Here is a 52133-nt window from a genome sequence, read left to right as displayed (position 1 = left end):
CAGATGCAGGCGATGCTTGTTTGTGCTGCGATGAATTTAAAGAAATTAGCAAACTGCCTATGGAGAATGGGCATCTCTCCTCTTTTTCAATTATGTATGTCGTTATTTTCGTCGGTTCATCAAGGGAGACAAATGCCAAAATGGAACAAAATGTTTGAAAGACAGGTGTCTTCCAACCATTTTGTCAACAGTCTGAAAGCGTCTCATCTATGTGATGAGGCGCTTTTTATGAGTAAGCAAAAAAATTGAAATATTGACAGAAGGTATTATAATGTAAATATTCCATTTGTTTTATAGGGAGAGAGGAAAATGCAAGCAAGTGTTGAACAGCGTGCAAATATGCAAACTGTCGTGTATCCGATTTTAATTGCTATTAGCATTGGTCATTTGCTAAATGATGCGATGCAAGCTGTTGTTCCGGCTTTATTTCCGATTTTAGAATCATCAATGCACTTATCTTATACACAAATCGGTTGGATTGCGTTTACGCTTAATATGACTTCGTCTATCCTACAGCCGGTTGTCGGATTGTTTTCCGACCGCTATCCATCGCCGAGTTTTTTGCCGCTCGGCATGGGAGCGAGCATGTTAGGGATGATCGGGTTGGCGTTTGCGCCTAATTTTTTCTTTGTTCTATTATCCGTTTTATTTATCGGATTAGGCTCAGCTGTATTTCACCCAGAAGGTTCACGTGTCGTTTATTTTGCTGCACAGGCGAAAAGAGGATTCGCTCAATCCATTTACCAACTTGGTGGCAATACAGGGAATGCCCTTGCTCCGCTATTCACCGCCCTCATTTTCGTTCCGTTCGGTCAAAAAGGAGCAAGTTGGTTTGTCATTGTTGCAGCCATTGGAATGTTCATTTTATTTTGGGTATCGAAATGGTATGCTCTTCAGCTGCATCAATTGAAAAATCGTCCGAACAGAACGATAGAAGGAAAGAAGCATACAAGCAAACGAATTATAGTTGCCCTTGTTCTTCTCGTGTTGCTAGTATTTGCACGTTCGTGGTACTATGCTGGAATTTCAAATTATTATCAATTTTATTTGATGAAATATTACGATATTTCCATTCGTGAGGCGCAGCTTTATTTATTTGTTTTTATGATTGCTGGAGCGATCGGTACCGTTTTTGGCGGTCCGCTTGCTGATCGATTTGGGAGACGAAATTTAATTTTTGCATCCACGCTCGGTACGGCACCGTTTGCACTCATTTTGCCATATGTGCCACTTCATTTTGTTTTGCCAATTGTTTTTGTCACAGGCTTTATTTTATCGTCTAGTTTCGCTACTTTTGTTGTTTATGCACAAGAATTGCTTCCAGGAAATGTCGGGATGGCTTCTGGATTAATTGTTGGTCTCGCATTTGGAATGGGGGCGCTTGGAGCGGTTGCACTCGGAAAAATTGCAGACGTGTATACGCTAAAAACACTTATGGTTATGTGTAGCTTTCTTCCTTTGTTTGGCGTGTTGACATTTTGGTTGCCGAAAGAAGCATAGTGGCAAGCGGGAAGCTTGCCACTATACTGATGCCCGTTCGATCAAGCGGACGGGTAGTTTTTCTTTTTTCGGTTCTGTCTTTTCGTTTATGAAATGGTTGTATATCATCTGGAAAGCTTTTTTTCCCATGAGCGAAAGAGGTAGCTCAATTGTCGTGATATGCAACGCTTCTGAAATAGGATGGTTATCAAAACTAACGATAGCTAAATCGTTTGGAACATGTAATCCATACGTTTTTCCCCATAAAACAATTCCTGCAGCAACTTGATCGCTAGCAACGAGTAGAGCGGTTGGCTTTTCCTCGAGAGAAAGAATAGTAGATACAATTCGCTTCCCATCATTCATATGCAAACAATGATGAAACATCCAATTAGGACGAATCGGGGCATGTATGCGTTGAAGCGCATCTTTGTAGGCTGCCATCCGCTTTTGGCTATTGATGCTCGTTGGCCGACTAAGACAATATCCGATTTTTGAATGTCCTTTTTTTATTAAGTAATCCATTCCAAGCGCAAAGGCATGGTAATGGTCGATGTATACGGAAAACAGATGCGGCTCTGATGTATCTTCACATAAAACGATTGGACCATCATCTGCATAGGATGCAATGGTTTCGAGACGAATGGTATGCGAACAAATAATGAGACCATCCATTTGCTTGACACGCAACATTTCAAGTGCTTCTTGTTCTTTATGTATATCATAGTTTGTTTGAAAAAAGAGAAGATGGTATCCGTATCGCAATGCTTCTTCGGAAATTCCCTCTACAATCATACTGAAGTATGGGTGATTGATGGTCGGTAACATCACTCCAACAATATTCGTTTTTCCTTTTGATAAGTGAACAGCATTAATATTTTTTTTGTAATTTAATTCATGAATGACGTCCCATACGGCTTTTCGTTTTTCTTCTTTAACATATGGATAACCATTAAGAACACGTGAGACAGTTGAAACAGAAACGCCTGCACGTTTTGCGATTTCACGAATATTTGCCATATTTTCACCTGCTTTTGACAACGTATAGTTATATTTTACTTCTTTTTTGATGGAGGTGTAAAAGGTTTCATATTTCAGGAGGATTTTAGTCAGAATGATGTTGGATTGACAGAAATCGAGTAGCATAATGATGAAAAAAGTCTTTTCCAAAAGAAGATCAGCTTGCCCGTTTTCATGGGCAAGCTGGCAACTACGGTAAATCAATGAGCATAAAACGGCTGTTTGTTTTTGCGGTGATATGCAATGTTGTTATATCTGTTATACGCGCGGCATCGCGACGTTGTAACATTGTATCATCATTTAATACGAGTTCTCCTTCAATAACAAACAGGTATATGCGACGTCCTTCTTGTTGATGGAATGTTATGTGCTGATTATTTTCTAAATCGGATAAATACATCGTTATATCTTGATGAATGTAAGCAACTTGATCACCTGTTTGTGTTTTCGAAACAATAGGTAATAAACGATTTTTCATTTTTTCAATATCATATGAAACTTGTTCGTATGATGGGGTAAGACCGTATGTGTCAGGTAAAAACCAAAGTTGTAGCAGATTGACTTCTTCTGTAGTAGACGGATTTATCTCTGAATGTACAATACCTGTTCCAGCTGTCATTCGTTGTACTTCACCGAACGAAATGATGCGATGATTGCCTAGATTATCGCGATGTTCGAGCTGTCCCTTTAAGACGACTGTCACAATCTCCATTTCCTGATGAGGGTGAGCTCCAAAACCACGTTGTGGCGCGATGATATCATCGTTAAATACGCGCAATGGGCCAAAGTTCATATTTTTTCGATCAAAATATTCAGCAAATGAAAAACTAAAATAACTTTGCAACCAACCGTGGTTTGATTCAAATCGTTCATGTGCAGGATATACGTGAATCATGGTGTGCCTCCTTATTTTATAAGTGCATCAATTGAGTAGTCGCCTGCGCCGATAAGAGCAATGCCGATCACAACAGCAATTAAAATAAAATTGTATTCGAAGCCGTTTTGTGTGACCCAAAACCCATTTGGTGCATGTACTTTTACAATGGCAACGATCATCGTTGCGGCGATTAACAAAGCTGCAAATGGGGTGAACAACCCTAGGGCAAACAATAATCCACCGACGAATTCAGCTAAGCCAGCGAGTAAAGCCATAGTCACACCAGGTTTTAGTCCGATCGATTCAAGCCATCCTCCCGTTCCTTTTAAGCCATATCCTCCGAACCATCCGAACAACTTTTGCGCGCCATGACCGACAAAAGTTAAACCGACAGCGAGACGGATAAGTAAAATACCAATGTGCATCATAATCATTTCTCCTTTCATATATCTTGATTTCAAGATAAAAGTTGTGCGATAGGCCTTTAAAAAGGCGCTAATGAAAGACCTATCTTTTTGAGCAAGTGAATCGTCATTTCTTTTTCATCTGTGGACAAAGATTGGAAAATCTCCAACATTTTTTGTGCGTGCTGCGGGAAAATGTGATCCATTAGTGCTTTTCCTTCTTCAGTAATAACAGCGTACGTAATGCGGCGGTCCTTTTCACAACGTTGCCGGACGATATATCCTTTTTCTTCGAGTTTGTCGATGACGTATGTCATGCTTCCACTTGTAAGCAAAATTTTATCACCGATTTGCTGGATCGGCTGCGCTCCTTTATGATACAGCAAATCGAGAACACCAAACTCCGTTGGATTTAGTCCGTAACGTTGAATGTCATGTTTTACATGTTCCGACACCGCTTTATGTGCTCTAGAAAGGACAATGAATAGTTTTAATGATAATGTTTGATCGTTTTGGCTCATGTGCATCAACCTTTATCTTGATTTCAAGATAATTATAAACTTACGAAAAGTAAGTTGTCAATATAGTTGTTTTTATGGATATCGTATAAGGTGCTAGTTCAGCCACACGCTTTCGACTAGCACCGATGATTCCTTATTTATTTTCGTCAAGAATGCGCGGAAATAAAATATTATTCTCAAGATGAATATGAGTGAATAGATCTTCCTCTAGCGCTTCAAGCCGATTGTAAACTAGTCGATACGTTCCACATGCATCAAAAGGTGGTGTAAAATCGTTCGTGATTTTGCGAATTTCTTTAATAATATCTCCTGCCGTATCGTGTTCGGTAACAAGTTCTTCAATAACTTCTCTCATCGCTTGTTCATTTTCTTTTGTCGGATGTTGTTCGAATTGGATGATTAATGGAAATGCTTTTGTTTCTTCTTTCATTAAATGTTGTTCTAGTTCGGTTTTTAGCTCATTGAACAGCTTATGCACTTCAACTAAGTGTGGTTGTGTGGGACCATGAACGCGTGCCACTTTTGTTACATATGGGCTAAGTTGTGGCAATTCTTCCATTAAAAAATGATGATGTTTTTGAACAATATGCTCGATTAAGTTTGTATAGGAAGCCTCCATCCAGTTTTTTTCTACCTTTTCAAGCGATTTTTCATACATTGATTGTAGCTCGCTTAAAATTGTTTCTATATCTAATTGTTTTTCAGCGAGCACTTCAGATAAGGAACGATTTCCACCGCAACAAAAATCAATTTTATATGCTTTAAACAAATCGCTCGCTTTTGGGAACATCGCCACAATTTCACCGACCGTCGATTGTGCATTGAATATATTTTCCATAATTTTCTCCTCCGAAATGTATTGATATTTACAATGTAATCATATCTTCTTTTTTGTCTGTTTGTTGTGATGCTCATCACATGATTCTTGTGATTTTGGAAAAAACTTTGACAAATAAACTGTTCATATTGAAAGTATAATAGTTTATGAATAAATTTCCATATACCTTCTCGGGCTTTGAGCGCCATATGATCCGGGTGTTTTCCATAAATTAGATAATGATAGATTGCTAAATCCCTGCTAGTCTTATAAGCGAGCAACGGACTAGGAGGGATAACATGAGGAGATTACTAGCACTTGCTTCTATGTTTGTAGTTGCTTTTTGTTTTTCAACAACTGAAGTGAATGCGCAAACGACAGTTCATTACGTAAAGCCAGGTGAAACGTTTTGGACGATTGCGAAAAGCTACAATGTTTCATTGCTTGAACTCCAACGAATAAATCAAAAACAATCGGACGTTTTGTTTGTTGGTGAAACATTGCGCATCCCGCAACCGATTTCTCAAGCTGATAAAGATTTATTGGCCCGTCTTGTTCATGCGGAAGCAAAAGGGGAACCATATGCAGGAAAAGTAGCGGTGGCAACTGTCGTTTTGAACCGTGTCGATCATCCGAATTTCCCGAATACGATTCGCCAAGTCATTTATGAGCGTTCTGGGGGATATTATGCGTTTACTCCTGTACAAAATGGAGAGATTAACAAACCAGCAGATCGTGAAGCATATCGAGCGGTTGAAGAAGCCATTGCTTTTCGCGGTTTAGGAAGCGGATCATTATATTTTTACAATCCAAAAACGGCGAAAAGCGAATGGATCCGCTCACGTCAAGTGACAGTTGTTATTGGAAATCATGTATTTGCGAAATAATCCCTCTACGAGTGTAGGGGGATTATTTTTTATTCTTTATTGACTAATCAGTCAAAATTCTATATAATGGAATTGACTTGTTGGTCAATGGTTAAATAGTGCCGAGGGAGGCGAAATAATGGGGATTGTCAATGTCAATCAATTAACGAAAATGTATAAAAACAACCGAGGGATTGACGGTGTTACATTTTCAATTGAAGAAGGAGAAATTTTTGGGTTTATTGGGCCAAATGGGGCAGGAAAAAGCACAACGATTCGCACGTTATTAAATTTTATTTATCCAACAAGCGGTAGTGCTACAATTTTCGGGAAAGATATTGTGAAAGATGCAAAAGAAATTCGGAGACATGTCGGTTATTTACCTTCTGAAGTGCATTACTATGATGATATGAAAGTAATCGACTTATTGACGTATTCGGCATCATTTTACAAAGTGTCAGATCGACGATTGAAACAGTTAGCTGAACGTCTTGATTTAGATGTGCATAAAAAAATTGAAGATTTATCGTTTGGAAATCGAAAGAAAGTCGGTATCGTTCAGGCGCTTTTACACGAGCCAAAATTGCTAATTTTAGATGAACCAACAGGTGGATTAGATCCGCTCATGCAGCATACATTTTTTGAACTACTTTTGGAAGAACGAAAAAAAGGTGTAACGATTTTCTTCTCTTCACACATTCTTTCAGAAGTACAAAAGCTTTGCGACCGTGTAGCAATTATTAAGGAAGGAAAGTTAATTCAGGTGGAAACGGTTGAGCATTTAACGAAAAACCATTTGAAACACGTGACGGTCGTGTTTGAAGAAGGGCAACATATGACATTTGATTTGTCAGGTATTGTAAACAAAGAAGTGAAAGGCAACGAGATGACGATGTTATATAAAGGAGATATGAACGAACTCATTGCTCAGCTGCACAGTCTGCGCATCAAAGATGTGTCGATTAGCGAACCGTCTCTTGAAGATGTGTTTATGCACTATTACGAAAAGTGAGGGATGGACGATGTTTAAAAGAGAATGGCAACGAAACGCAAAATCATTGGTCATCTGGAGCGTTGTGATTGGCGGGCTCGTTCTTTTAACGTTAAGTATTTTTCCACAGTTTGCAGAGCAACAAAAAGAGGTCACAAAACTTCTTCAATCGTTGCCCCCAGCGATGATTAAAGCATTTGGAATGGATCAACTAAGCATTGGTGATTTAACTGGGTATTACGGTGTTCGTGTATATACGATGACGACGTTACTTGGTAGCGTCTATGCAGCGATGTTAGCTGCCAACATCGTTGCAAAAGAGGAGAATGATAAAACGATTGAATTTTTACTCGCTAAACCAGTAACAAGAAGTGAAATTTTAACAAAGAAATGGCTTGTTGTGGCGGTGAACATTCTTATTTTAAATGCGGTTTCTTTGCTTGTTAGTTTTATTGGTTTTCAAATGGCTAAAGAATACGATGTATCACTGAAGGCTGTTTATTTACTGACATTGGCAACAGTATTTCTTCACTTTACGTTTGCAGCTGTGGCGTTTTTATTATCAACGATAATGCGTAAAACGAGAAATGCATCATCATTTGCCCTCGGTCTTGTCTTTGTCACTTATTTTATGAATATGATGTCAAGTATTTCTGACGATTTATCGTTTTTAAAGTATGTGAGTCCGTTTAAATATGTCGATGCAGCACCGATTATTAACGAGCTTCAAATGGACTGGTTGTATACAGTTTTGATGATTGTAATCATGAGTGTAAGCATTATTGTAGCATATGTCATTTATCAAAAGAAAGATATCGTCACGTGAGGGGGATTTGATTGTACGAAGCGTTTGAAAGGCAACCGGAAGAAAAAAAGAAACTCATTATTCAAACCGTGATCGAAGAGTTTGTCCAAAACGGATACGACAATGCATCAACGGATGTGATGACGAGTCGCGCTGGCATTTCAAAGGGATTGTTATTTCATTATTTTAAAAGCAAAAAAAATTTATATTTATATGTTGTTCATTATGCAAAACAGTTGTTGACTGAAAAGACGATGGAAGCAGTAAACGAAATAAGATGTAACGATTTCTTTGAACGAATAAAACAAATTGTACTTACTAAACAGCAAATATTTATGAAATATCCGCGTGAAACACAACTAGTCATTGATGCAGTCGCTAATCCACCAAAAGCGGTAAAAAAAGAAATGGAACAACTGCTCGCAAAACACTATGAAACATATGCTGAAGATTTTCAATTGCAACATATTTTTTTAAAAGACCTTCTGCACAAAGAAACATTACGTGATGATGTATGTGTTGAGACGGTCGTGCGCATGACGATGTTGATCGTGGAACAATTATCAAATAAGTACATGCAACTGTATAAACATAAACAATATGATCCCATTCGACAAGGGGATTTGCTTGTACGGGAGTTAGATGAATATGTGGATGTTATAAAATATGGAATTTACAAGTGAAGGCGGGGCTTTTCCCGCCTTTATTCATTGTAAGAAAATTATTGAAATTTTCTGTTTTTATGTGGTATGATATTTTCGAGAAATTTGAAACTATGTTTCGTAATACGCAACAAAAAAGGGGAAGGGGAATGATGATGGGAGAATATGTACAAGTTGGGCGTTTGCAAGTCGCTAAGTTGTTTTATGAATTTATCGTTGAAGAAGTATTGCCAAATAACCAAGTAGATAAAGATAAATTTTGGAAAAACTTTGAGCAACTCATTAATGAGTTAACACCAAAAAATAAAGCGTTGCTTGCCAAACGCGATGAGCTGCAAGAAAAAATTCATGAATGGCATAAACAACATCGTTCGCAGTTCAATTTTGAACAATATAAATCGTTTTTACAGGAAATCGGCTATTTAGAGCCGGAAGTCGAGGACTTTGAAATTACGACAGAAAATGTCGATGATGAAATTGCTAAACAAGCGGGGCCACAACTTGTTGTTCCGATTACAAACGCACGTTACGCGCTCAATGCAGCCAATGCCCGTTGGGGAAGTTTGTACGATGCGTTGTATGGAACAGACGTCATTAGTGAAGAAGATGGTGCAGAGCGCGGAAAGGGATACAATTCGGTGCGCGGTGAGAAAGTCATTGCTTATGTGCGTGATTTTTTAGATGAAACGGCACCGCTTCGTGGATATTCGCATAAAGATGCTGTGCAATACGCTGTCGTAAATGGTACATTAACTGTCACCGTAAAAGATGGACAAACGACAACGTTACAACATGAAGAAAAATTTGTCGGATATCAAGGTTCGCCAACACAACCATCCGCTATTTTATTAAAAAACAACGGCCTACATATTGAAATACAAATTGATCGTACTCATCCAATTGGACAGACGGATCCAGCAGGTATTAAGGACGTTTATTTAGAGTCAGCTTTAACAACGATTATGGATTGCGAAGATTCCGTTGCCGCAGTAGACGCGGAAGATAAAGTGCTTGTATATCGCAATTTGCTCGGCTTAGTTCGCGGTGATTTAACGGCAAGTTTCACAAAAGGAAATAAAAAGGTGACGCGCGAATTAAATCCAGATCGTGTATATACAACGCCAAGCGGCGAAACGCTCAACTTGCCAGGACGCTCACTTATGTTTGTACGCAACGTCGGACATTTAATGACAAACAATACAATTTTGCTTGAAAACGGAGAAGAAGTGTATGAAGGCATTTTAGATGCGGTTGTGACGACGTTAATTATGAAACATTCGCTTCTTGGTAATGGAAAATACGTCAATTCAAGAAAAGGTTCCATTTATATTGTAAAGCCAAAAATGCACGGATCAGAAGAAGTAGCATTTGCGAACGAATTATTTGATCGTGTGGAAGATATGCTCGGTCTTGAACGCAACACGATTAAAATTGGTGTAATGGATGAAGAACGACGGACAACGTTGAATTTAAAAAATTGTATTTATCAAGTAAGAGATCGAATTGTTTTTATTAATACAGGCTTTTTAGATCGCACAGGAGATGAAATTCATACGTCCATGGAAGCGGGTCCGATGATTCGGAAAAACGAAATGAAATCATCGACATGGCTGCAAGGCTATGAAAAATCAAACGTTAGTGTGGGATTGGCGACAGGCTTTCAAGGACGCGCTCAAATTGGTAAAGGCATGTGGGCAATGCCTGATATGATGGCCGAAATGTTAAAGCAAAAAATTGCGCATCCGCAAGCAGGAGCGAATACAGCGTGGGTGCCGTCCCCAACAGCAGCGACGTTACATGCACTCCATTATCATAAGGTCGACGTATTTGCGGTGCAAGATGAGTTGAGAAAACATATGAAAAATTATCGTGACGACATATTACAAATTCCTGTTGCTATTAATCCGCGATGGACGCCAGAAGACATCCAACAAGAGCTGGACAATAATGCACAAGGTATTCTCGGTTACGTCGTTCGTTGGATTGATCAAGGGATTGGATGTTCGAAAGTACCGGATATTCATAACATCGGTCTCATGGAAGATCGTGCAACGTTGCGTATTTCAAGTCAACATATTGCCAACTGGTTGCATCATGGCATTTGTACGAAAGAACAAGTACTTGAAACGCTGAAGCGAATGGCGAAAGTTGTTGATGAACAAAATGCAGACGACCCAGCATATCGGCCAATGTCGATTGATTATGACAATTCAGTTGCTTTCCAAGCTGCGTGCGATCTTGTTTTTAAAGGCTATGAGCAACCAAACGGCTATACGGAGCCAATCTTACATCGTCGTCGTTTAGAAGCAAAAGCAAAATATGCACATGTAAAACAATAGTAAGACGGAGGGCATTCTATACGAGTGCCCTCGTTATTATGTTAAAGGTGGGAAACGTAATGAGGGAAGATTCGCTTGTGAAATCAGTCAGCCGAGCATTGCAAATTGTCGATATGGTAAGCAACTATCGTCATGGCGTAGGTGTAACGGAAATTGCTAAGCAAATTGGCATTCATAAAAGCTCAGTGTATCGGTTATTATCAACGCTTGTTGAGCATGGGTATATCGAACAAGATGAAGAAACAGAGCGTTATAAACTTGGCTATAAATTTTTAGAAATGAGCTCGAAGTTGTTGGAATCGATTGATTTGCGTAAAGAAGCAAAGCCGTATTTACGTGAGTTAGAACAAATGACGAATGAAGTGGTGCATCTTGTTGTGTACGATCAAGGTGAGGTGATTTATATTGAAAAATTGGACGGAAATGAAACGTTGCGCATGCATTCGAAAGTTGGAAAGCGGGCACCGATGCATTGTACGGCTGTCGGGAAAGCGATTTTAGCGCACTTACCAAAGCACGTTGTCATGGACATTTTAGAAAGAAAAGGACTACCGCCACATACAGATTATACGATTACAGAGCGAGAAGTGTTGTTTCATGAACTTGAATGTGTTCGAAAACGCGGTTATGCGCTCGATTTAGAAGAAAATGAATACGGTATACGATGTGTTGCCGTTCCGATTTTCGATCATACGAAACAAGTGATCGCTGCGGTCAGCGTTTCTGGACCGACGATTCGAATGACTGATGAGCGCCTCGAGCAGCTCTACGTGCAAATGAAAAAGATAGGTAAGCAAATTTCCGAGCGGCTCGGGTATCGATGAATAATATATACGTTTGGCCTCTAGTCATAGTATAATGTTAAAAAGGATGTTTAAGGAGGCCGCTTTATGGCACAACGTGTTGTGAAAACAACCTACTTGCTTGGGCTTTTGTTTCTCGTTTCAGCACTTGTTTATTTTTTTGCTTCGAATTGGCCGGAGCTTGGACGGTTGACGAAAGTCGGGATTGGTGCTGGGTTTATGATTTTGTTTTATGGCCTGAGCGCCACGGTTTTTCGCCATCATTTTTTTAGTAAATGGTTACTTATTTTTGGAGCGATTACGTTCGGGATTTGTGTTGCATTAATTGGGCAAGTGTATAATTCACACGCTGATAGCTTTTTGTTGTTTTTTATTTGGTTTATTCCTACTGCTATTTTGGCATGGCTTACTCGCGGTCGATTTCTCTCTATATTCAGTTTTGGGTTGCTGCAGCTTACATTTTGGTTTTACTATTTTCCGTCTTCGTATCAAATCGAACGTGGAGAATGGCCGTCGTTTTTTATTTTATTGCTTTTTGCTGTAATAAATGGAATGGTTGCACTTCTTGGACGCTCATCCATCTTGTCTGTTCTATCGTATTTCGCGATGCATAGTTGGCTATTTGTTGTATTTGTTCAAGGGATTTCCATGGATCAGTTTCATTTTTGGCCATACGTACATGCTTTTATGTTTGTGTTGTTTTTAATATATGTAAAAAAACAACCGTATTTTATATGTACTGTGTTATTTACAGGAATGTTTTGGGTCGTACAATATTTCCGTTTTGTTGAACGGCACTTTGGTGGGAATTGGTATATATTTGGGCTTGTATTAGCTGTCATCATCGTTTATATAGGCATTTATGTGCTTCGTTGGATGAAAAAGCGAAGTAACGGAAAAGTAGAAAAAGTTTTCCTCGTTGCTTTTCAAACCATCGTTACAGGGGTAGCTTCGGTCATTGCAATTGGAAGTATTATGCAGTTATTATCGTTTTGGTTTGATGTGTTTTCTCCTTATTGGTTGTTTAGTATATCTGTTTTTTTATTTGTTGTTCCTGGGCTGTTATGGAAAAGATGGAACGATGTTGTTCGTTACACGTTGCTTGCGATTGGATATATGCTCGGTGCGTTTAGCGTAACAGAGATTTCCTTTATCGTAATCAGTGTATATATCGCTGGATTATTTATTGTTTCATGGCGAATGCCAGCAGCTGTACGAACGATGACGAATATTGCAGTTTCGCTTTATTTCGCCATGATGATGCTTGATGAGTGGAGCGACATTCGTTACACGTTATTTGCTGTATTTGTTTTTTACGGCATTATTTATTGGGTTACAAAACATACGTATGAGCGACTCGTGTTCCTCGCTTCTTCATTCGCTACGCTTCTTTTATTGACGAGCGCTGATTTAGTTGAGATGGATTGGACGTATGTTGTATGGAACATACTGTTTCTTTGCTTTGTAGCCTTTGTTCTCTTTTTCCGTACAAATGAAAAGGAACAATCGATTGCTTGGTTATATACTTTTTTGTTTTTGATTCTAAAGTATTATGAGTGGGTTTGGAATTTATTGCATAAATCCATGACGTTAGCGATTGTTGGTATATGTTTATTGATCGTTGCTTCGATCGTACAAAAAAGAAAAGCGATTTCGTTTTCTGTTACAAAGCAAAAATGGTTGCCGCTTTTTGTTGTCATGATTTTGCAAGGTGCTTTTATCATTTATGTGACGTTTGATAAAGAACAACATCTTCAATATGGTCAACAAATTAAATTACAGCTTGAACCAATTGATCCACGTTCGCTTATCCAAGGGGATTATATACGCCTTCAATACGAAATTTCGACAATTGAAGGAATGAATGAGTTGGGAAAAGTGCAAGTCATTTTACGAAAAGATGAAGCGGGAATTCATCGATTAGTTGGCATTTATTCATTAAATGGAAAAAAACGAAATGGGGATATGTATCAAGAAGGGGATGTATTAGTAAACGGAAATATATATGGAGATACGATCATTTATGGAATTGAAACGTATTTTGTCCCTGAAAAAACAGGGGGAGACATACAACAGCGCGCTCGCTTTGCATATGTACGCGTGAGTAAGACAGGAGATGCGTTGTTAGAGAAAGTGTCTGAACAATAAGCATAACACCGCCGTCTCGTATGAAGACGGCGGTGTTTTTGATAGTTCGCTTCAAAGCAGTAAGGAAATTTTACTTCCCGATAAACATTTGTGTCCAGTAATTCCCATTTCCATCAAATCCAACACCGATATGCGTGAAGTTTCGATTTAAAATATTGGCGCGGTGTCCTGCGCTGTTCATCCATGCGTTGACAACCTCTTGTGGTGTCCGTTGCCCTTTTGCGATGTTTTCCCCCGCTGTCCGATAAGAAACGCCAAAATCGCGCATCATATCAAATGGGGAGCCATATGTTGGGCTTGTATGCGAGAAATAATTATTTTTTCGCATATCTTCCGATTTTTTCTGAGCGACAGAGCTAAGTTGGGCATCAGCACGTAAGGCTGGAAGTCCTGCCCGAGCACGTTCTCTATTTGTCAAATCAATGACTTGTTGTGCATATTGGCTAATACTTGTTGTCGGTGTTGTCTGTTTTGGTTGCTGCTGAGCTGGTTGTTGTGTTTGTCTGTTCGGTTGTGCCGGCGTTACCTGATTCGGACGTTGATACGCGTTTGGTGCTGGCGTATAAGGTCTTGGTTGCATATACATTCTTTGCTGTTCCATCAACGATCGTTCAATTTGTGTGCGCAGATTGGCTGCGTCTTTCGGATCGATTGGAACAAATTTATAACGAGCTTCTTGAATCAATATCGCTTTTGTATGAGGATATTGATCGCTAGATAGCGTTGTATGCAAAGCAGAAATGTTTGAACGATTGTTCATATCCATTGCGTTGTTACAGCCAACAATGGCAAGTAAACTTAAAGCGGCAATAGATTTTGTCAACTTTGCTATCATTTGCTCATCCCTCCTTGGCATATTTCATCGTCATGCACCGTTAGTTTTTACAATGATGAGGCAAACTAAAGATGGGAATGGTTGAGAAATGTTTTTTCCTCTTTTTGTTTTTTAAAAATGACAAGATTGTGACAGACAAAATGATATTTACTTTAAATTGAATACAATCTGTAAGCGCTTTAATATAAAACTATAGCAAGACCAAATAAACAAAGGAGGAGAAAACATGGAAAATCAAACAGGTTTTCGTGTGAAAGTGCAACGTTTTGGCAGTTATTTAAGCGGAATGATTATGCCAAACATTGGGGCATTTATTGCGTGGGGAATTATTACTGCATTATTCATCCCAACAGGTTGGTTGCCAAATGAAACATTCGCTAAATTAGTTGGCCCAATGATTACGTATTTATTGCCATTATTAATCGGTTATACAGGCGGAAAAATGATTTATGACGTTCGCGGTGGTGTCGTCGGTGCAACCGCAACGATGGGGGTTATTGTCGGTTCAGACATTCCAATGTTTTTAGGGGCCATGATCATGGGTCCACTTGGAGGATATGCAATCAAACAGTTTGACAAGCTATTCCACGGAAAAGTCAAACAAGGTTTTGAAATGTTAGTGAACAACTTTTCAGCAGGTATTATTGGCGGATTGCTCACATTAGTCGCTTTTAAAGGGATTGGTCCAATTGTTTTAGGATTGAACAAAACGTTAGCAGCAGGTGTAGAAACAATTGTTAACGCAAAGTTGTTACCTTTAGCAAACATTTTTATTGAGCCAGCAAAAGTATTATTTTTAAACAATGCCATCAACCACGGTATTTTAAGTCCGCTTGGTGTTGAGCAAGCAGCGAAAACAGGAAAATCGATTTTATTCCTACTTGAAACAAACCCAGGTCCAGGTCTTGGTATTTTACTTGCGTACTGGTTATTCGGAAAAGGAATGGCGAAACAATCAGCACCAGGTGCAGTCATCATTCATTTCCTTGGAGGAATTCACGAAATTTATTTCCCTTACATTTTAATGCGTCCAGTACTCATTTTAGCTGCAATTGCCGGTGGTATGAGCGGAGTATTTACATTTACATTATTTAATGCAGGTCTTGTGGCTGTGCCATCGCCAGGAAGTATTTTCGCATTACTTGCTATGACACCGCGTGGTCATTACTTAGGTGTGCTTGCTGGGGTAATCGTTGCGGCTGCTGTTTCTTTCTTAGTCGCATCTTTCTTCTTAAAAACATCGAAACAAGAAGAAGGTGATTTAGAACAAGCAACGGAACAAATGCAACAGCTGAAAGGGAAGAAAAGCAGTGTTGCTTCGGCATTAAATACAGCAGCACCAAAACAAGTGAAAAAAATTGTTTTTGCTTGTGATGCAGGAATGGGATCGAGTGCGATGGGTGCTTCCATTATGAGAAACAAAGTGCAAAAAGCTGGACTTGATATTGAAGTAACAAATACAGCAATTAATCAATTGCCAGCGGATGCAGATGTTGTAATAACACATCAAAACTTGACAGATCGTGCAAAAGAAAAGCTACCAAATGCATATCACGTATCTGTAGAAAATTTCTTAAATAGTCCAAAATACGACGAGTTAATCGAAATGCTAAAAAAAGGTGAATAACGAACAAACGAAAAGGTAAGTGATTCGCTTACCTTTTCGTCTTATTTAAAAAATGTCAACATTCGAAATGACGAAAAAGTGCTTTCTATTTGTTGTGATTCAAGAAAAGTGACGGTAAAATTTTTCTTGAAAAGCAAACATATTTTTAAAAGTTGTCAACAATCGTTGCTGAATAAGGGGGTGAGTACGTGTATATATCAGCGAGAGAAAGAAAAATATTAGATCTTTTGTTAGCATATCCAAAGGGAATTACAGTGAAAGATGTAGCAAAGCAATTGGGTGTCAGTGAACGAACAGTTCATCGCGATTTAAAAGGTGTAGAGCAAGTTGTTGGAGCGTATGACTTGCAACTAATAAAAAAAGCAGGTGTTGGCATTCAAATTGTCGGTAATGAAGAAAAAAAGCATCAGTTACAAATGCATGTACTTCGTTTATCCCATACGGAATATACGCCTGAAGAACGGCAAACGATGATTTTAATTGCTTTGTTAGAATCAGGTGAGCCTGTGAAATTAATTTCTCTTGCAAATGATTTAAACGTAACGGTCGCCACGATCAGCAACGATTTAGACAAAGTTGAGGAAAAAGTAGAAAAACACGGGCTTGCTCTCGTACGCAAAAGAGGATACGGAGTGGAGATCGCTGGTTCGGAAGCGGCGAAACGTAAAATGATGAGTGAACTGTTATTTGATCATTTCGATGAGTCGCAGTTTTTCTCTTTCATGAAAGAATCGATTCAAAAAAAATCAACGGATTTGGTCAATACAGTAACGGAAAAGCTACTCGGACTTGTTGACAAGAAAAAACTGTTTATGATTGAACGACAAATTGAAGCGATGAAAGATGATCTCCCATTTACGATTGCTGATAGTTCGTATATTGCGCTCGTCATTCATCTTGCGCTGGCGATTGAGCGCATTATGCAAGGGGAAGCGATTCATTTTGATGCCCAACATTTGCAAACCATTAGCATGACAAAAGAGTATGAAACGGCAGAAAAAATCGCCAAAAGACTAGAGGAAGTGTTTCATCTTGTCATTCCTAAAGAAGAAATTGGTTACATTACGATGCATTTAATGGGTGCAAAATTACGGACTCGTCGCGGATATATGTTAGAGGAAGCGAGTTTAGAAATTGCAATGAAGACGCAAGAACTCATACGTTTTGTGAGCGAGCAAATAGGAGTCGATTTAACAGACGACTATCCGTTGTACGAAGATTTAATCGTTCATTTAAAGCCAGCTTTATATCGCATCCAGCATCATATGGGCATTACAAATCCGTTGCTTCATAAAATTATGGAAGATTATAGTGAATTGTTTCATGTTGTGCAACGAGGTGTGCGCTACGTATTCTCGGACATGACAGTGCCTGAGGAAGAAGTTGGATATTTAGTTCTTCATTTTGCATCGGCGCTACTACGTGACAAGCAAGGAATTCGTGCGCTCGTTATTTGTTCAAGCGGAATCGGAACCGCGAAAATATTAGCCACTCGTTTAAAAAAAGAAATTCCAGATATTTCACATATTGAACAAAAGTCTTTTTTTGATGTTCAACGTGTAGATGTGCACGAGTATGATTTAATCGTATCGACAGTCCCGATTCATACGTCGCAGCCATATTTTCTAGTTAATCCGATGTTGCCAGAAGAAGACGTTGCTACGATTCGCCAGTTTTTAAAAACGAAAGCGTTTTCTATCCGTTCTCAAAAAGTAAATTCATCGAAGAAAGGGATTGAAAACATTCGTTCGATTCATGTCGTGAGTGAGACGATTGTTCAGTTATTAAACGGCTTTTCTATGCGGGAGCTATCTTCTTACTCGCTTCAAGATGCATTGATGCATGCGTGTGCACATCTTGAGCAACATGGCGTGATTCGCAGCAAAGAGCGAGTCGTTGAAGAATTGCTACAACGCGAGCAAGTCGGTGGATTAGGAATTCCAAATACGACTTTAGCGCTGTATCACACACGAAGTGAAGATGTGTTACAACCATCTTTTACGATGTATACACTAACACACTCACAAACGATCATCGGTATGGATCAACAGCCGATGGTACTGAACCGTCTTTTGTTGTTGTTAGCGCCAAAAAATGCACCAGATGATATGTTGCAAGTGCTTAGTCATGTTAGCTCGCTCATCATTAAAGATGAAGAAAGTATGGAATTGTTTTCAAAAGGAAGTAAAGAACAAATTTATGCGTTTTTCAGTGCACAATTAGAAAAATTTTTTTACGAACAAATTCAACAGCACAAGGAGTGAATGATCGTGACAGTATTGAAAAAAGAAAATATTGTACTAGGTGCAGACGTAAAAACGAAAGAAGAAGCGATTCGATTAGCAGGACGTATTTTAGTTGAGCAAGGATACGTAGAGGAGTTTTATATTGACAAAATGTTTGAAAGAGAAGCGTTAACTTCAACATATATGGGGAATTTTGTAGCGATTCCGCACGGTACGGAAGATGCGAAAAAACTTGTGAAGCAAGCGGGTTTATCAATTGTTCAAGTGCCGAATGGAGTGGACTTTGGAGAAGGAAATGTTGCGAAAATTTTAATCGGCATCGCAGGGAAAGATAATGAGCATTTAGAAATTTTGTCGAAAGTTGCGATCGTGTGTTCGGAAGAAGAAAACATCCAAAAGATGATTTCTGCAACGACAGAAGAAGAAATTTTGCAACTATTAAACGAGGTGAAATAATATGCTAGCTGTTCATTTTGGTGCTGGAAATATTGGGAGAGGATTTATTGGCAGTTTGTTGTCGCAATCAGGGTATAATGTTGTATTTGTTGATGTAAATGAAAAAATTGTACAAGCGCTTCAACAAAAAGGTCAATATGAAGTGATCATCGCAGGAGAGACGACAGAAACACAAGTTGTTCGCAACGTATCCGCGTTGCATAGTCAGCACCAGCAAAATGAAATTATTGATCAAATTGCGCGTGCAGATTTAGTGACGACAGCTGTTGGACCAAATATTTTACCTCTTATTTCACAGACGATTGCGGAAGGATTAAAAAAACGATTAACAGATCGACCTGTTCATATCATCGCTTGCGAAAATATGATCGGTGGTAGCGAACATTTAAAAACATACGTCTGGGAACACCTATCAGAACAAGAACAAACATCTTTAGAAGATAAATGTGGATTTTTAAACTGTGCGGTTGATCGCATCGTTCCAAACCAAACTCATGAAGATCCGTTAACCGTTGTTGTTGAACCGTTTTTTGAATGGGTGATCGAGACGAAAGAAGTGATTGGAAATATTCCGCACATTATTGGGGCGCATTTTGTTGATGATTTACAACCATACATCGAAAGAAAGCTGTTTACTGTCAATACAGGCCATGCGCTCGTTGCTTATTTAGGATACCGTAAAAAATATGAGACGATTCGTCAAGCGATGGAAGATCAAGATATTCTCGCAGACGTGACAAACGCGTTACGTGAATCAGGGCGAGTGCTTGTTCATCAATACGGTTGGAATGAAGCCGAGCATCAAGCATATATTGAAAAAATTGTTCAACGGTTCATCAATCCTTCTATGACAGATGAAGTGACACGAGTGGCTCGTTCGCCAATCCGTAAACTCGGACCGAACGATCGACTCATTCGACCAGCGCTGAAATATTACGAATGCTTTGGAGAAGTTCCTGCATCTTTAACAAAAGGAATTGCGGCGTTGTTGCTATTTGATTATGAAGGGGATGCTGAAGCAGTACAACTTCAACAAACGATCAAAGAAAGCGGGGTAGAGGGGGCGCTTGAAAAATATGCGAAGCTCCCGTCTAATCATCCGATTGTTGTAGAAGTGAAAAAACAAATGCTTTATATGTAGGGGCCATCTTTATAGATGGCTCTTTTTACTTGGACTTTTTTTCAAAAGAGTGCGAACGATTTCGGCGATGACTCCTACAATGATACCGAACGTTGAAATAACAAGAAAGGAAATAATGCTTGTCACATCGCTCCATCCCACGTTCATACGGGTAAACGAAATAAACAAAGCATAAGCGACTCCGATAGTAGAGAAAGAGGAACATATGATGACAAACGTTTTTTTACCGAAAAACCCACTTAATCCGATAATACATGATAAAATAAAGGCAGTGATTCCAAGGCCAATGAATTGCTTCAAGCCCAACTCTACACTAAGCAATAAACGAGATGCAATCAACACACAAAAAAAGAGAAAAAATAAAAAAGTGCCAACGCTGTACCACTGTTTCGATCCACTATTAGGAAGTTTCATTATCGCTGTCACTCCTTTGTTATTTTTTATTATACCGCACCGTTTATGTTGTTTAGCAGAGCGATGCAAAATTTCTCTTCTTGCCTATCGTTTTTGTTTACAATAGAATGATAAAGTCAAACGATTATGTAACAGGGTGAGTATATTTTATGAAACGATCATTTGCTTTATATGTGACGCTTATCTCCCTATTTGGATGTGCCTTATTTTTATATATATGGCCATTTTCAAATGTACATGTACAAAACGAATGGTTGCTGTTATTGTTGTTTGCTGGGGCTGCCGTTTTGTTTAGTAGATATACGATATATTTGCCACCAAATGGAAATGCTTTTACGTTAGAGTCTTCTGTTTACCTTGCTTTGCTTTTTACTCATGGATTGCACTTTTCTTTAGCCATACTTTTAATAAGCAGTTTTGTGATGTACTTTTGGTACCCACGAAAAACGTCATGGTTTAGCCATGTATTCAATTTTTCTGTTTATACAATGATGATTTGTGGGAGTTATTATGCTTATATCGTTTTTGGGGGCGTTGTCGGGAAAGTTTCCGTTTACGATTTTGGAGCCTACATTGCTTCCTTCGCTACTTTCTTTGTTTTAAACGTATTGCTTATGACCATATATTTTTCATTGTGTTCATCTACTGAGTTTCGCTTGATTTTGTTAAATACTATAAAAGAACTCATATACATTTATATGGTAGAATTGACAGCCTCACTTATCTTAGCCATTCTTTTTATTTTTGATGCTATATTCGGTTTGCTTTTATATATGTTTATTATGTTGCTACTTTCAGCGGTTTTTAGGCAATACTCCCATTTATATGAGAGATTGGCAGACGATAAGGCGTATATTGAGAAATTACTTAACTCTTTACCAATTGGAATTATCACAATGGATGAAACTCGTTCCGATTATTTTATTAACAAATCAGCTATGTCATTACTATGCTTGGATCAAAGAAAAATAAAGGAGAAAATTAGAGAAGGATCGGAAGAAAACCATTTGTTTTGGAATCTACTTACGTCTCAACATTCTTTTCAACAAGTAAAAATATCATACGACTCAGATGAGGGAGAGAGGGAATTTCTGGTCTCTAAAACAGATTTAATTATTCCGCATAAAGAGCCAATTGGACATATTGTTTTCTTTCTCGATGTTACTGAAGCTGAAAAAATCTCCAGACGCATGCATCAGTCAGAAAAGCTTGCGTTAATGGGGGAAATGGCAGCGAAAGCAGCGCATGAAATTCGCAATCCGCTTGCGGTGATTCACGGTTTTTTAGCGTTTATGAACGAAAATTTACATGAACGCGATCGCGAAAAATATCATATTCCGCTTTTATTGCAAGAAATTGATCGCATCAACGCGATTGTGGAAGATATGCTTCTTATTGCGAAGCCGAGCGCCCCGATGTTGAAAGAGACGTATATGGAAACGATCGTTCAAGATGTTCTTTCATTGTTACAACAAACGTTAGAAGCAAAAAACATACGTGTGCACGTGCGCCTTGATCACGTGCCGTTACAGCTTGATTCGAAACAAATGATGCAAGTGTTGTATAATTTACTCTATAACAGCATCGAAGCCGTCGGGGAAGATGGCACAATTTGCCTATATTCTGATGTAGGTGAAACATACAACATGTACGTATACGACTCTGGAAGCGGAATTCCGAAAGATATGCACGAGATGATTTTTGAACCATTTATCACAACGAAGTCATCAGGGACCGGATTAGGATTAACGATTGTGAAACGAATTATTGAAAACCATGGTGGAACGATTGCACTTCACGACAGTTCAGAGAAAGGAACGACGTTTGTTATTAAGTTACCCGTTCGATGGTAGAAAGAGGTGTCCATGACGGGCACCTTTTTATATATTTTTTATTTCCATATAAAAGGCAGTTAAAAAATTTTTTACGCTCATTACGGCATTTTTTTGTTCTTTCGTCGGCTTATAACTCGCACACGTGTAAACGGATCTCTTGTGGAGCGAAATGTTCAAATTCAGGCTCGTGTAATCGGCTAATCCAAGGGATGATAAGTGGGTAAATGTTTGTAGCACCATGGGCTTGTGATACTTGCTCAGCCATTATAAAATTCAACTATCCACAACAAAAAAGAGGAGCGGGTATATGAGTGCGATTATGTTATTTTTACTAGCTGGTTTTGCCGAAATCGGCGGAGGGTATCTTGTATGGCTTTGGTTGCGAGAAGGGAAACCAACGATGTATGGAATTTTTGGGGGAATATGTTTAACATTATATGGTGTTATTGCAACGTTTCAGTCATTTCCATCGTTCGGGCGAGTGTATGCTGCATATGGTGGGATTTTTATTGTTTTATCACTACTATGGGGATGGTGGATAGATAAAAAAACGCCCGATATGTATGATTGGATTGGTGGGGCGATTTGTTTAATAGGGGTTGGGGTAATGTTATTAGCTCCACGTAGTTAAACTTTAGTTTAGTAATAAGGTGCTATATTAATTTGTTAAAAAGTGGTAAAAAATAATTGACAGTCTTCGATTAGACTCTTACAATGATAATAGACGATTAGATTTTTAGAAAATTTGAAAAACAGGTGTTGATGTGTGTTGCTAAAGCAGGCAGGAGGAAGAATCGGCCGCAATGCGATTTTGCTCGCGTTAATGGAAGAGGAAGAGGAACAAGCGGTGCTTGAGCACTTATCGTTATTGCAATGGCGCTACTGCAAAGGAAAAGTCGGTTCGATGGAATTACAAAAAATTGTTGCTGCCATCGAAACAGCAGCAAAACGAAACGGTGTCGTAAACGGAGAACTGTATCGTGAAATGCACGCTTTATATCACGCGGTGGTCGAAGCGATGCAAGGGGTTACAAGAGGGCAAGTAGAGTTAGGCGATTTAATGCGGACGGTCGGTCTTCGGTTTGCGGTAGTGCGCGGCATGCCATATGAAAACGAAGCAGAAGGTGAATGGATTGCCGTTGCTTTGTACGGAACGATCGGGGCGCCGATTCGCGGGTTAGAGCATGAAACAATCGGATTAGGAATCAACCATATGTAGCCTATAGGTATTTAGTTCAGAAGGAGGCTATCCCACTAAATGGTGGTGTAGCCTCCTTCTTTATTTTATTAAAGGGATGGGGTGTGAGTGTGGTCATTTTAACAGGTCATACGTTGACATTAGATGAGGTAAAACGAGTATTGTACGATAACGAAAAAGTCATAGCGGCAAAAGAGAGTATGGACGAGGCGGCGCGCAGCCGACAAGCGGTTGATGAAATCGTCGCCAATAAACGAATCGTATACGGCATTACGACTGGGTTTGGAAAGTTTAGTGATGTGTTTATTGAGGCAGACGATGTCGAAGAGCTACAGTGGAATTTAATTCATTCGCACGCTTGCGGAGTAGGAGAGCCGTTTCCGGAAATTGTATCACGTGCGATGTTATTGTTGCGAGCGAATGCGCTTTTAAAAGGATACTCGGGTGTTCGTCCCGTCGTCATTCAACGGTTGCTTGATTTATTAAATGCGCATATTCATCCAGTCGTTCCGCAGCAAGGTTCTCTCGGTGCGAGCGGGGACTTAGCGCCACTGTCGCATTTAGCGCTCGCATTGCTTGGCGAAGGAGAAGTGTTTTACCGCGGACAGCGCGTGTTGGCAATGGAAGCGTTGACGAAAGAAGGAATCGCTCCTTTCTCGCTAAAGGCGAAAGAAGGATTAGCTCTTATTAACGGTACACAAGCAATGACGGCAATGGGGGTTGTCGGCTATTTAGAGGCAGAGCAGCTAGCGTATGAAAGCGAACTAATTGCCGCAGTAACGTTGGAAGGATTGCGCGGGATTATTGACGCATTCGATGAGCGCGTGCACCTTGTGCGCGGCTACCGCCAACAAACAGAAGTAGCGAAACGCATCCGCTCATATTTAGCGGGAAGCAAGCTGACAACGGCACAAGGAGAATTGCGTGTTCAAGATGCCTACTCGCTTCGCTGCATTCCACAAGTGCACGGTGCGTCTTGGCAAGCGCTTGATTATGTGAAAGAAAAGCTCGAAATTGAGATGAATGCAGCAACCGATAACCCACTTATTTTCGATGATGGTGCGACCGTCATTTCTGGTGGGAACTTCCATGGTCAACCAATTGCTTTAGCGATGGATTTTATGAAAATTGCGGTAGCGGAATTGGCCAATATTTCGGAACGGCGCATTGAGCGGCTTGTCAATCCGCAATTAAACGATTTGCCACCGTTTCTAAGCCCAGCGCCAGGATTGCAGTCAGGGGCGATGATTATGCAATATGCGGCAGCGTCGCTTGTGTCCGAAAATAAAACGTTAGCGCATCCAGCCAGCGTCGATTCGATTCCGTCCTCTGCAAACCAAGAAGACCACGTTAGCATGGGAACGATCGCTTCCCGCCACGCCCATGCGATCATCCAAAACGCACGGCGCGTCTTGGCAATCGAATTAATTTGTGCGTTGCAGGCTGTCGAATACCGTGGCGTGGAACACATGGCGCCAAAGACGCGAGCGTTTTATGAAGCAGCGCGAAAAATCGTCCCATCGATTACAAAAGATCGCATTTTTGCGAAAGATATTGAAGCAGCAGCAAAATGGCTGAAGGATGTGGAATGGGATTTTTTTTCGCAAACGATGGAAACGGTAATTAATAGATGAAAGGGGATCGTACGATGAAACAGATTCAAGCGAAAAAAGGATTGCAACTTGAATGTAAAGGGTGGGAACAAGAAGCAGCATTGCGCATGTTATACAACAACTTAGACCCAGAGGTGGCGGAAAAACCAGAAGAGCTAATTGTATATGGGGGCATTGGGAAAGCAGCACGAAATTGGGAAGCGTTTGATGCGATTGTTCGGACGTTGCGCACGTTAGAAAATGACGAAACGCTATTAATTCAATCCGGAAAGCCAGTCGGTGTGTTTAAAACGCATGAACGGGCGCCACGCGTACTTTTATCCAACTCTGTCCTTGTGCCGAAATGGGCGACGTGGGAACATTTTCATGAGCTCGACAGAAAAGGGTTAATCATGTACGGGCAAATGACAGCGGGAAGCTGGATTTATATCGGCACCCAAGGCATTTTACAAGGAACGTACGAAACGTTTGCCGCGGTGGCGAAGCAACATTTTGGCGGAACGCTAAAAGGAACGATTACGCTTACTGCTGGGCTAGGCGGCATGGGCGGAGCGCAGCCGCTGGCGGTAACGATGAATGAAGGAGTAGTCATTGCGGTAGAAGTCGATCCAAGCCGAATTCAAAAACGAATCGACACAAAATATTGCGACCGGATGACGCACTCGCTTGACGAGGCGCTTCATTGGGCACAACAAGCAAAAGAAAAAGGGGAAGCGCTATCGATTGGGCTTGTTGGCAATGCTGCTGAAGTGCATCACGAATTGCTAAAACGTGGTGTGCCTATTGATATCGTGACTGACCAAACGTCTGCCCATGATCCGTTAAACGGTTATGTGCCAGAAGGATTGTCATTACAAGAAGCAGCGGAATTACGAAAAAACAATCCAAACGAATACGTCCGCCGCTCGAAACGAAGCATGGCAAAACATGTGGAAGCAATGCTACAATTCCAAAAACGCGGAGCGATTGTATTTGACTACGGCAACAATATTCGCCAAGTTGCCAAAGACGAAGGAGTCGAAAATGCGTTTTCGTTCCCAGGGTTTGTTCCTGCCTATATTCGTCCGCTATTTTGCGAAGGAAAAGGACCGTTTCGTTGGGCAGCGCTATCCGGCGACCCAGAAGATATTTATCGCACCGATGCGCTCATTAAAGAGCTATTCCCAGAAAACGAGGCACTGTTACGCTGGATTGACATGGCGCAAAAGAAAGTGGCATTTCAAGGGCTTCCTGCCCGCATTTGCTGGCTAGGTTATGGCGAGCGGGTAAAAATGGGGCTAGCAATCAACGAATTAGTACGTAAAGGCGAGCTGAAAGCACCAATCGTCATCGGACGCGACCATTTAGATTGCGGTTCAGTCGCCTCGCCAAACCGCGAAACAGAAGCGATGAAAGACGGTAGCGATGCCGTTGGGGATTGGGCAGTGCTCAATGCACTCATTAACACGGCGGCTGGAGGGTCATGGATTTCGTTTCATCATGGCGGTGGGGTTGGCATGGGCTATTCGCTACATGCAGGAATGGTCGTTGTTGCCGATGGAACGGATTTAGCGAAAGAACGGCTCGAACGAGTGTTAACGACTGACCCAGGCATGGGGATTATTCGCCATGCGGATGCTGGATACGAACGAGCGATTGAAGTAGCAGAAAAAATGAACATTCACATCCCGATGTTAAGGGGGTAATATATTGGACACACTGATTGTGAATATCGGGCAATTGTTAACGATGGAAGGGGACGGACCAGTAAAGGGGGAGCAGATGAAGACGCTCCCTTTGATGGAACAGGCAGCGATCGGAATAAAAGATGGGCGTGTGGCGTGGATTGGCAGCAATGCAGAAACGAAAACAATTTCTGCCAAACATATCATTGACGCAGAAGGGAAGCTTGTGACACCAGGGCTTGTTGATCCGCATACACACCTTGTATTTGCTGGCTCGCGCGAACATGAACTACCGCTAAAGCAGCAAGGTGTTCCTTATTTAGACATTTTAAAGCGTGGTGGTGGTATTTTGTCGACCGTACGCGCGACGCGAGCAGCAAGCGAAGAAGAGCTGTACGAAAAAGCACGCGTTCATTTGGATCGCATGCTTTCGTACGGGGTGACAACGGTCGAAGCAAAAAGTGGCTACGGATTAGACGAGGAAACAGAATGGAAACAATTGCGTGTGGCGAAGCGCCTACACCAAACGCACCCCGTAGAAGTTGTGTCAACATTTTTAGGCGCACACGCGATTCCTGCAGAACATCAAGACCATCCGGATGATTTTTTGCAGCAAATGGTCGACTTCATGGATGTCATTAAACAAGAGCAGCTTGCCGAGTTTGCCGACATTTTTTGTGAAACAGGTGTATTTACGGTCGAACAATCGCGCCTCTTTTTACAAAAAGCAAAAGAAAAAGGATTTGCTGTTAAAATTCATGCTGATGAAATTGATTCGCTAGGTGGGACGGAGCTAGCGGTTGAAGTTGGAGCGGTAAGTGCCGATCATCTTGTTGGGGCATCTAGCGCAGGGATTCATCAACTTGCCCATTCAAACACCATCGCTGTATTGCTTCCTGGGACGTCTTTTTATTTAGGGAAAGGAAAGTATGCAAACGCGCGGCAAATGATTGACGAAGGGGCAGCGGTGGCGCTTGCGACAGACTTTAACCCAGGTAGCTCGCCAACAGAAAATTTGCAATTCATTATGACGCTTGCTGCACTATATTTACGAATGACTCCAGAAGAAATTTGGCATGCGGTAACCGTCAATGCGGCATATGCGGTCAATCGCGGACAAGACGCAGGGCGAATTATGATCGGAAGAAAAGCGGACATCGTTCTATGGGATGCGCCGAATTATATGTACGTACCATACCATTACGGAATCAATCATGCCCGAATGGTTCTAAAAGAAGGGAAAGTGGTGAGCGAAAGGGGAAAAGGTGATGTTTCCGTATCTTAAAGAAGCAGGAAAAGCAATTTTTCAAGACCGCTATGTGAAAAAAGCGAACGAATTGCTCGTTCCGTGGGATGGAAAACAGGCGGGTAACATCGGTGTAATTGGTGTGCCGCTGTCTAAATCGTCGATTAGCCATTCGGGTGCGGCATTTGCTCCACAGGCGATTCGGCAAGCGTTGTCGTTTTATAGCACATACTCGATTGAAGCGGGAATTGATTTAGCGGACATCACGGTTACTGATTATGGCGATATTGTGATGCATCCGACCGATATCGTTGAATCACAAAGACGCATTGCTGAAACGGTCGAACAAGTCGTTGCTTTATATCCCGAGTCGAAGTGGATTGCCCTTGGTGGCGACCACTCTATCACGTTTCCAGTTGTTAGCGGCTGGCAAAAGCAAAAAGGAAAAATTGGCATGATCCAGTTCGATGCCCATCACGATTTACGAAACTTAGAAGACGGGGGACCAACAAACGGTACGCCATTTCGTCGGTTAATCGAAGCGGGTGTTATTGATGGCAGTCAACTTGTACAAATTGGGTTGCGTGACTTTGCGAATAGCCGCGCTTACACGGAATACGGAAAACAACGTGGAGTGACGATGTATACGATCGAAGAGGTGTATCGCCTCGGCATTCAAACGATTATCGAAAAAAGCATGCAGATGTTATCTAGTGTGGACGCGGTATATGTATCGGTCGATATGGATGTGCTCGATCAAGCATTTGCACCAGGGTGTCCAGCGATTGGGCCAGGTGGGATGGATAGCCGCACGCTGTTGCAAGCCATTTTGCTACTTGCTCGCTATGATAAGGTGCAGGCAATGGACATTGTCGAAATCGACCCGACAATTGATTTTCGCCAAATGACAAGCCGACTAGCGGCATGGTTTATTTTACAGTTTTTAAAAGAGAAAAAGGAGGGTGACTTTTAGGTCATCCTTTTTTATGTTAAACAGATCGACAAAAAGTGGTTCCGTTTGTATGATTGGAATGAAAGCAAACCCATTTGAAAGGAGAGCAGTGAATGCCTTTAACATACGATCAACTTGTCCAAATTTGCAAGAAAATCAATGACAAACATATGCCCAATGGCCAAGCATTTGTTGATGCAGTTGATATGTGGTTAGAACGATATACCGGGGAGAACGGGAAACAATTCATGTTCCTAGCCTTTAAACAATTGCTTTTTCTTGTTGATGAACATATTCGTGAGATTGAGCGAAAGGTAAACATTCGTTCAACTTGCGCAAAAGGGTGTGCGTATTGTTGCTATTTTCCAATCATTACAACGAGAGCAGAAGCAAAATGGATCATGATGAAAATCGCTGAACTACCTAAACGGGAGCAGGAGTGGATTCATGAACATATTCAATGGTATGGTGAACATTATGCTGAAAAAACAAAACGGGTAAACATGTTAGATTTTACAGAAGATCATCACTTCAAAGAAACATATATGAAGGAACAATTGCCATGTATATTTTTAAATCGCCAAACAAATACATGTTTGATTTATGAAGTAAGGCCAATACCATGTCGTACGTATTTAAACTACTGTTCTCCGAATGTATGTGCTGAATCATATTTGCCTGATGAGCCATTTAGTTATGAATTTTTATACGAGTTTTATATCGAAGCGCTTCACGATTTCATTCAAACGTTTGTCTATGAAGGAGAAGATGTTGGGATCGATTATCCAGACGACTTGTTTGACATGGACTATTTGTTTCGTTTTTTCGTGGATGAAAAGAAATAAACCTAGCACTAATCGAGGCGCTAGGCATTGTTACTCAAATTAATTGTTCATACACTTCATTTAAATGATAAACACGAATATTGTCTTGTTCTTCCTTTGCATACTTCATTTCTTGACGTGGCATGCGATCTAAAAAGGCGACTTCTTTTGGTGATAAGTCGCGGACGAATTGTTCTTCACTTTTGTATGGTTTACTTATTAGTTTTTTATATAAATGAATGGCTATCGCGTGATGACGGTCAGCGTAACTTGCTAACGCTTCGCGTAAATAAGCTAACGTTTGATTCAACTCGCCCACCTCCTTAACAGTAGGGTGGGCGATTTTGTCATGAAATATGTGTCGCTATACGAAAATCTCTTGTAAAATAGGGTCTTCATCAAGTAGTTGAACAGCTCGTTTTCGATATGTTTCGTCGTGAATGTACGTATAGCGGTTTGGTTTCATGGTCGGTGCCATGTGGATTGCTTGACGATATTCCTCTTTGTTCAACTGTAATGTTTTGACGTAATCGAAAAATCCAGTACGTGTAAACACTTTTGTGATACGTTCAGCACGATGTTGTTGGACATGTGCCATGATATATGTGGCGATTCCTACTTGAATGCCATGCATATGTGGCGATGGGCTGATTTTATCAAGTGCATGGGAGATTAGGTGTTCAGATCCGCTAATCGGTGCACTATTTCCGCTAATCACAGTAGAAATGCCGCCCATTGTTAACGAACTAATTAATTCTTTTAGAAAAATAGGATGTTTAATATTTTGCATTGGTGTACGGATAAAGCTGTTGACTGCTTTTTTGCTAATCATCGCTGCAAAAGCGTTTACCCGACTGACGCCGTGATTTTGTTCAAATTCCCAGTCATATAACGCTGTAATGTTCGACATTAAATCGCCTACTCCTGCTAAAATAAAACGATCAGGAGCTTGCTGAATAATATGTAAATCAGCCAAAATGCCGAACGGTACTTTAGCGGGAACGGTTGTTTTTTTACCATTGACAAGTAACGAGCAGTTTGTGCTTGCAAAACCGTCATTTGACGCAGATGTTGGTATGCTAAGAAACGGCACTTGTCGTAAAAATGCCATATATTTGCCGCAGTCAATGACTGCGCCACCGCCCATTGCTATCATCACATCGCAGTGGGGGAGTTCAAACGCCCTTTTCATAATGTCTACGATATCAAGCTGTGGTGGTAACCAAACAGTATGAACAACAGCAGATGAAATGGCTCGTTTCATCTCTTGTTCGTACGTTTGATAAGTGAAATCATCAAATAAGATAACAGCTTTCGAAAAACGATACGTTTTTATCAGTTCGTCTATGCGCCAAATGACACCTTCGCCAATTTCAAGAATAGATGGAATTGGGATGTTCATGTCAATACCCCTTTTTCTTGTAAATAACGTTCAACATCTGCAAATGTGTCCACAGGAACAAATGGAATTTGTTGTTCATGCAACAATGATTGTAAAGTGCCTTTGGCAAATGTCACGTCGGCTACTTTCGCTGCATGGACGTCTGGTTCACTATCGCCAATAAAGTAAACGGTTTTATACGTTTGTTTCAATGTACGAATGACGCTAGATTTATCGATGCCATACCGTTCGGAATAATGAATATGATTTGGATTAATGCGCATATGAATATTTTTATCATGATAATATCCTTCGTTAGAAAAAATATCGACGCCACGTATATCATATTTTTTGAAAATGTGTCGGATATAGTAATCAGTTCCGGCGCTTAATACATAAAAATCGCCTTCGCTCTGTTGAACGTGTTTAATAAAAGGTAAAACTGTTTCATCAATCGGGATGTGATGAATATCTTCAATGATTTTTTCTTCATCTTGATGAATGGATGTAAAAATAGTGTTTAAAAAGTCGATATCTTTTATTTTTCCAGCACGCCATTGTTCGAATAATCGTTTCCCTTCAGGAAAATATTTTTCAATAACAATCCAGTAAAAGTCTTTATGCGAAATCGTTCCATCAAAATCAGAAACAAAAGCCCATTTGTTCATGAGATAACCTCCGTTTTTTTGTATATGCATTCATCAAAGAAATTGAATCGCTTGGGCAACATCGTAGTCGCTTTGTTGTAATGAAGTAGGCTGCCCAAGAATCATTTTCGCAAGCTCTGCTCCAACATACGGTCCTGCAGTCAAGCCGGATGCGCCAAGCCCATTCGCCACGTAAATGCCTTCGATTTGTGGGACGGCACCAAATATAGGTAAAAAGTTCGGTGCATGGGGACGGAAGCCAACACGTGTTTCCACATGGGTCCAATCCGCTAAGTGAGGGGCAATAGTTAATGCTTTATGTAACACTTCGTATAATCCACCAGCAGTCACACGGCAGTCAATGCCAACATCGTCTTCATGCGTCGCGCCAACAACTATTTTCCCGTTTGGAAAGGCAAGTAAATATTGATTGTTTGGAGGCATGACGACAGGCCAATGATCCGTATGTTGTTCAAGATGTTGTAGATGCACGATCTGTGCTCGCTGTGGCGTGATGAGAAATTCAATACCTAGTGGCAAAAGTAACGATTTTGCCCAAACACCTGCTGTGACAATGACCGCATCCGCCTCGTAACGTTCATTCGCTACTGAGGCACCAATGACTCGGCCATTTTCATGCAAAAGTGTTGCATCACCTTTTATATATGTTGCCCCTAAGTGAGTGGCAGCATGAATGAGAGCGCGTCTCAAGGCACGTCCGTCTACACGGGCAGCTCCACTGACATATAGCGCTTCGTATTCATCACGTAACACAGGAAATCGAGTTTTTACTTCTTTTGAAGACAGCCGAGTGACTTCTCCTATTTCAGGAGCTTCCTCACGCCGCTTGAGTACGCGTTCTTCCATACTTCTCAATTTATCGAGATCATGATGTAAACAAATCGCTCCGACACGTTTGTATCCTGTTTTGTGGCCGTATGTTTGCAATTGTTCAATGAGGCAAGGGTAAAATGCGGCACCACCTTTCGCAAGTGCGTACCATTTTTTATTTCGCCGTTGTGATGTCCACGGGCAAATGATTCCCGCTGCTGCATTGGTTGCCTGTCCGTGATCTTCACGGTCGATAATCACAACCTCTACCTTTTCTTTTGCGAGATGAAAAGCAACAGAAGCGCCAACAACTCCAGCGCCAATGACGATATACCGATTCATTGTTCACACCTTTTCTTTTGTTGTTTTGTACCATTACAATAACATAAGACGACAAAAAAGCAAGGGAGCCCCTTGCTTTTTTAATAGAACCACTTCGCCATTTCATAATATAGCGGCATGCCGATTGTTAAGTTGAACGGAAATGTAAGCCCGAGCGCCATGCCAAGATAGATAGCCGGATTCGCTTCTGGCACCGATGCGCGCATCGCAGCTGGAGCTGCAATATATGAGGCGCTTGCGGCGAGTACGCTAAGTAAAATCGTTCCCCCGAAAGATAATCCTGAATAATAACCGATTACCACTCCTAAAAAGCCGTATACAGGAGGGAAAAGAATCCCTAATGCGAGCAGTTTGACCCCATATTTGCGTACAGCTGCAAGTTGTTTTCCTGCTGTTAGGCCCATGCCGAGTAGAAAGAGGACAAGAACGCTTGGATATAAATCGATGAACAACGGTTTCACAACCGTAAGCGCACGATCTCCACCGATTAGCCCAACAAGAAGGCTACCGACCATTAAAAAGACGCTTTTTCCGAATAGCCCTTCTTTAATGATCGGTCCGTATACCGATGTAGCTGAGAAGCGATATACCATTTCTTGTTTATATGAGCGACTTTCTAACAATTTCAATATGACGAGCGATACGATAATTGCCGGGCTCTCTAACAGAACGACAAATGCACTCATGTAACTTTCGTACGCAATATTTGCTTGTTCGACAAAAGCGAGTGCAGCACCGAATGTAACGATGCTAACTGAACCATATGTTGCGGCAATACCTGTTGCGTTTTTACGATCAATGCCAAGACGACGACAAACAGCAAACGTAATAATTGGGATAATGATACCAAGTGATAATGTTCCAACTAGTGGACGAATAAGCTCACTAAAAGAATGTTCCGCAAGCTCAATGCCTCCTTTCATTCCGATTGCGATTAACAAATAGATGCTTAACGATTCATTTAATCCGGTAGGTAATTTTAAATCTGATTTGACGAGAGCAGCAATAATGCCGAGAATAAAAAATAAAATGGCGGGCGATGTTAAATTGTTGATAACCATTTCTTGCATCGTAATCCTCTCCTTTATGTTTCTTTTTTATATTCAACAAAAAAGCCGGAAACATTTTTCGATCGGATCGAAAAATATTTCCGGCTTATCTTTTACTGACCATAAGGGCCTTTAAAAGATCAACCTTGTATGTCAATTGGTTCTTGTAGTAAAAAGACAATCATTCGTTCTCCTGTTTTTGTGCTAATGTCTGTATGCATGCTTGTTACTTGCTTACCTGTTAGTGTATAGATCATTTCTTTTAGTTGCTCGCTACCTGATTCAATTAAATCTGCGCGAATGCGTTTAATCGACAACATCCCTTCTTTTGTTTCGCACAATACTTTTTCGGCAGGAGTTAAAATGCCTCTTAATTGCACGATCACCATATTTCGTAAAATATCTGTTTTCACAGAGAGTGGACCGCGGCCTAAATATTCTTTTTCCCATTGGGTGAGCGCGCGACTAATTTGATCTTCTAGTTCTCCTTTTGTTTTCACGTTGATCCCCCTTTAGAAACAAAAAACGGCATGCCTCACGTATAGATGAAGTGAAACATACCGATGTATTTTTAGCTTAACTCGCCTCAATGTTAACCCTTTCGTTTTCGCCATGTGGCCATGTCGAAAACGCTAAGGCAAAACAATAAAACGAGCTTGCTATCAATCGTTCGGTGCAACAATTTGTTTTTTATTTTATAAAGGTTTGAAAGTTATGTCAAGGGAAAAGATTGATGTCATACATGTATATGCCATGGTACAATAAAGGGAAAGGGTAGAGAGTGGGGGAGAAGGTTTGATACTGTATTTTATCGTAAATCCTTCAGCGAAAAATGAGAAATGTAAAAAAACATGGAAAAAAATTGAACGAACACTTCGGCATCACCATATTCGTTATCATGTTGTATTTACAAAAGCACAAGGAGACGGAACGAAGTTAGCGCAACAAATTGCAGAGCACACTCATGAGCCGTTTATATTAATTGCAGTTGGTGGAGATGGCACGATGCACGAAGTGATGAATGGTATCGCGATGTATGATCATGTCACTGTCGGGTACATACCAGCTGGGACAGGAAACGATTTTGCTCGTGGGATAAAACTCCCGATCACGTGGCGAAAAGCGCTTAGTCAAATGTTATCAAGTGTGGAAGGTATGCATGTCGATTCGTATGACATTGGGGCATTTAAAAGTGCAAAACAAGGTGTTTTTGTGAACAATGTTGGTTGTGGATTTGATGCACATATTTCAAGAAAAGTGAATGCGTCAAAATGGAAACAAATTTTAAATCGCTTGTACCTAGGAAAGTTTGTTTACGTTTTTTACTTATTAAAGGAAATGTTTTTATATAAACCGACCGTCATACAATTGACAGTTGATCAAAAACAATATACGTTTTCAAATGCGTGGCTTGTCACCGTTGCGAATCATCCGTATTATGGCGGTGGAATGAAGATTGCTCCATTTGCGCAGTCAAATGATCAACATTTTGATGTCGTTGTTGTCGATAATATATCACGTTTGAAATTACTCGCCTTATTTGTGACGGTTTTTTGGGGTGGTCATATAAAGATGAAAGAAGTACATACGTTTCGAGGGAAATATATTCATATTTGCAGCAACACGTCTCTTCCTCTCCATGCAGACGGCGAGCAAATTGGTGAAGGTGAGATTACGATTTCAGTAAACAAACAAATACGTGTGCTTAAGTAGCCCGGATGGATGTTCATCTATTCGGGATTTTATTTTGACAAGAAAAAAGTTGTATGTTAAAAGATAGACAAGCATATAAAGAAAATAAGAATCATTCTTTTTTGGAGGGTGCATATGGAGAAAGTGGTTGATAAAAAAAGGGATTTAGCGTCATTAATATTGTTTATATTGATCATGGTCTTATTTTTATTTGGGGAGGTTCTTGTTAAGGGAGTAAATGTTCCTTCATTTACTTTGCAAGTAGGAACCATTTTCTTAAGTATCTTGTTGGAGGCTATTCCGTTTATTTTACTCGGTGTATTTGCTTCTTCACTAATTCAGACGTTCGTTTCGGAACAGATGATACAAAAGTGGATTCCGAACCGTCCATTAGTTGCACTTGTTCCAGCGGCAGTTGTTGGTGCCTTGCTACCTATTTGTGAATGTGCCATTATTCCTGTTGTTCGTCGACTCATTTCAAAAGGAATGCCGCTTCATGTAGGGGTGGTTATTATGGTAACGGCACCGATTTTAAACCCTGTTGTATTTGCGTCTACGTACTATGCATTTTCTTCAAATATGTCTATCGTTTATGGAAGAATGGTAATTGCGTTTGTTGCGGCTTTGATTATTGGCTTGATCGTTTATGTTATTTTTCGGAATCATGTGCCATTAAAGTCAATTAAGTATTCACACCATCATGTAAATAGTCGACTAACAGCAACGTTGACACACGCAGTTGATGAATTTTTTGATGTCGGTCGCTACTTAATTATTGGCGCATTTGTCGCTAGTTTCTTTCAAGTTATAATTAATCGTGAAATATTAGTTGAAGTTGGACAACATGAAATAATTGGTCCGATTTTAATGATGGGACTTGCTTATGTGTTGTCACTTTGTTCAGAGGCAGATGCGTTTGTTGCAGCATCGTTTACATCGACATTTACGCCAGCGGCTTTGTTAGCATTTTTAATATATGGCCCAATGATTGACTTTAAAAATACGTTAATGATGCTTGCGTATTTTCGACGGATATTTGTCGTTATATTTATCGGTGTTGTGACGACTGTTGTGTATGTGTGCATCTATATATTTCATTTCATTGGATGAGGAGGGATGATGATGATTCGAGGTGTTTTGTTATGCGGATATGCTTTATTATTTATCAAATTATTATTAAGCGGGAACGTGACAAACTATATCGCTCCTAAAATGTTACCCTTTATTTATTTTGCAACGTTCACACTTTTACTAGTTGGAAGTATAAAAATATGGATGAAGGAAGAAGTGGGGGGGTGTCATCATTGTGAAGGTGGGCATCATGTTCCGAGAACGGCTGGACAAAGCATACGGGTGTATGGAGTATTTATTGTTCCTTTGCTTATCGGTTTTATGTTTTCAAATTATGTACTAGATAGCTCGTTGGCAGCTAAACGTGGTGTACAATTAGGTGGCAGAGAAATAAGTAAAGAAAATAAACAGATCGTTGAACAGTTTTTAGAAGATCCAGAAGGATATATGGAAAATATTGATAAACAAATCGAAAATATTATGCAAAATCAAGGTGCGGAAAAAGTTAAAGAACAAGAACAGTTAAAAGAAGATTTATTAGAGGCGCAAACAGTTGTTGTAAACGATGGCAATTACGTATCAACATTAAACTTTATTAACGAACAAATCGATACAATGATTGGAAAAAGAATTGAAATTACAGGATTTGTATTTCGGGAACGTGATTTTACTGCAAATGAGTTCGTTGTTGCGCGGTATGGATTAACTTGTTGTGTGGCTGATGCAACAGTTTATGGGATATTAGTAAAAACAGACGAGGCAGCAAAGTGGGAAAACGATACATGGGTAAAGGTTGAAGGAATTATTGATGAAACGACATACAGAGAGAGATTTGTTCCTGTAATCATAAATCCAAGTGTCACCATTGTGAATGCGCCAGAGCAACCGTACGTATATGAGTATTAAAGGCTCTTGCTGTCGCTAAGAGCCTTTAATACTTGTTTTGTATATGCCGCAATATTTCATAGGCGTGATCGCCAAACAGTGCAAGTAGTTGCTCGAATATCGCATCTCGCTGCAGATCAAGCTCAATAATTTGTTTTGCTAAATCTATAGCTTTCTTTTCCATCGGCAATCTCCTTTCGAAGTTGTTCATATTTTTTTCGCAGTTCTGTTAATGTCCAATGATGTATTTCTCCTTCTTCATGCAGTTTGTCGATATAAAATTGTTTTTGTTTCATCGTTATTTGCAGAAGGGTTCCCATTTCCTTTCCTCCTTCCGTCATTTATTTGATAATCATTATATCTCTTCTCTATGTTGTAAACAGCACTTTTGTTACTTTTCATAACATAAATAATAAGTTTTGTTACTTTTTATAACAAAATTCATTTCAATATTCATAAAATACAGTATATTAATGTTATAAAATATAACGTGCATGAGGGGGATGAGGATGGAATCGTATAAACATAAAAAAGTTATTTCAATTGGTATTGTTAGTGAGTTAACAGGTTTGTCACCGAGACAAATTCGGTATTATGAGGAGCGCCAACTTATTTTTCCTGATCGGTCAAAAGGGACGAGAAAGTATTCTTTCGCGGATGTTGAATGGCTCGTTGAGATTGCAAACAAACGAGAGGAAGGAGTGCAAACACGGGAAATTCGCTATGAAATGATGAAAGAAATTCGTGAAACGATGAGAAAAGGACAAATCAACGCTCATTTTCGTTCTCGCATGTAATTTTCTCTTTTCCATGTTATAATTGATGGTGGAAGGGGAATGGTCATGTTTATGGAGTTTTCATTCGATGTATTTACGTATGTATCGCTCTTCAGTATGTTCGTTGTGGCGATGACGTGCTATGTGAAGCGACAAGCGAATTACCCCGTCACTATTCAACGCTTCGTCACATACGATATGAACGGTTGCAAAAAGATGAGCGATGCATACACATATACGCCATTACACATACGTTTTGTCACGTTTCAACAACGTAAAATCCCAATAAACGAGCAGTCTTATGCGAGTGATGAAGAAGGAAGGATGCTCCTTGTTTGCTTATCATAAAACAAACAAGGAGGAGCTATATCGTGAAAAAATGGACTATTTTATTTTTTGTGTTGTTGTTAAGTGCATGCAATCGAAATGTACCGATTACAGAGCATAGTCAAGGTGTATGGGATCATTATTTTGTTTACCCAATGTCAAAGCTATTACTGATGCTTGGACACGCATTTCAAGAAAATTATGGGCTTGCAATTATTGCGTTGACGATTGTTGTCCGTTTTGGGTTGCTTCCGCTCATGATTAAACAATTTCGTACAAATATTGCGATGCAACGCATTCGTCCAGAAATGCAAAAACTGCAACAAAAATATAAAGGAACAGATATGGAGACACAACGAAAGCTACAACAAGAAATGATGCAACTATACCAAAAACATGGTGTCAATCCGATGAGCGGTTGCATGCCGATTTTTATTCAAATGCCTATTTTCATGGCTCTATATTACGCGATTTCGCGTACAGAAGAAATTAAACTACATTCATTTTTATGGATGCAACTCGGTCATCGTGATCCATATTTCATTATGCCGATATTAGCAAGTTTAACGACATTTATTTCGATGCGTTTATCTCCATCTGCCACAACAACAGAAGTAGCGACACAAATGAAAATGATGTCATATATTATGCCTGTGATGATTTTTATGGGGGCAAGTTCTGTCCCTTCCGCTTTATCGCTATATTGGGTCGTTGGTGGATGTTTTTCGATTATTCAGTCGCTTGTGATGCGTGCGCAATGGAAGAAGCATCAAGTAGAAACTGCCAAATAACCTGCTCGCTAGTTGAGCAGGTTTCTTTTCGTCAAGGGGTGAAAAAAATGAAAGTTATTATTGCTGAAAAACCTGATCAAGGAATGACGCTTGCCTCGATTTTTCAAACAAAAAAACGAGAAGGATATATTGAAATTTTACCGAATGAGATGTTTCCGAAAGGTGCTTATATGACATGGGCGGTTGGACATTTATTTGAATTAGCTCCTCCGGAAACGTATGAAGCAAGTTGGAAGCGGTGGACACTTGATACGTTACCAATCATTCCAGATCGTTTTCAGTACGAGATTGATCGAAAAAAGGCGAAACAGTTTGCGATCATTAAACAATTGCTTCGTAAGCCGGAAGTGACTGAGATTATTCATGCTGGTGATGCAGGAAGGGAAGGGGAATTAATCATTCGAAACATTATTTACATGAGTGGTGTAAAAAAACCGATCAAACGGCTTTGGATCTCATCTTTAACACCGAAAGCCATTGAACAAGGATTTCGTCAGTTGTTGGATGAAAAACAGACACGTCCTTTATACGAGGAAGCGTATGCGCGAACATGTGCAGATTGGCTTGTCGGTATAAACGCCTCGAGGGTGTATACGATTTTATTGAAACAAAGGGGAATGAACGATGTCTTTTCCGTTGGACGTGTACAAACGCCAACGCTTGCTCTAATTGTGAGAAGAGAAAAAGAAATTGAACAGTTTCGCTCGGAGCCGTTTTGGGAAGTTGTTGCTACATTTGATGTGGACGGAAAACGATACGAGGGAAAGTGGTGGCACGAAAATGAGACGCGCACATACGATCGAGAGCTTGCTGAGAAAGTGAGCGCGTTTTGCAGACGAAAACAAGTAGAGGTAGCAGAAGTTGTATGTGAGCGAAAAACATTTTTACCGCCGCTTTTATTTAATTTATCAACATTGCAGGCAACGGCAAACAAGCGGTTTAAATATTCGCCACAAAAAACGTTAGATATATTACAAAAACTATATCAAAAAGGATATGTATCGTATCCACGCTCCGATTCACAATATGTAACTAAAGGAGAAGCGGAAACATTTCCACATATCTTAAAACAACTTTCACAAAAGGAAGAGTATGCTCCTTATTTTCCACTCGTTCACGAATCGATTTTACATAATAAACGTTATGTAAACGAAAAGAAGGTAACAGATCATTATGCCATTATTCCAACTGAACAAGTGCCGAATTTGACAAAGTTAAGTCAGGATGAGCGAAATATTTACGACCTTGTCGTTCGGAGATTAATTGCTGCTCATAGTGAAGAAGCTATATTTGATTATACAACGATTGTAACCGTTGTCGATGGACGTGCTCGCTTTATTTCAAAAGGAAAGAAACAAATACAAGCAGGATGGCGGGACGTCCTTATGTCACAAGATGATGATGTACAACTTTTACCGAATGTACAAAGTGGAGAAAAAGGAACGGTATATGATGTGTATGTGAAAGAAGGAAAAACACAGCCGCCAAAGCGATATACAGAAGGTGAACTGATCACGTTAATGAAGACAGCAGGGAAGTTTTTAGATGACGAACAACTGGAGAAAGTATTAGCGAAAACAGAAGGACTTGGGACGGAAGCTACCCGCGCCTCCATTATTACAACGCTAAAACAGAGAAACTATATTGAGATAAAAAATAATCAAGTATATGTAACTGATAAAGGAAAAGTATTGATCGACGCAATCGGCCCGCACCTTTTGGCGTCTCCTGAAATGACAGCAAAATGGGAACAACGATTAAGTGAAATTGGTGAAGAAAAAGCATCGGCCACAGTATTTATGGAACAAGTGAAAAAATTGGCAGCGAAAATTGTGACCGATGCGGTACAAGTGGCAAATCATTGGTCATTTGAAGGACTAGATACCACTTCGATTCAGCGGAAGAAAAAAACAACGATCGGAAAACATGTCGGGGTTTGCAAGCTTTGTGGGGGTTCGGTCATTGATAAAGGTTCGTTTTACGGTTGTGTCAACTATGCAAAAACAAAGTGCTCATTTACTATTTCAAAAACGATATTGGGCAAATCGATCTCACAAGCAAACGTCAAAAAATTATTAGCAGAAGGAAAAACGAGTGTTATCAAAGGGTTTAAAAAGGGAGAAAACACATTTAATGCTGCGGTTATATGGGATGAAAAAGAAAAACGTATATCGTTTTCGTTTGAAAAATAGGAGGCTTCCCTCCTATTTTTCAACTTCGCCTTTCCACTCATTCATACCGCCGGTCATATTATATATACTTGAGAAGCCTTCTTTTACTAGCAATTCGCTTGCTTGCGCTGAGCGATTACCGGAACGACAAACGACAATATACGTCTTGTTTTTGTTCAGTTCATCTACACGATCTGGAAGCTGTTGTAAAGGTAATAAAATAGCTCCAGGAATATGACCGGAAGCATATTCCTCTTCTGTACGGACATCGAGCACAACAACGTCCTCTTTTTGCATCATTTGTGCAGCTTCATCGACAGAAATGTTTGTATAACGGTTTTGTGCACATCCGCTTATGATGAAAAGAAATGTAAATAAAAAAGAAAACCATTTTTGCATGAAATTATCGCCTCCGCATATAATCAAATACCCATATGTGTATTCTAGCTTATTTTTTCGATTTCTTCAAACGTTTCGACACCATTGTTATGTCTATATGTAGTACAATAGGAAAAAAGGTTTACATGGAAAGAAGGAGAGAGCATGTGCGGATCTATCATCGACTTGATTGGAAATACGCCCGTTGTTAAGCTCAATCGGGTTGTTTTTCGGGAGGGAGCAAGTGTATATATAAAGCTTGAGTCGTTCAATCCAGGTGGAAGTGTAAAAGATCGTGCAGCTAAACGAATGATTGAGCAGGCCGAGCGAGAGGAAAAAATTGTCCCTTTTCGAAGCACGATTATTGAACCAACATCAGGGAATACAGGAATTGGGTTAGCGATGGTATGCGCAGCGAAAGGTTATCGTTGCATCATCACGATGCCAGATAATGCGACAAAGGAACGGGTGAATTTATTAAAAGCATATGGTGCGGAAGTTCACTTAACCCCTGCAGCTTTGCGCATGCAAGGGGCGATTGATGAGGCGTATCGGCTTGCGGAGAGTATTCCAAACAGTTTTATACCCATGCAGTTTGAAAATAAAGCAAATCCAGATGCTCACCGAATAAGTACAGCAGTTGAAATTGTAGAGGCATTTCCAGAAGGAATTGACGCGTTCGTGCTTACAGCAGGAACAGGGGGGACGGTAACAGGAACAGGGGAGGAGTTGAAGAAAACATTCCCTCATTTGCGTATTTATGTAGTGGAACCATACGGATCCCCCGTGCTTTCTGGAGGACAGCCGGGGCCACATAAAATTCCAGGCACTGGACCAGGTTTTATTCCGCCTATTTTAAATCGCAAGGTGTATGATGATATTTTGCTTGTCAAAGATGAAGAAGCACAGATGATGGCGCGGCGATTAGCTGCAGAAGAGGGGATCTTAGTAGGGGCTTCAGCTGGGGCAGCTGCCTTTTGTGCGGTTCAAGTGGCGCGAACTCTCCCGAAAGACGCACGTGTGCTTTGTATGGCACCAGATACAGGAGAGCGATATTTGTCCTCCGATTTATTTAACGGATAAGAGAGAGAAAAATTGTCGAGGCTATGAAATAAAAAGGAGTGATTGTATGTTCCGAGAAGAAGTAAAAACAATAGGAGGCCTTCGTCTTCATGTCATTCCGACGAAAAAATATAAGACGAATACGCTCGTATTAAAGATGAAAGCACCGTTATGTGAACGAGATGTAACGATGCGAGCTCTTATTCCGTATGTGTTACAAAACGCTACCGAGCGACATCCGTCGATGAAAGCGTTACGTACATATTTAGACGAACTATATGGTGCTACGTTACAAGTCGATTTAGCGAAAAAAGGAGAAAATCATATTATTACGATTCGAATGGATGTGGCAAACGAAAAATTTTTAGGCACCACATCTCCACTATTACGGGAAGCGTTGACCCTCTTTAGCGACATACTATTTCGCCCACTTACTGAACAAGGTGGATTTTCTGTTGCGATTGTTGAGCAAGAAAAACGGGCATTGAAACAAAAAATACAATCGTTGTTTGATGATAAAATGCGATATGCTCAACATCGACTCATCGAAGAGATGTATAAAGGTTCGCCTTATGCACTCGATGTTCACGGTAAACTGAGCGATATTGATACAATTGATGCTAAACGTTTATATAAACATTACGAACACATGCTGAAACACGATGAAATAGACTTATACATTGTCGGAGATGTGGCGTTAACGGACGTAGAACATGATGTTGTGGAACGTTTTCCGTTAGAAGCTCGTTCTTTACGTTCAACTGAAACGACAACGTTAACAAAACGAACAAGCGTGCAAGAAGTTGTAGAAAAACAACATGTGAAACAAGGAAAGCTACATCTTGGTTATCGAACAAATACGACATACAACGATGCAGATTACGATGCGTTACAAGTATGGAATGGGATCTTCGGTGGGTTTGCACATTCAAAATTGTTTATGAATGTGCGCGAAAAGGCAAGTTTAGCTTATTATGCAGCTTCGCGTATCGAAAGTCACCAAGGAATGATGATGGTCATGGCAGGAATTGAACCGAGCAATTATGAGCGTGCACTTGAAATTATTCATGCTCAGGCAGAGGCGATGCGTAACGGGCAATTTAGCGATGAGGAAATTATTCAAACAAAAGCAGTCATTCGTAATCAATTATTAGAAACGGTTGATACAGCGCGTGGAATGATTGAAATTTCTTATCATAACGTCATCGCGACGCGGCAACGTCCATTAGATGAGTGGTTAGAAGCGATTGAAAAAGTGACGTATGAGGATATTGTTCGTATAGGTGAAAAAATTGAATTAGATACAATTTATTTTTTAACAGAGAAGGAAGGTGAGAAAAAATGAAGATTATTCGCTACGATCAGTTGCAAGAACAATTATTTTATGAGCGATTAAACAACGGATTAGATGTTTACATTTTACCGAAAAAAGAATTCAATAAAACATATGCAACGTTTACGACAAAATACGGTTCGGTGGATAACTATTTTACTCCATATGGAAAAACGAGTATGAAAAAAGTGCCGGATGGCATCGCTCATTTTTTAGAGCATAAATTGTTCGAAAAAGAAGATGGCGATGTATTTCAAATATTTAGTAAGCAAGGGGCATCAGCGAACGCTTTTACATCTTTCACACGCACCGCCTATTTATTTTCGAGTACGACAAATGTAGAAAAAAACTTAGAAACTTTACTTGATTTTGTTCAAGAGCCATACTTTACAGAGCAAACAGTCGAAAAGGAAAAAGGGATTATCGCTCAAGAAATTCGTATGTATGACGATAACCCGGATTGGCGTCTATATTTCGGAACAATTGAAAGCATGTATCACAATCATCCTGTAAAAATTGATATTGCAGGAACAGTGGAGTCGATTTCACATATTACGAAAGACTTATTGTATGAATGCTATGAAACGTTTTATCACCCGAGTAATATGTTGTTGTTTGTTACCGGTCCAGTTGATCCATTGACTATACTCGAACAAATTCGCACAAATCAAGCAAAAAAAACGTTCCGTTCGCCAACAGACATTGAGCGATTTCACTATGAAGAACCATCCCATGTCGCCTGTGAAAAACATGTCATTGAAATGAATGTACAGACATCTAAATGTCTCGTTGGTATAAAGGCGAAAAATGTATATACAAAAGGAAAAGAAAAATTAAAACATGAATGCGCGATGGGATTATTGCTTGATCATTTGTTTGGAAAAAGTTCATCGCACTATGAGCGGCTATATCAACAAGGATTAATTGATGAAACATTTATGGTTGATTATACAGAAGAAAGTGATTTTGGGTTCGGTTTAGTTGGCGGTGATACATCGCAACCTGATCAATTAGCAGAAGAAATTCAACGCATTCTTGTGCAGTTTTCCGATATTGGTGATGAACAAGTGGAGCGGATGAAAAGAAAAAAAATTGGCTCGTTTTTACGATCGTTGAATTCGCTTGAGTATATTGCGAATCAATTTACTCGTTACGCATTCGACCAAATGAGTTTATTCGATGTTGTAGAGGCGTTACAATCATTGACATCGGATGATATAAAAGCGGTAGCCCGTGAATGTTTTGTACCCGAACAGTTTACGGTATGTCAAGTTGTTCCGAAAAGGTGAAATGTGATGAAATATGCTTTAATTACGGGAGCGAGTGGGGGAATTGGAAAGGAAATTGCTCGACAACTCGCAAAAGAAGGTTATGGATTATATTTGCATTACTGCAAAAATGAACAATCTGTTCAATCTTTAATGAAGCAATTATCAACAGACATATATGCCATTCAAGCCGATTTGTCCAATTCTTCTGGAGTTGATACGTTAGTGTCGTCTCTTTTTCATCCAATTGACGTGCTCGTTCATAATAGTGGAATGAGTACATATGGGCTGGTGACGGACATGACTGACGAACAAGTCGAGCGCATGGTACAGTTGCATGTGACAAGTCCGTTTTTATTGACGAAACGGTTGTTGCCCTCTATGATTCAGCGACGTCGCGGACAAATTGTTGTCATTTCATCGATCTGGGGACTCACAGGGGCGTCATGCGAAGTATTGTATTCGATGGTGAAGGGCGCGCAAAATACGTTCGTCAAAGCGTTAGCGAAAGAAGTTGCGCCAAGCGACATACGAGTAAATGCCATTGCTCCAGGAGCCATTGATACACCGATGCTTCAGGAGTTTACTGCAGAAGAGTTAGAAGCGTTAGCGAACGAGATTCCACTCGGGAGAATCGGGAAACCAGAAGATGTAGCTAAAGCGGTATCGTTTTTAATTTCTGACGATGCATCGTATATTACAGGACAAATTTTATCCGTCAATGGCGGTTGGTATTGTTAAGCAAGCATAATTTTTTGTTTCATGAGGCAAACTGTTCTTGAAACGAATTTCAAGGAGGTTTGCATATGTCTGTTCTTGATAATTTTGAGCAATGGAAAAGCTTTTTAGCTGATCGTCTTCATCAAGCGGAAGCGCAAGGGATGAACCAACAAGTCATTTCGGATATCGCTTATCAGATTGGCGACTACTTGGCGAAACAAGTCGATCCGAAAAACCCGGAAGAGCGTGTACTTGCTGATTTGTGGCACGTAGCAAATGAGCAAGAGCAACATGCAATAGCCAACATGATGATTAAACTTGTACAAAATAAGTAAGTAATATGGGCAAGCTGGTGATATCCGCCAGCTTGTTTTACTATGTTTATCTATTCACAAAAAACAATTGTCCGTCCTTTTCATTCTCGCATTCAGATGGTAAAATAAACATACATGCGTGTTTCGACAAAGCGTTGCTTTAGGATCGTATCGTGTAACGTAAAGGGGAGAAGGGGTATATGGAAAAAAAAGAATGGTATTTAGAATATGAAATACATATAAATCGTCCGGGATTGTTAGGGGATATTGCATCGCTACTTGGTATGTTGTCCATTAACATCGTCACAATTAACGGGGTGGACGATTCACGTCGAGGGATGCTTTTGTTGTGCAAGAGTCATGAGCAAATTGAACGGCTACAATCCATTTTGGCAACGATGGAAGATATCACGGTGACGAAGTTGCGCGAACCGAAGCTACGCGACCGTCTCGCCGTTCGGCATGGACGTTATATTCAGCGTGATGCCGACGATAAAAAAACGTTTCGGTTCGTTCGTGACGAATTAGGATTGCTTGTCGATTTTATGGCTGAGTTATTTAAGCAAGAAGGCCACAAGTTAATTGGCATTCGTGGCATGCCGCGCGTTGGAAAAACGGAATCGATTGTGGCTGCGAGCGTATGTGCGAATAAACGTTGGCTATTTGTCTCCTCTACGTTAATTAAGCAAACAGTCCGTAGCCAATTAATTGAAGATGAGTATAACGAAAATAATGTATTTATTGTTGATGGGATTGTATCAACACGTCGCTCAAATGAACGGCATTGGCAACTGATTCGTGAGTTGATGCGATTACCAGCAACAAAAGTGATTGAACATCCCGATATTTTTGTAAGGCATACGGAATATAAACTTGATGATTTTGATTATATTATTGAATTGCGTCATGATGCAGATGAGGAAATTACGTACGATCTTGTTGACCAATCTTCTTTCTTCGGCAACGACGGTTTTTCGAATATCGACTTTTAAAGATGGAAGGTGTTTCCGTTGACAGAGTTAGGGAAGCGTTTAAAAGAAGCGAGAGAACAGCGCAATATGAGTTTAGATGATTTACAAGAAATCACTAAAATTCAAAAGCGATATTTGATCGCAATTGAACAAGGAAATTATGTGATTATGCCTGGGAAGTTTTATGTTCGCGCATTTATTCGTCAGTATGCTGAAGCGGTCGGCCTTGATCCCGAAGAGCTGTTTGAACAATACGCAAACGAAATTCCAAATGCCCAGCAAGAAGAACTTCCTGGCGAATTATCGCGTGTTAAATCGCGACAATTATCAGAACAAGGTGAAAAAGTACTGAATATCCTCCCCAAAATTTTAATCGGTATGTTAGCTGTTGGAGTAGCAGTTGTTCTATGGTTTTTCTTTCAAAACCGAACGATGGATGAACAACCGCAAGAGCAAGTGATAAATGAGGAGACAGAATTTGAGCAATCTGAGCAGGCGAACGAACAACAGCCTGAAAAACAAAACGAACAACAATCTGAAAAACAGAACGAACAGCAACTAGAAAAAGAGCAAGAGCAACAAGAGCAACCATCGGCAGCAATGATTAAAGTAGTAGACACGAATGGTCGAAAATCGACACTTGAAGTCACAGGGGAACAGTTGATCATTGACATTGCAACAAAGGGTGATGCGTGGATTGAAGTGAAAAATGGGAAAGGCAAAGCATTCACACGAAAAATGATGTATGCTAATCAAGCTGAAACGTTCGATTTGACGAACGAAACAGAAGTGTTGTTAGTCATCGGACAAACATTAAATACAGAAGTGAAAATAAACGGACAAACACTTGAATACCCTGTTAATCCAAGTGATCACGTTCGTCAAGATATTACGATTGTTTATAAAAAACAATGATGTTGTATGACGTGTTGGAGGTTAGTACTGTGAATATACCGAATCAAATTACAATTGCCCGAATGCTACTTATTCCTTTTTTCCTCATTTTCTTATTGGCACCGATTGACTTAGGTATGATTCAAATCGGAACGGAGCAATTGCCAATGACACACGCTGTTGCTGCCCTTATTTTTATTATTGCATCAACAACAGACTGGATTGATGGATACTATGCACGAAAATATGGGTTAGTAACGAATTTAGGGAAATTTCTTGACCCGCTTGCGGATAAATTGCTTGTATCGGCTGCGCTCATTGCGCTCGTTCAATTGGATTTGGCGCCAGCGTGGATGGTCATTGTTATTATTAGTCGTGAATTTGCAGTAACCGGATTGCGGCTCGTGTTAGCAGGGGAAGGGGAAGTGGTGGCAGCGAACATGCTTGGAAAAATTAAAACGTGGACGCAAATTGTAGCGATCGCCGCCCTTCTTTTGCACAATCTTCCTTTCTCCCTGCTGTCGTTTCCGTTTGCAGACATTTCTTTATGGATTGCGCTCATTTTCACAATCTGGTCAGGATGGGATTACTTTGTTAAAAATAAACACGCATTTCGTCACTCGAAGTAAATAAAAAGGGGATGGGAGAAGGATGAAAGCAGAAATTATCGCCGTTGGCTCGGAGCTTTTACTTGGCCAAATTGCAAATACAAATGCTCAATTTTTATCTCAACAATTAGCTGAAATAGGGATAGATGTATATTACCATACGGTTGTTGGAGATAATCCTCAAAGGCTTACACATGCGATTGAAGTAGCAAAGCAACGCTCGAATTTGATTATTTTTACGGGGGGACTTGGACCGACGAAAGATGATTTAACAAAAGAAACGATTGCAAAGATGTTAAATAAATCGCTCGTTTTAGACGAAGAAGCATGGCAATCCATTTGTGATTATTTTTCAAAAACAAATCGTCCGATGTCCCCAAACAATCGAAAACAGGCGCTTGTGTTAGAAGGAAGTCACGTGTTAAAAAATGAACATGGGATGGCTCCTGGAATGGCACTTGTTGTTGATCATGTGACGTATATGCTTCTTCCAGGGCCACCAAAAGAAATGCAACCGATGTTCATGAAATATGGACGTCCTTTTTTATTGCAAGAGCGTCACGTTCGCGAAAAAATTGTTTCGCGTGTTCTTCGCTTTTTTCATATCGGGGAATCACAGCTAGAAACAGAAATTGAAGATTTGATCGATGCGCAAACGAATCCGACGATTGCTCCACTTGCGTCTGACGGTGAAGTGACTCTCCGCTTGACAGCAAAGCATGAACGTGAAGAAGAAGCGAAGCGGCTGATTGACGAGGTAGAGGAAAATATTTTAGCGCGTGTTCGCCCTTATTTTTACGGTTACAATGATGAAACGTTGTTTAGCAAACTGTTAGCGACGTTAAAAGAAAAGGATAAGACACTTGCTGTTGCTGAAAGCTTAACGGGGGGGTTGTTTTTAAAGGAAATGACTGCTCTTCCGACAGCTTCTTCTGTCATAGTAGGAGGGGTTGTATGTTATACAAATGAAATAAAGGAAAATGTGCTTCATGTGCCGAAAGAAATATTACAAACAGAGGGGGCAGTGAGCGGGCGATGTGCACAATCGTTGGCGGAAAATGTTCGAAAACTTTGTCGAAGTGATATCGGTATAAGCTTTACAGGCGTCGCAGGACCGGACGATTTGGAAGGGAAGCCAGTAGGAACAGTATGGATAGGGATTGCCACAGAACGAGGGACAAAAACGTTTGCACTTACATTATCCGGTGATCGTCAAGCCATTCGGATGCGTACGGCAAAATATGGTTGTTATTATTTACTACAATTGTTGCATTGATTTACGAACATCTATTCGTTTTTTTCTTGGCAAATAAACAGAAAACATGTATAGTAATAAGTAGCAGTCACTGCTTTATTTTTTGTAAGTATAAAGGAGGAGTTTCTTTGAACGATCGTCAAGCAGCATTAGAACAGGCGTTAAAGCAAATTGAGAAACAGTTTGGAAAAGGTTCTATTATGAAGCTAGGAGAGCAAACAGATCGTCAAATTTCGACTGTATCAAGCGGCTCTCTTGCACTTGATATTGCGCTTGGAGTAGGAGGATATCCGCGCGGGCGTATTATTGAAATTTATGGTCCAGAATCTTCGGGTAAAACGACAGTTGCCCTTCATGCGATTGCTGAAGTACAAAAGCAAGGTGGTCAAGCGGCGTTCATTGATGCAGAACACGCTTTAGATCCTGTTTACGCTGAAAAGTTAGGTGTTAATATTGATGAATTGTTGCTTTCACAGCCTGATACAGGAGAGCAAGCGTTAGAAATTGCTGAAGCGCTTGTGCGTAGTGGAGCGGTTGACATTATTGTTATTGACTCCGTTGCAGCCCTTGTTCCGAAAGCAGAAATTGAAGGGGAAATGGGCGATGCTCACGTTGGATTACAAGCACGGCTCATGTCCCAAGCGCTACGTAAATTATCAGGCGCTATCAACAAATCGAAAACGATCGCCATCTTCATTAACCAAATAAGGGAAAAAGTGGGGGTTATGTTTGGGAACCCCGAGACAACCCCTGGTGGTCGTGCATTGAAGTTTTATGCGTCTGTTCGTTTAGAAGTGCGTCGTGCTGAGCAAATTAAACAAGGCAATGATATGGTTGGAAATAAAACGAAAATTAAAGTCGTTAAAAATAAAGTGGCGCCACCATTTAAAACTGCAGATGTAGATATTATGTATGGGGAAGGGATTTCAAAAGAAGGCGAAATTATTGATATGGGTGCTGAACTCGATATCATCCAAAAAAGCGGTGCTTGGTATTCATACAAAGATGAGAGACTGGGACAAGGACGAGAAAACGCAAAACAATTTTTAAAAGAAAATCCACATATCATGGAAGAAATTGCACGTGAAATTCGCCAACATTATGGCATTACGACAGGTGCATCAGCGACACCTGTACGTGAAGATGATTTAGACTTCTTAGAGTAAAAAGAGGCACGTTGTGTCTCTTTTTTCTTTATTTTAGAAGATTCAACCATATGAAGCGCTTTCCCGCAATGACAAGCCTTGACAATATGGAAGGTCACCTTTAAAATGTACATGTATATTTGACAATTTTGAAGTGTATGTTGAATGGGTGCAATGTACATGCCGACATTGATGAAGTAACGAATTTATAGCAAGAGGAGGTGAGGATAATGGGTGAAACGATCATCTCCGCTTTGCTTGCCCTAGTCGTCGGTGCAGTTGTTGGCTTTTTTGTTCGTAAATCCATTGCCGAGGCAAAAATTGGCGGTGCACAAGCAGCTGCCAAGCAAATGATTGAAGAAGCGAAAAGAGAAGCAGACGCATTGAAAAAAGAGGCGCTCCTTGAAGCAAAGGATGAGATTCACAAACTTCGCGTGGA

Annotated in this window: 53 protein-coding genes and 1 pseudogene (1 of these 54 only partly in view); 38 read left to right on the top strand and 16 right to left on the bottom strand. The window is 40.2% G+C overall.

Features of this window, described 5'->3' with window-relative positions:
* The first annotated feature begins 309 nt into the window (after nt 1–309).
* Complete coding sequence (locus LD028_RS03975; protein ID WP_237811000.1) at nt 310–1500, top strand: MFS transporter; 1191 nt, start codon at nt 310–312, stop codon at nt 1498–1500.
* A gap of 21 nt (nt 1501–1521) precedes the next feature.
* Here the strand turns inward: LD028_RS03975 and LD028_RS03970 are convergent, their stop codons facing one another.
* From LD028_RS03970 to ric, 5 genes are all read right to left on the bottom strand, one after another.
* Entirely contained in the window at nt 1522–2499 is a 978-nt protein-coding gene (locus LD028_RS03970; protein WP_237810999.1) for a LacI family DNA-binding transcriptional regulator, read from the bottom strand.
* A 190-nt stretch (nt 2500–2689) separates the two neighbouring features.
* On the bottom strand, nt 2690–3394 hold the full coding sequence (locus tag LD028_RS03965; RefSeq protein WP_237810998.1) for a pirin family protein: 705 nt from the start codon (nt 3392–3394) through the stop codon (nt 2690–2692).
* Between the two features lie 11 nt (nt 3395–3405).
* Complete coding sequence (locus tag LD028_RS03960; RefSeq protein ID WP_237810997.1) at nt 3406–3804, bottom strand: DoxX family protein; 399 nt, start codon at nt 3802–3804, stop codon at nt 3406–3408.
* 56 nt (nt 3805–3860) lie between these two features.
* On the bottom strand, nt 3861–4301 hold the full coding sequence (locus LD028_RS03955; protein WP_237810996.1) for a MarR family winged helix-turn-helix transcriptional regulator: 441 nt from the start codon (nt 4299–4301) through the stop codon (nt 3861–3863).
* Nucleotides 4302–4434: 133 nt separating this feature from the next.
* Nucleotides 4435–5139: an iron-sulfur cluster repair di-iron protein gene (gene ric, locus LD028_RS03950; protein WP_237810995.1), complete on the bottom strand. Its 705-nt coding sequence runs from the start codon at nt 5137–5139 to the stop codon at nt 4435–4437.
* Nucleotides 5140–5417: 278 nt separating this feature from the next.
* On the opposite strand from ric, the gene LD028_RS03945 reads away from it, so the two are divergent.
* The 7 genes from LD028_RS03945 to LD028_RS03915 all read left to right on the top strand — a co-directional run bounded on the left by LD028_RS03945 (nt 5418) and on the right by LD028_RS03915 (nt 13732).
* Nucleotides 5418–6005: a cell wall hydrolase gene (locus LD028_RS03945; RefSeq protein WP_035020463.1), complete on the top strand. Its 588-nt coding sequence runs from the start codon at nt 5418–5420 to the stop codon at nt 6003–6005.
* Between the two features lie 118 nt (nt 6006–6123).
* Complete coding sequence (locus LD028_RS03940; RefSeq protein ID WP_077428280.1) at nt 6124–6996, top strand: ABC transporter ATP-binding protein; 873 nt, start codon at nt 6124–6126, stop codon at nt 6994–6996.
* Nucleotides 6997–7006: 10 nt separating this feature from the next.
* Nucleotides 7007–7801 carry an ABC transporter permease gene (locus LD028_RS03935; protein WP_077428282.1) on the top strand — a complete coding sequence of 265 codons (795 nt, stop codon included), beginning with the start codon at nt 7007–7009 and terminating at the stop codon, nt 7799–7801.
* An 11-nt stretch (nt 7802–7812) separates the two neighbouring features.
* On the top strand, nt 7813–8463 hold the full coding sequence (locus LD028_RS03930) for a TetR/AcrR family transcriptional regulator (protein ID WP_237810994.1): 651 nt from the start codon (nt 7813–7815) through the stop codon (nt 8461–8463).
* Nucleotides 8464–8597: 134 nt separating this feature from the next.
* Nucleotides 8598–10781 carry a malate synthase G gene (locus tag LD028_RS03925; RefSeq protein ID WP_237811004.1) on the top strand — a complete coding sequence of 728 codons (2184 nt, stop codon included), beginning with the start codon at nt 8598–8600 and terminating at the stop codon, nt 10779–10781.
* Nucleotides 10782–10840: 59 nt separating this feature from the next.
* On the top strand, nt 10841–11605 hold the full coding sequence (locus LD028_RS03920; protein WP_237810992.1) for an IclR family transcriptional regulator: 765 nt from the start codon (nt 10841–10843) through the stop codon (nt 11603–11605).
* 66 nt (nt 11606–11671) lie between these two features.
* Complete coding sequence (locus tag LD028_RS03915) at nt 11672–13732, top strand: GDYXXLXY domain-containing protein (protein WP_237810991.1); 2061 nt, start codon at nt 11672–11674, stop codon at nt 13730–13732.
* Between the two features lie 70 nt (nt 13733–13802).
* Here LD028_RS03915 and LD028_RS03910 read toward each other — a convergent pair whose 3' ends face one another.
* Nucleotides 13803–14567 carry a CAP domain-containing protein gene (locus tag LD028_RS03910; protein ID WP_237810990.1) on the bottom strand — a complete coding sequence of 255 codons (765 nt, stop codon included), beginning with the start codon at nt 14565–14567 and terminating at the stop codon, nt 13803–13805.
* A gap of 226 nt (nt 14568–14793) precedes the next feature.
* On the opposite strand from LD028_RS03910, the gene LD028_RS03905 reads away from it, so the two are divergent.
* The 4 genes from LD028_RS03905 (at nt 14794) to LD028_RS03890 (ending at nt 20037) form a co-directional block, all read left to right on the top strand.
* On the top strand, nt 14794–16194 hold the full coding sequence (locus LD028_RS03905) for a PTS mannitol transporter subunit IIBC (RefSeq protein WP_237810989.1): 1401 nt from the start codon (nt 14794–14796) through the stop codon (nt 16192–16194).
* 188 nt (nt 16195–16382) lie between these two features.
* A complete protein-coding gene (locus LD028_RS03900; protein ID WP_237810988.1) occupies nt 16383–18458 on the top strand; it encodes a BglG family transcription antiterminator in 2076 nt (691 codons plus the stop codon).
* Entirely contained in the window at nt 18459–18896 is a 438-nt protein-coding gene (locus LD028_RS03895) for a PTS mannitol transporter subunit IIA (protein ID WP_077428298.1), read from the top strand.
* A gap of 1 nt (nt 18897) precedes the next feature.
* A complete protein-coding gene (locus tag LD028_RS03890) occupies nt 18898–20037 on the top strand; it encodes a mannitol-1-phosphate 5-dehydrogenase (RefSeq protein ID WP_237810987.1) in 1140 nt (379 codons plus the stop codon).
* Between the two features lie 9 nt (nt 20038–20046).
* Here LD028_RS03890 and LD028_RS03885 read toward each other — a convergent pair whose 3' ends face one another.
* Nucleotides 20047–20451, bottom strand: a complete 405-nt coding sequence (locus LD028_RS03885) for a permease (protein ID WP_237810986.1) — start codon at nt 20449–20451, stop codon at nt 20047–20049.
* Nucleotides 20452–20600: 149 nt separating this feature from the next.
* Here LD028_RS03885 and LD028_RS03880 point away from each other — a divergent pair, with 149 nt between their 5' ends.
* Nucleotides 20601–22304: a two-component system sensor histidine kinase NtrB gene (locus tag LD028_RS03880; RefSeq protein WP_237810985.1), complete on the top strand. Its 1704-nt coding sequence runs from the start codon at nt 20601–20603 to the stop codon at nt 22302–22304.
* A gap of 27 nt (nt 22305–22331) precedes the next feature.
* Here the strand turns inward: LD028_RS03880 and LD028_RS03875 are convergent.
* Nucleotides 22332–22526: pseudogene (locus tag LD028_RS03875) on the bottom strand (DNA-binding domain-containing protein); the annotation flags it as partial.
* Between the two features lie 67 nt (nt 22527–22593).
* Here LD028_RS03875 and LD028_RS03870 point away from each other — a divergent pair.
* The 7 genes from LD028_RS03870 (at nt 22594) to LD028_RS03840 (ending at nt 29804) form a co-directional block, all read left to right on the top strand.
* Entirely contained in the window at nt 22594–22917 is a 324-nt protein-coding gene (locus tag LD028_RS03870; protein ID WP_006321906.1) for a YnfA family protein, read from the top strand.
* A 138-nt stretch (nt 22918–23055) separates the two neighbouring features.
* Entirely contained in the window at nt 23056–23505 is a 450-nt protein-coding gene (gene hutP / locus LD028_RS03865) for a histidine utilization transcription antiterminator HutP (protein WP_255707073.1), read from the top strand.
* A gap of 89 nt (nt 23506–23594) precedes the next feature.
* Nucleotides 23595–25118 (top strand): histidine ammonia-lyase, encoded by a 1524-nt coding sequence (gene hutH / locus LD028_RS03860; RefSeq protein WP_237810984.1) that lies wholly within the window; start codon nt 23595–23597, stop codon nt 25116–25118.
* A gap of 14 nt (nt 25119–25132) precedes the next feature.
* The gene (gene hutU / locus LD028_RS03855; protein ID WP_237810983.1) at nt 25133–26782 is read left to right on the top strand and encodes a urocanate hydratase; all 1650 of its coding nucleotides are present in this window, start codon (nt 25133–25135) and stop codon (nt 26780–26782) included.
* A gap of 1 nt (nt 26783) precedes the next feature.
* Entirely contained in the window at nt 26784–28046 is a 1263-nt protein-coding gene (gene hutI, locus LD028_RS03850) for an imidazolonepropionase (protein WP_237811001.1), read from the top strand.
* Nucleotides 28030–28980 carry a formimidoylglutamase gene (gene hutG, locus LD028_RS03845; protein WP_237810982.1) on the top strand — a complete coding sequence of 317 codons (951 nt, stop codon included), beginning with the start codon at nt 28030–28032 and terminating at the stop codon, nt 28978–28980. The genes hutI and hutG overlap by 17 nt, the downstream gene beginning before the upstream one ends.
* A 92-nt stretch (nt 28981–29072) precedes the next feature.
* Complete coding sequence (locus LD028_RS03840) at nt 29073–29804, top strand: YkgJ family cysteine cluster protein (RefSeq protein WP_237810981.1); 732 nt, start codon at nt 29073–29075, stop codon at nt 29802–29804.
* 34 nt (nt 29805–29838) lie between these two features.
* On the opposite strand, the gene LD028_RS03835 is transcribed toward LD028_RS03840, so the two are convergent.
* The 6 genes from LD028_RS03835 to LD028_RS03810 form a co-directional block, all read right to left on the bottom strand.
* Nucleotides 29839–30093 carry a sigma-G-dependent sporulation-specific acid-soluble spore protein CsgA gene (locus LD028_RS03835; protein ID WP_237810980.1) on the bottom strand — a complete coding sequence of 85 codons (255 nt, stop codon included), beginning with the start codon at nt 30091–30093 and terminating at the stop codon, nt 29839–29841.
* Nucleotides 30094–30147: 54 nt separating this feature from the next.
* Nucleotides 30148–31185: an iron-containing alcohol dehydrogenase family protein gene (locus tag LD028_RS03830; protein WP_237810979.1), complete on the bottom strand. Its 1038-nt coding sequence runs from the start codon at nt 31183–31185 to the stop codon at nt 30148–30150.
* A complete protein-coding gene (locus LD028_RS03825; RefSeq protein ID WP_237810978.1) occupies nt 31182–31832 on the bottom strand; it encodes an MtnX-like HAD-IB family phosphatase in 651 nt (216 codons plus the stop codon). Before LD028_RS03825 ends, LD028_RS03830 begins: the two co-directional genes overlap by 4 nt.
* 33 nt (nt 31833–31865) lie before the next feature.
* Nucleotides 31866–32984 (bottom strand): NAD(P)/FAD-dependent oxidoreductase, encoded by a 1119-nt coding sequence (locus tag LD028_RS03820; protein ID WP_237810977.1) that lies wholly within the window; start codon nt 32982–32984, stop codon nt 31866–31868.
* Nucleotides 32985–33064: 80 nt separating this feature from the next.
* Nucleotides 33065–34054, bottom strand: coding sequence for a sodium-dependent bicarbonate transport family permease (locus LD028_RS03815; protein WP_237810976.1), 990 nt, complete (start codon nt 34052–34054; stop codon nt 33065–33067).
* Nucleotides 34055–34173: 119 nt separating this feature from the next.
* Nucleotides 34174–34533, bottom strand: coding sequence for a Na-translocating system protein MpsC family protein (locus tag LD028_RS03810; protein WP_006321933.1), 360 nt, complete (start codon nt 34531–34533; stop codon nt 34174–34176).
* Nucleotides 34534–34828: 295 nt separating this feature from the next.
* On the opposite strand from LD028_RS03810, the gene LD028_RS03805 reads away from it, so the two are divergent.
* From LD028_RS03805 to LD028_RS03795, 3 genes are all read left to right on the top strand, one after another.
* On the top strand, nt 34829–35746 hold the full coding sequence (locus tag LD028_RS03805; protein WP_237810975.1) for a diacylglycerol/lipid kinase family protein: 918 nt from the start codon (nt 34829–34831) through the stop codon (nt 35744–35746).
* Nucleotides 35747–35860: 114 nt separating this feature from the next.
* Entirely contained in the window at nt 35861–36835 is a 975-nt protein-coding gene (locus tag LD028_RS03800; protein WP_237810974.1) for a permease, read from the top strand.
* 12 nt (nt 36836–36847) lie between these two features.
* Nucleotides 36848–37702, top strand: a complete 855-nt coding sequence (locus tag LD028_RS03795) for a TIGR03943 family putative permease subunit (protein ID WP_237810972.1) — start codon at nt 36848–36850, stop codon at nt 37700–37702.
* A 122-nt stretch (nt 37703–37824) separates the two neighbouring features.
* On the opposite strand, the gene LD028_RS03790 is transcribed toward LD028_RS03795, so the two are convergent.
* Nucleotides 37825–38001, bottom strand: a complete 177-nt coding sequence (locus LD028_RS03790; RefSeq protein WP_171700079.1) for a hypothetical protein — start codon at nt 37999–38001, stop codon at nt 37825–37827.
* Between the two features lie 189 nt (nt 38002–38190).
* On the opposite strand from LD028_RS03790, the gene LD028_RS03785 reads away from it, so the two are divergent.
* From LD028_RS03785 to LD028_RS03770, 4 genes are read left to right on the top strand one after another with little or no spacing between them, the layout of a single operon-like run.
* The gene (locus LD028_RS03785) at nt 38191–38478 is read left to right on the top strand and encodes a MerR family transcriptional regulator (protein ID WP_006323413.1); all 288 of its coding nucleotides are present in this window, start codon (nt 38191–38193) and stop codon (nt 38476–38478) included.
* Nucleotides 38479–38517: 39 nt separating this feature from the next.
* Nucleotides 38518–38805 carry a hypothetical protein gene (locus tag LD028_RS03780; protein ID WP_237810971.1) on the top strand — a complete coding sequence of 96 codons (288 nt, stop codon included), beginning with the start codon at nt 38518–38520 and terminating at the stop codon, nt 38803–38805.
* Nucleotides 38806–38825: 20 nt separating this feature from the next.
* Nucleotides 38826–39575 (top strand): membrane protein insertase YidC, encoded by a 750-nt coding sequence (gene yidC, locus LD028_RS03775; RefSeq protein WP_370642770.1) that lies wholly within the window; start codon nt 38826–38828, stop codon nt 39573–39575.
* Between the two features lie 47 nt (nt 39576–39622).
* Complete coding sequence (locus LD028_RS03770; RefSeq protein WP_237810969.1) at nt 39623–41767, top strand: DNA topoisomerase III; 2145 nt, start codon at nt 39623–39625, stop codon at nt 41765–41767.
* A gap of 12 nt (nt 41768–41779) precedes the next feature.
* Here the strand turns inward: LD028_RS03770 and LD028_RS03765 are convergent, their stop codons facing one another.
* Nucleotides 41780–42145, bottom strand: coding sequence for a rhodanese-like domain-containing protein (locus LD028_RS03765; protein ID WP_041638430.1), 366 nt, complete (start codon nt 42143–42145; stop codon nt 41780–41782).
* Nucleotides 42146–42289: 144 nt separating this feature from the next.
* Here LD028_RS03765 and cysK point away from each other — a divergent pair, with 144 nt between their 5' ends.
* The 11 genes from cysK to rny all read left to right on the top strand — a co-directional run.
* Entirely contained in the window at nt 42290–43207 is a 918-nt protein-coding gene (cysK, locus tag LD028_RS03760) for a cysteine synthase A (RefSeq protein ID WP_237810968.1), read from the top strand.
* A gap of 46 nt (nt 43208–43253) precedes the next feature.
* Nucleotides 43254–44531, top strand: a complete 1278-nt coding sequence (yfmF, locus tag LD028_RS03755) for an EF-P 5-aminopentanol modification-associated protein YfmF (RefSeq protein WP_237810967.1) — start codon at nt 43254–43256, stop codon at nt 44529–44531.
* Complete coding sequence (gene yfmH / locus LD028_RS03750) at nt 44528–45808, top strand: EF-P 5-aminopentanol modification-associated protein YfmH (RefSeq protein ID WP_237810966.1); 1281 nt, start codon at nt 44528–44530, stop codon at nt 45806–45808. The genes yfmF and yfmH overlap by 4 nt, the downstream gene beginning before the upstream one ends.
* A 6-nt stretch (nt 45809–45814) precedes the next feature.
* Complete coding sequence (gene ymfI, locus LD028_RS03745) at nt 45815–46528, top strand: elongation factor P 5-aminopentanone reductase (RefSeq protein ID WP_255706462.1); 714 nt, start codon at nt 45815–45817, stop codon at nt 46526–46528.
* 65 nt (nt 46529–46593) lie between these two features.
* The gene (locus LD028_RS03740; protein WP_004890680.1) at nt 46594–46842 is read left to right on the top strand and encodes a DUF3243 domain-containing protein; all 249 of its coding nucleotides are present in this window, start codon (nt 46594–46596) and stop codon (nt 46840–46842) included.
* Between the two features lie 179 nt (nt 46843–47021).
* The gene (locus LD028_RS03735) at nt 47022–47813 is read left to right on the top strand and encodes a DUF3388 domain-containing protein (protein WP_237810964.1); all 792 of its coding nucleotides are present in this window, start codon (nt 47022–47024) and stop codon (nt 47811–47813) included.
* A gap of 9 nt (nt 47814–47822) precedes the next feature.
* Nucleotides 47823–48707, top strand: coding sequence for a helix-turn-helix domain-containing protein (locus LD028_RS03730; protein ID WP_237810963.1), 885 nt, complete (start codon nt 47823–47825; stop codon nt 48705–48707).
* Between the two features lie 29 nt (nt 48708–48736).
* Nucleotides 48737–49315, top strand: coding sequence for a CDP-diacylglycerol--glycerol-3-phosphate 3-phosphatidyltransferase (pgsA, locus tag LD028_RS03725; protein WP_004890673.1), 579 nt, complete (start codon nt 48737–48739; stop codon nt 49313–49315).
* Nucleotides 49316–49337: 22 nt separating this feature from the next.
* Nucleotides 49338–50570: a competence/damage-inducible protein A gene (locus tag LD028_RS03720; protein WP_237810961.1), complete on the top strand. Its 1233-nt coding sequence runs from the start codon at nt 49338–49340 to the stop codon at nt 50568–50570.
* 107 nt (nt 50571–50677) lie between these two features.
* Entirely contained in the window at nt 50678–51715 is a 1038-nt protein-coding gene (gene recA / locus LD028_RS03715; RefSeq protein ID WP_041638422.1) for a recombinase RecA, read from the top strand.
* A 209-nt stretch (nt 51716–51924) separates the two neighbouring features.
* Nucleotides 51925–52133, top strand: the start of a protein-coding gene (rny, locus tag LD028_RS03710; protein ID WP_004890666.1) for a ribonuclease Y. The gene runs 1348 nt beyond the window's last position; only the first 209 of its 1557 coding nucleotides appear in the window; it begins with the start codon at nt 51925–51927; its stop codon lies beyond the right edge, outside the window.

This window comes from Anoxybacillus sp. LAT27, assembly GCF_022030075.1.
GTDB classification, from domain to species: domain Bacteria; phylum Bacillota; class Bacilli; order Bacillales; family Anoxybacillaceae; genus Anoxybacillus; species Anoxybacillus kestanbolensis.
The sequence above is the reverse complement of the archived record's forward strand: the minus strand, read 5'-3'. Positions and strand labels throughout refer to the sequence as shown.

Coding starts and splice junctions, on each gene's coding strand:
- LD028_RS03975 (WP_237811000.1), top strand. CDS start 310: ATGCAAGCAAGTGTTGAACAGCGTGCAAATATGCAAACTGTCGTGTAT.
- LD028_RS03970 (WP_237810999.1), bottom strand. CDS start 2,499: ATGGCAAATATTCGTGAAATCGCAAAACGTGCAGGCGTTTCTGTTTCA.
- LD028_RS03965 (WP_237810998.1), bottom strand. CDS start 3,394: ATGATTCACGTATATCCTGCACATGAACGATTTGAATCAAACCACGGT.
- LD028_RS03960 (WP_237810997.1), bottom strand. CDS start 3,804: ATGATGCACATTGGTATTTTACTTATCCGTCTCGCTGTCGGTTTAACT.
- LD028_RS03955 (WP_237810996.1), bottom strand. CDS start 4,301: ATGAGCCAAAACGATCAAACATTATCATTAAAACTATTCATTGTCCTT.
- ric (WP_237810995.1), bottom strand. CDS start 5,139: ATGGAAAATATATTCAATGCACAATCGACGGTCGGTGAAATTGTGGCG.
- LD028_RS03945 (WP_035020463.1), top strand. CDS start 5,418: ATGAGGAGATTACTAGCACTTGCTTCTATGTTTGTAGTTGCTTTTTGT.
- LD028_RS03940 (WP_077428280.1), top strand. CDS start 6,124: ATGGGGATTGTCAATGTCAATCAATTAACGAAAATGTATAAAAACAAC.
- LD028_RS03935 (WP_077428282.1), top strand. CDS start 7,007: ATGTTTAAAAGAGAATGGCAACGAAACGCAAAATCATTGGTCATCTGG.
- LD028_RS03925 (WP_237811004.1), top strand. CDS start 8,598: ATGGGAGAATATGTACAAGTTGGGCGTTTGCAAGTCGCTAAGTTGTTT.
- LD028_RS03920 (WP_237810992.1), top strand. CDS start 10,841: ATGAGGGAAGATTCGCTTGTGAAATCAGTCAGCCGAGCATTGCAAATT.
- LD028_RS03915 (WP_237810991.1), top strand. CDS start 11,672: ATGGCACAACGTGTTGTGAAAACAACCTACTTGCTTGGGCTTTTGTTT.
- LD028_RS03910 (WP_237810990.1), bottom strand. CDS start 14,567: ATGATAGCAAAGTTGACAAAATCTATTGCCGCTTTAAGTTTACTTGCC.
- LD028_RS03905 (WP_237810989.1), top strand. CDS start 14,794: ATGGAAAATCAAACAGGTTTTCGTGTGAAAGTGCAACGTTTTGGCAGT.
- LD028_RS03895 (WP_077428298.1), top strand. CDS start 18,459: ATGATCGTGACAGTATTGAAAAAAGAAAATATTGTACTAGGTGCAGAC.
- LD028_RS03890 (WP_237810987.1), top strand. CDS start 18,898: ATGCTAGCTGTTCATTTTGGTGCTGGAAATATTGGGAGAGGATTTATT.
- LD028_RS03885 (WP_237810986.1), bottom strand. CDS start 20,451: ATGAAACTTCCTAATAGTGGATCGAAACAGTGGTACAGCGTTGGCACT.
- LD028_RS03880 (WP_237810985.1), top strand. CDS start 20,601: ATGAAACGATCATTTGCTTTATATGTGACGCTTATCTCCCTATTTGGA.
- LD028_RS03870 (WP_006321906.1), top strand. CDS start 22,594: ATGAGTGCGATTATGTTATTTTTACTAGCTGGTTTTGCCGAAATCGGC.
- hutU (WP_237810983.1), top strand. CDS start 25,133: ATGAAACAGATTCAAGCGAAAAAAGGATTGCAACTTGAATGTAAAGGG.
- hutG (WP_237810982.1), top strand. CDS start 28,030: ATGTTTCCGTATCTTAAAGAAGCAGGAAAAGCAATTTTTCAAGACCGC.
- LD028_RS03840 (WP_237810981.1), top strand. CDS start 29,073: ATGCCTTTAACATACGATCAACTTGTCCAAATTTGCAAGAAAATCAAT.
- LD028_RS03830 (WP_237810979.1), bottom strand. CDS start 31,185: ATGAACATCCCAATTCCATCTATTCTTGAAATTGGCGAAGGTGTCATT.
- LD028_RS03825 (WP_237810978.1), bottom strand. CDS start 31,832: ATGAACAAATGGGCTTTTGTTTCTGATTTTGATGGAACGATTTCGCAT.
- LD028_RS03820 (WP_237810977.1), bottom strand. CDS start 32,984: ATGAATCGGTATATCGTCATTGGCGCTGGAGTTGTTGGCGCTTCTGTT.
- LD028_RS03815 (WP_237810976.1), bottom strand. CDS start 34,054: ATGCAAGAAATGGTTATCAACAATTTAACATCGCCCGCCATTTTATTT.
- LD028_RS03800 (WP_237810974.1), top strand. CDS start 35,861: ATGGAGAAAGTGGTTGATAAAAAAAGGGATTTAGCGTCATTAATATTG.
- LD028_RS03795 (WP_237810972.1), top strand. CDS start 36,848: ATGATTCGAGGTGTTTTGTTATGCGGATATGCTTTATTATTTATCAAA.
- LD028_RS03790 (WP_171700079.1), bottom strand. CDS start 38,001: ATGGGAACCCTTCTGCAAATAACGATGAAACAAAAACAATTTTATATC.
- LD028_RS03785 (WP_006323413.1), top strand. CDS start 38,191: ATGGAATCGTATAAACATAAAAAAGTTATTTCAATTGGTATTGTTAGT.
- LD028_RS03780 (WP_237810971.1), top strand. CDS start 38,518: ATGGTCATGTTTATGGAGTTTTCATTCGATGTATTTACGTATGTATCG.
- LD028_RS03770 (WP_237810969.1), top strand. CDS start 39,623: ATGAAAGTTATTATTGCTGAAAAACCTGATCAAGGAATGACGCTTGCC.
- LD028_RS03765 (WP_041638430.1), bottom strand. CDS start 42,145: ATGCAAAAATGGTTTTCTTTTTTATTTACATTTCTTTTCATCATAAGC.
- cysK (WP_237810968.1), top strand. CDS start 42,290: ATGTGCGGATCTATCATCGACTTGATTGGAAATACGCCCGTTGTTAAG.
- yfmF (WP_237810967.1), top strand. CDS start 43,254: ATGTTCCGAGAAGAAGTAAAAACAATAGGAGGCCTTCGTCTTCATGTC.
- yfmH (WP_237810966.1), top strand. CDS start 44,528: ATGAAGATTATTCGCTACGATCAGTTGCAAGAACAATTATTTTATGAG.
- ymfI (WP_255706462.1), top strand. CDS start 45,815: ATGAAATATGCTTTAATTACGGGAGCGAGTGGGGGAATTGGAAAGGAA.
- LD028_RS03740 (WP_004890680.1), top strand. CDS start 46,594: ATGTCTGTTCTTGATAATTTTGAGCAATGGAAAAGCTTTTTAGCTGAT.
- LD028_RS03735 (WP_237810964.1), top strand. CDS start 47,022: ATGGAAAAAAAAGAATGGTATTTAGAATATGAAATACATATAAATCGT.
- LD028_RS03720 (WP_237810961.1), top strand. CDS start 49,338: ATGAAAGCAGAAATTATCGCCGTTGGCTCGGAGCTTTTACTTGGCCAA.